Annotated in this window: 45 protein-coding genes and 1 CRISPR repeat array; of the genes, 31 read left to right on the top strand and 14 right to left on the bottom strand. The window is 46.2% G+C overall.

Annotation, left to right across the window (positions count from 1 at the left end; translation table 11 throughout):
• Window positions 1-23 precede the first annotated feature (23 nt).
• A CRISPR array of direct repeats spans window positions 24-1,591; the repeat unit is 32 nt; unit sequence GTCGCTCCCCATGCGGGAGCGTGTGTTGAAAC.
• A 246-nt stretch (window positions 1,592-1,837) separates the two neighbouring features.
• Window positions 1,838-2,983 carry a cupin domain-containing protein gene (locus tag Q0N89_RS06590; protein ID WP_294034635.1) on the bottom strand — a complete coding sequence of 382 codons (1,146 nt, stop codon included), beginning with the start codon at window positions 2,981-2,983 and terminating at the stop codon, window positions 1,838-1,840.
• A 265-nt stretch (window positions 2,984-3,248) separates the two neighbouring features.
• Between Q0N89_RS06590 and prmB the strand changes: the two genes are divergently transcribed.
• The 5 genes from prmB to Q0N89_RS06615 all read left to right on the top strand — a co-directional run bounded on the left by prmB (window position 3,249) and on the right by Q0N89_RS06615 (window position 7,327).
• Window positions 3,249-4,358, top strand: a complete 1,110-nt coding sequence (prmB, locus tag Q0N89_RS06595) for a 50S ribosomal protein L3 N(5)-glutamine methyltransferase (RefSeq protein ID WP_294034637.1) — start codon at window positions 3,249-3,251, stop codon at window positions 4,356-4,358.
• 2 nt (window positions 4,359-4,360) lie between these two features.
• Window positions 4,361-5,449: a chorismate synthase gene (gene aroC, locus Q0N89_RS06600; RefSeq protein WP_294034639.1), complete on the top strand. Its 1,089-nt coding sequence runs from the start codon at window positions 4,361-4,363 to the stop codon at window positions 5,447-5,449.
• Window positions 5,450-5,537: 88 nt separating this feature from the next.
• Window positions 5,538-6,002 carry a Cys-tRNA(Pro) deacylase gene (gene ybaK / locus Q0N89_RS06605; RefSeq protein WP_294034641.1) on the top strand — a complete coding sequence of 155 codons (465 nt, stop codon included), beginning with the start codon at window positions 5,538-5,540 and terminating at the stop codon, window positions 6,000-6,002.
• A 218-nt stretch (window positions 6,003-6,220) separates the two neighbouring features.
• Window positions 6,221-6,631, top strand: coding sequence for a hypothetical protein (locus Q0N89_RS06610; protein ID WP_294034643.1), 411 nt, complete (start codon window positions 6,221-6,223; stop codon window positions 6,629-6,631).
• A 294-nt stretch (window positions 6,632-6,925) separates the two neighbouring features.
• Window positions 6,926-7,327 carry a hypothetical protein gene (locus Q0N89_RS06615; protein ID WP_294034645.1) on the top strand — a complete coding sequence of 134 codons (402 nt, stop codon included), beginning with the start codon at window positions 6,926-6,928 and terminating at the stop codon, window positions 7,325-7,327.
• Window positions 7,328-7,403: 76 nt separating this feature from the next.
• On the opposite strand, the gene Q0N89_RS06620 is transcribed toward Q0N89_RS06615, so the two are convergent.
• Window positions 7,404-7,604, bottom strand: coding sequence for a hypothetical protein (locus Q0N89_RS06620; RefSeq protein WP_294034647.1), 201 nt, complete (start codon window positions 7,602-7,604; stop codon window positions 7,404-7,406).
• Between the two features lie 358 nt (window positions 7,605-7,962).
• Between Q0N89_RS06620 and Q0N89_RS06625 the strand changes: the two genes are divergently transcribed.
• The 17 genes from Q0N89_RS06625 (at window position 7,963) to lptB (ending at window position 23,154) form a co-directional block, all read left to right on the top strand.
• A complete protein-coding gene (locus Q0N89_RS06625) occupies window positions 7,963-9,279 on the top strand; it encodes a lytic murein transglycosylase (protein WP_294034649.1) in 1,317 nt (438 codons plus the stop codon).
• 132 nt (window positions 9,280-9,411) lie between these two features.
• Window positions 9,412-11,523: an excinuclease ABC subunit UvrB gene (uvrB, locus tag Q0N89_RS06630; protein ID WP_294034651.1), complete on the top strand. Its 2,112-nt coding sequence runs from the start codon at window positions 9,412-9,414 to the stop codon at window positions 11,521-11,523.
• Window positions 11,524-11,632: 109 nt separating this feature from the next.
• Complete coding sequence (locus Q0N89_RS06635) at window positions 11,633-11,908, top strand: hypothetical protein (protein ID WP_294034652.1); 276 nt, start codon at window positions 11,633-11,635, stop codon at window positions 11,906-11,908.
• Between the two features lie 6 nt (window positions 11,909-11,914).
• Window positions 11,915-12,334, top strand: coding sequence for a PIN domain-containing protein (locus Q0N89_RS06640; RefSeq protein WP_294034654.1), 420 nt, complete (start codon window positions 11,915-11,917; stop codon window positions 12,332-12,334).
• On the top strand, window positions 12,331-12,927 hold the full coding sequence (locus Q0N89_RS06645; RefSeq protein WP_294034656.1) for a uracil-DNA glycosylase family protein: 597 nt from the start codon (window positions 12,331-12,333) through the stop codon (window positions 12,925-12,927). The genes Q0N89_RS06640 and Q0N89_RS06645 overlap by 4 nt, the downstream gene beginning before the upstream one ends.
• A 115-nt stretch (window positions 12,928-13,042) precedes the next feature.
• A complete protein-coding gene (locus Q0N89_RS06650) occupies window positions 13,043-14,245 on the top strand; it encodes a carboxynorspermidine decarboxylase (RefSeq protein ID WP_294034658.1) in 1,203 nt (400 codons plus the stop codon).
• 95 nt (window positions 14,246-14,340) lie between these two features.
• Window positions 14,341-15,075 carry a hypothetical protein gene (locus Q0N89_RS06655; RefSeq protein WP_294034660.1) on the top strand — a complete coding sequence of 245 codons (735 nt, stop codon included), beginning with the start codon at window positions 14,341-14,343 and terminating at the stop codon, window positions 15,073-15,075.
• A gap of 234 nt (window positions 15,076-15,309) precedes the next feature.
• The gene (locus Q0N89_RS06660; protein WP_294034662.1) at window positions 15,310-16,560 is read left to right on the top strand and encodes a saccharopine dehydrogenase family protein; all 1,251 of its coding nucleotides are present in this window, start codon (window positions 15,310-15,312) and stop codon (window positions 16,558-16,560) included.
• Between the two features lie 131 nt (window positions 16,561-16,691).
• Entirely contained in the window at window positions 16,692-17,285 is a 594-nt protein-coding gene (locus Q0N89_RS06665; protein WP_294034664.1) for a 6-carboxytetrahydropterin synthase, read from the top strand.
• Between the two features lie 2 nt (window positions 17,286-17,287).
• Window positions 17,288-17,737, top strand: coding sequence for a tRNA (adenosine(37)-N6)-threonylcarbamoyltransferase complex ATPase subunit type 1 TsaE (tsaE, locus tag Q0N89_RS06670; RefSeq protein WP_294034667.1), 450 nt, complete (start codon window positions 17,288-17,290; stop codon window positions 17,735-17,737).
• A complete protein-coding gene (gene miaA, locus Q0N89_RS06675; RefSeq protein WP_294034669.1) occupies window positions 17,737-18,873 on the top strand; it encodes a tRNA (adenosine(37)-N6)-dimethylallyltransferase MiaA in 1,137 nt (378 codons plus the stop codon). Before tsaE ends, miaA begins: the two co-directional genes overlap by 1 nt.
• 45 nt (window positions 18,874-18,918) lie before the next feature.
• Window positions 18,919-19,551 (top strand): RNA chaperone Hfq, encoded by a 633-nt coding sequence (gene hfq / locus Q0N89_RS06680; RefSeq protein ID WP_294034671.1) that lies wholly within the window; start codon window positions 18,919-18,921, stop codon window positions 19,549-19,551.
• A 209-nt stretch (window positions 19,552-19,760) separates the two neighbouring features.
• Window positions 19,761-20,738, top strand: a complete 978-nt coding sequence (locus Q0N89_RS06685) for a KpsF/GutQ family sugar-phosphate isomerase (RefSeq protein ID WP_294034673.1) — start codon at window positions 19,761-19,763, stop codon at window positions 20,736-20,738.
• A complete protein-coding gene (locus Q0N89_RS06690) occupies window positions 20,739-21,272 on the top strand; it encodes an HAD family hydrolase (protein ID WP_294034675.1) in 534 nt (177 codons plus the stop codon).
• A 9-nt stretch (window positions 21,273-21,281) separates the two neighbouring features.
• A complete protein-coding gene (gene lptC, locus Q0N89_RS06695; protein WP_294034677.1) occupies window positions 21,282-21,860 on the top strand; it encodes an LPS export ABC transporter periplasmic protein LptC in 579 nt (192 codons plus the stop codon).
• A gap of 22 nt (window positions 21,861-21,882) precedes the next feature.
• On the top strand, window positions 21,883-22,410 hold the full coding sequence (gene lptA / locus Q0N89_RS06700; RefSeq protein WP_294034679.1) for a lipopolysaccharide transport periplasmic protein LptA: 528 nt from the start codon (window positions 21,883-21,885) through the stop codon (window positions 22,408-22,410).
• Between the two features lie 18 nt (window positions 22,411-22,428).
• Window positions 22,429-23,154 carry an LPS export ABC transporter ATP-binding protein gene (gene lptB / locus Q0N89_RS06705; protein WP_078253040.1) on the top strand — a complete coding sequence of 242 codons (726 nt, stop codon included), beginning with the start codon at window positions 22,429-22,431 and terminating at the stop codon, window positions 23,152-23,154.
• A gap of 110 nt (window positions 23,155-23,264) precedes the next feature.
• Here lptB and Q0N89_RS06710 read toward each other — a convergent pair whose 3' ends face one another.
• The 7 genes from Q0N89_RS06710 to dnaB all read right to left on the bottom strand — a co-directional run bounded on the left by Q0N89_RS06710 (window position 23,265) and on the right by dnaB (window position 35,139).
• The gene (locus Q0N89_RS06710; protein WP_294034682.1) at window positions 23,265-25,097 is read right to left on the bottom strand and encodes a phosphoenolpyruvate carboxykinase (GTP); all 1,833 of its coding nucleotides are present in this window, start codon (window positions 25,095-25,097) and stop codon (window positions 23,265-23,267) included.
• Window positions 25,098-25,421: 324 nt separating this feature from the next.
• Window positions 25,422-29,003, bottom strand: coding sequence for a bifunctional proline dehydrogenase/L-glutamate gamma-semialdehyde dehydrogenase PutA (gene putA / locus Q0N89_RS06715; protein ID WP_294034684.1), 3,582 nt, complete (start codon window positions 29,001-29,003; stop codon window positions 25,422-25,424).
• A gap of 493 nt (window positions 29,004-29,496) precedes the next feature.
• Window positions 29,497-30,558 carry a L,D-transpeptidase family protein gene (locus Q0N89_RS06720; protein ID WP_294034686.1) on the bottom strand — a complete coding sequence of 354 codons (1,062 nt, stop codon included), beginning with the start codon at window positions 30,556-30,558 and terminating at the stop codon, window positions 29,497-29,499.
• Between the two features lie 76 nt (window positions 30,559-30,634).
• Complete coding sequence (locus Q0N89_RS06725) at window positions 30,635-31,324, bottom strand: SIMPL domain-containing protein (RefSeq protein WP_294034688.1); 690 nt, start codon at window positions 31,322-31,324, stop codon at window positions 30,635-30,637.
• Between the two features lie 163 nt (window positions 31,325-31,487).
• Window positions 31,488-32,408 (bottom strand): ornithine carbamoyltransferase, encoded by a 921-nt coding sequence (argF, locus tag Q0N89_RS06730; RefSeq protein WP_294034690.1) that lies wholly within the window; start codon window positions 32,406-32,408, stop codon window positions 31,488-31,490.
• Between the two features lie 99 nt (window positions 32,409-32,507).
• Window positions 32,508-33,638, bottom strand: coding sequence for an alanine racemase (gene alr, locus Q0N89_RS06735; protein WP_294034692.1), 1,131 nt, complete (start codon window positions 33,636-33,638; stop codon window positions 32,508-32,510).
• Window positions 33,639-33,690: 52 nt separating this feature from the next.
• A complete protein-coding gene (dnaB, locus tag Q0N89_RS06740) occupies window positions 33,691-35,139 on the bottom strand; it encodes a replicative DNA helicase (protein WP_294034694.1) in 1,449 nt (482 codons plus the stop codon).
• A 168-nt stretch (window positions 35,140-35,307) separates the two neighbouring features.
• Here dnaB and pdxA point away from each other — a divergent pair, with 168 nt between their 5' ends.
• From pdxA to Q0N89_RS06755, 3 genes are all read left to right on the top strand, one after another.
• Complete coding sequence (pdxA, locus tag Q0N89_RS06745) at window positions 35,308-36,411, top strand: 4-hydroxythreonine-4-phosphate dehydrogenase PdxA (RefSeq protein ID WP_294034696.1); 1,104 nt, start codon at window positions 35,308-35,310, stop codon at window positions 36,409-36,411.
• 201 nt (window positions 36,412-36,612) lie between these two features.
• Window positions 36,613-37,464, top strand: coding sequence for a 16S rRNA (adenine(1518)-N(6)/adenine(1519)-N(6))-dimethyltransferase RsmA (gene rsmA / locus Q0N89_RS06750; protein ID WP_294034698.1), 852 nt, complete (start codon window positions 36,613-36,615; stop codon window positions 37,462-37,464).
• 55 nt (window positions 37,465-37,519) lie between these two features.
• The gene (locus Q0N89_RS06755; RefSeq protein WP_294034700.1) at window positions 37,520-38,371 is read left to right on the top strand and encodes a symmetrical bis(5'-nucleosyl)-tetraphosphatase; all 852 of its coding nucleotides are present in this window, start codon (window positions 37,520-37,522) and stop codon (window positions 38,369-38,371) included.
• A 127-nt stretch (window positions 38,372-38,498) separates the two neighbouring features.
• Here the strand turns inward: Q0N89_RS06755 and rpsT are convergent, their stop codons facing one another.
• Entirely contained in the window at window positions 38,499-38,765 is a 267-nt protein-coding gene (gene rpsT / locus Q0N89_RS06760; RefSeq protein ID WP_078253793.1) for a 30S ribosomal protein S20, read from the bottom strand.
• 332 nt (window positions 38,766-39,097) lie between these two features.
• Here rpsT and Q0N89_RS06765 point away from each other — a divergent pair, with 332 nt between their 5' ends.
• Window positions 39,098-39,826, top strand: coding sequence for an NAD-dependent epimerase/dehydratase family protein (locus Q0N89_RS06765; RefSeq protein WP_294034703.1), 729 nt, complete (start codon window positions 39,098-39,100; stop codon window positions 39,824-39,826).
• A 104-nt stretch (window positions 39,827-39,930) separates the two neighbouring features.
• Here Q0N89_RS06765 and Q0N89_RS06770 read toward each other — a convergent pair whose 3' ends face one another.
• The 4 genes from Q0N89_RS06770 to Q0N89_RS06785 all read right to left on the bottom strand — a co-directional run bounded on the left by Q0N89_RS06770 (window position 39,931) and on the right by Q0N89_RS06785 (window position 45,551).
• Complete coding sequence (locus Q0N89_RS06770; RefSeq protein WP_078253791.1) at window positions 39,931-41,124, bottom strand: ornithine--oxo-acid transaminase; 1,194 nt, start codon at window positions 41,122-41,124, stop codon at window positions 39,931-39,933.
• A gap of 232 nt (window positions 41,125-41,356) precedes the next feature.
• Window positions 41,357-42,613 carry a divalent metal cation transporter gene (locus Q0N89_RS06775; RefSeq protein WP_294034706.1) on the bottom strand — a complete coding sequence of 419 codons (1,257 nt, stop codon included), beginning with the start codon at window positions 42,611-42,613 and terminating at the stop codon, window positions 41,357-41,359.
• A 241-nt stretch (window positions 42,614-42,854) separates the two neighbouring features.
• Entirely contained in the window at window positions 42,855-44,267 is a 1,413-nt protein-coding gene (locus Q0N89_RS06780; RefSeq protein ID WP_294034708.1) for an L-serine ammonia-lyase, read from the bottom strand.
• 117 nt (window positions 44,268-44,384) lie between these two features.
• The gene (locus tag Q0N89_RS06785; RefSeq protein WP_294034710.1) at window positions 44,385-45,551 is read right to left on the bottom strand and encodes a WG repeat-containing protein; all 1,167 of its coding nucleotides are present in this window, start codon (window positions 45,549-45,551) and stop codon (window positions 44,385-44,387) included.
• A 372-nt stretch (window positions 45,552-45,923) separates the two neighbouring features.
• On the opposite strand from Q0N89_RS06785, the gene Q0N89_RS06790 reads away from it, so the two are divergent.
• From Q0N89_RS06790 to Q0N89_RS06810, 5 genes are all read left to right on the top strand, one after another.
• On the top strand, window positions 45,924-46,118 hold the full coding sequence (locus tag Q0N89_RS06790) for a (2Fe-2S)-binding protein (RefSeq protein ID WP_078253787.1): 195 nt from the start codon (window positions 45,924-45,926) through the stop codon (window positions 46,116-46,118).
• A 420-nt stretch (window positions 46,119-46,538) separates the two neighbouring features.
• Complete coding sequence (bfr, locus tag Q0N89_RS06795) at window positions 46,539-47,033, top strand: bacterioferritin (RefSeq protein ID WP_078253786.1); 495 nt, start codon at window positions 46,539-46,541, stop codon at window positions 47,031-47,033.
• Window positions 47,034-47,054: 21 nt separating this feature from the next.
• The gene (gene bfr / locus Q0N89_RS06800) at window positions 47,055-47,528 is read left to right on the top strand and encodes a bacterioferritin (RefSeq protein WP_294034716.1); all 474 of its coding nucleotides are present in this window, start codon (window positions 47,055-47,057) and stop codon (window positions 47,526-47,528) included.
• 449 nt (window positions 47,529-47,977) lie between these two features.
• Entirely contained in the window at window positions 47,978-50,719 is a 2,742-nt protein-coding gene (gene aceE / locus Q0N89_RS06805) for a pyruvate dehydrogenase (acetyl-transferring), homodimeric type (protein ID WP_294034718.1), read from the top strand.
• 24 nt (window positions 50,720-50,743) lie between these two features.
• Window positions 50,744-51,067, top strand: a 324-nt coding sequence (locus Q0N89_RS06810; protein WP_294034721.1) for a biotin/lipoyl-containing protein, incomplete at its 3' end; no start/stop codon positions are given.

Below are 51,067 nucleotides of genomic sequence, written 5' to 3' on the forward strand. Positions count from 1 at the left end.
TCACCGTTTTTGTCAGCTTTATCGTCGCTCCCCATGCGGGAGCGTGTGTTGAAACTCCAATTCTGCACGCAGGGCAAGCGCCAAGCCGTAGTCGCTCCCCATGCGGGAGCGTGTGTTGAAACAAACTCCACGCCGTAAAGTTTTTCAAGTAGTTCGTGTCGCTCCCCATGCGGGAGCGTGTGTTGAAACCTGGCGTATTTCACGCTACACCAACAAACCACGAACGTCGCTCCCCATGCGGGAGCGTGTGTTGAAACAAGGCTAACGATGTCATAAGGCGTTTAATCGTAAGTCGCTCCCCATGCGGGAGCGTGTGTTGAAACAAGATAGTTAATCTTGGTATCTTCTAGCAAGTCATGTCGCTCCCCATGCGGGAGCGTGTGTTGAAACAAAGACGGTACTATCCGAACGCAGTCACGCAACCGGTCGCTCCCCATGCGGGAGCGTGTGTTGAAACAAAAAATCGATAAAACCTATCTTTGCTACTACGGTCGCTCCCCATGCGGGAGCGTGTGTTGAAACATAATCACCTGTGATGCGGTAGTGGCGGTTTTTTGGTCGCTCCCCATGCGGGAGCGTGTGTTGAAACTCTAGCCTTGCCCGTACTACGATTGAACAAACAGGTCGCTCCCCATGCGGGAGCGTGTGTTGAAACAGCATATCAGCCAATTCTTTGACCATGACAGCGACAGTCGCTCCCCATGCGGGAGCGTGTGTTGAAACGCCTGCCGATAGCTTATTTGGCTTGATTTTTTGCAGTCGCTCCCCATGCGGGAGCGTGTGTTGAAACTTTTTGCTTGAGCTTGTCTTTTCTGCTCTTAGCCATGTCGCTCCCCATGCGGGAGCGTGTGTTGAAACAGTAACAATCAAAAAAGCCTTTAATTACAAGGGGTCGCTCCCCATGCGGGAGCGTGTGTTGAAACATGGATTATGCTATCGCCTACAACACAATCCAGTAGTCGCTCCCCATGCGGGAGCGTGTGTTGAAACTAAAATTTTGGGCATTGTAATAGTTAGTACGTATAGTCGCTCCCCATGCGGGAGCGTGTGTTGAAACTAATAAATGTATGTACTTTATGTATACATTATTGTAGTCGCTCCCCATGCGGGAGCGTGTGTTGAAACTGATGACGAGCTAGGCGAATACCAATCGGCAGTTAGTCGCTCCCCATGCGGGAGCGTGTGTTGAAACACCGTAAGGAGAATTGGAAAGGTTTTATCCAATGTCGCTCCCCATGCGGGAGCGTGTGTTGAAACAACGGTATCAGCTTTTTCGCCATGTAGAGTTTTCCGTCGCTCCCCATGCGGGAGCGTGTGTTGAAACACAATGGGTATCAGCCAAATACCTGTGTGATACTGGTCGCTCCCCATGCGGGAGCGTGTGTTGAAACACCACGATAACGCCCGCACACCGCCCAATGGCAAGTCGCTCCCCATGCGGGAGCGTGTGTTGAAACTTGCCTGTACATTCTTCTCCATTTTGTTATTTGACGTCACTCTCCGTGCGAGAGTGTGTGTTGAAACAACCAACAACTACAAGGACAGTTGGGTGAATTGGAGTCACCCTCCATGCGAGAGTATGTGTTGAAACCTTTTGTTGGCAAAGCTGACGACCCCCCCCCTTCGTCACCCTCCACGCGAGGGTGTACTTGTCATAAGCAAGCACCTCAGCGATGGTTTTGGGTTTGATTGCTTTAGGTTTGGTTAATTCCATAAACCGAGCAATATCATCCAAAATCATCCACAATAAGCATTTGTAAATCAAACAATACTTATTGTGGCAAGTCGTTGAAAGGCTAAGTGTGCTAATGCGCAATTATCCACACTTTTATAAATCTTACAACATAATCAACCAATTATCATTGAGCCACTGCGCAAGTGTCGCCAAATTATCCGCCTTGATATCATCGATAGAGAGTGCATCGCCTGCGACCATCGTTGCTAGTAGCTTGGTTTCGCTATTGCTTAGGCAGATGCATTCGCCATTGATATACCACTGATTTGCCACATGAACAAAGCGACACGCAGGGTTGAGCGCTAGGCACTCGCCATCGCTTAGGCGTGATTTTAGCTCAGTGGGGCTAAGTTCATCTTCAAAGGCAAGCAGTTCATATTGACGCTTGCTAACCAATTCGGCGATAGCATCACGCACGACTTCATCGCCAAGCGGTGAATTGATAAAATCAACCAGCGTCTGCTTCATCGCAGTAATGCTGTCATGGCTTAATTCAAACGCATCATCTTGCTTGGCTTGTGGCAGTGTCAGCACACGAAACAGCTTGCTGTGATTGGTGGCGACATCGGCGACTTCATCAATGATTTGCACTAGATTTGGACGGCGAAACCCAAATGAAAAAGTCAAGCAGTCATTTTGGGCGATACCATGATGGCTTAGCCCCGGCGGTACATACAGCACATCACCAGCTTCTAGCACTTCATCAAAAATAATCTCGCCCATATCATCGAGTAGGCGAATCGGCTGGTCGGGGACAAATGGCGTATTGGCATCGCACATTTTGCCAAGTAGCCAACGACGCTCGCCAAAGCCTTGAGCCAAAAACACATCATATTCATCATAATGTGCACCGACCGAGCCACCTTGTGGTGCGACCGAGACCATGATGTCATCTTGTTGCCATTTTGGGATAAAATCAAAATGCGACCACATCTCACCAAGCTCAGGCGACCATTGTTCCAAATTCTGTACCAAAATCGTCCACAGCGTCGGCGCTTGGTCAATGTCCTGCTCGCTAAGCGGTGATTGCTTGAGCGACCATTGGTCGGGATTGGTGTCATCTTGGCTAATCAAGCGTGCTGATACGCCATCTTCGAGCGCAAGCCCAAGTACATCTTCAGGCTCAAACATCCCTGCCAGTGCAGGCAAGCCTTGCTTAATTAGTAGCGGTTTTTTTTGCCAATATTCCGCCAAAAAAGTCTCGGCGCTCATGCCATCAGGCAAGCAATAATCAATCGTGTGTGTCATTGGATTTCCAAAAAAAGTTGTTCATCGTTTAACTGTGATGGGTTTAACCACGATAGTTTAACAACTTTTTATCCCAAAACCAATCATTAACCAATGATTGACGCCAATTAACCGCATTATCTTGCTTGCTGATTGGCGTGGGATTTTGGTAAATGTCAAAATTGGTAGATTGCCAAGATAATTTGGTGGTAAATTGGCAGGAATTTCTTTATAATAAAACAATTTTTTAACGAGATTTGTGCGATGGCACACGATAAGGGTTGTTATGTCTGATTTGAATGAATTTAGTGCAGATGAGCTGTCTGAGCATGAATTTGAATACACCATGAGCGAAAATGGCGAGCTGACACAGGCGGACATTGCGGCGTTGTACGCTGAGCTTAGTGAAGCAGAGCAGTCGCTGGTGACGATTCGTGATTTTATCCGTTTTGTGGTGACTAAGCTTCGCCAATATGATGTGGTGGTGGCGCAGGGTACGACGGATGAATTTGCTGAAGCGGCGGCGATTGTGCTACATTCATTGTCACTTGAGTGGTCGGCTGATGAGCAAATCTTGGACTGCAAGCTCACGCCAAGCGAAAAACAAGAAGTCCTAACGCTGCTATCTGAGCGTATCATTCAGCGTAAGCCACTCAGTTATTTGATTAATTTGGCATATTTCTGTGGTTTGCCGTTTTATGTCGATGAGCGTGTGCTGATTCCACGCTCGCCGATTGCTGAGCTGATTAATCAGCAGTTTTATCCGTATTTTGATGTCGATGATGCACGCAAGAATAAGTTTTTTGACCATGGTTTAGAAGAAAAACAGCTTGCTGCCCCTGAGCGTATTTTGGATTTGTGCACAGGTTCAGGCTGTATCGCCATTGCGCTTGCCAAGGCTTTCCCTGATGCCAATGTAGATGCGACTGATATTGATAAAGATGCCCTAGAAGTGGCATGGACGAATGTTGAGCACCATGAGCTTGAACATCAGGTGAATCTGCTTGAGTCGGATTTGTTCGCCAAAATCCCTGCTGAGAATCAATATGAGCTGATTGTCACCAACCCGCCTTATGTCGATGCAGCGGTGATGGCAGAGTTGCCACCTGAATTTTTGCACGAGCCTGAGCACGCGTTGGCAGCAGGTCAAGACGGCTTGGATTTGGTGCACCAAATCTTGCATGATGCGTCTGATTATCTGACTCGTGATGGCTTACTGGTTTGTGAAGTCGGCGACAGTGAATGGGCATTGCGTCAAGCTTATCCTGAGATTCAGTTTGAATGGCTAACCTTCGAAAAAGGTGGCAGTGGTGTATTTGCCATCAGCTGTGAAGAGCTGCTCGAATATCGTGAAGATTTTGCTCGTCAAGTTGAGCGTGTCAAAGGGCAGGGCTAATCATGGCAGGCAATAGTATCGGACAAGTATTCACCGTCACCACCTGTGGCGAGTCGCATGGTGTGGGCTTGATGGCAATCGTCGATGGTGTCCCACCGGGGCTGTCGCTGTCGGCAGAAGATTTGCAAATCGAGCTTGACCGCCGAAAGCCCGGCACATCCAAGTTCGCCACTCAGCGTAAAGAACCTGATGAAGTCGAAATCATCTCAGGGGTGTTTGAAGGTAAAACCACAGGTACGCCGATTGGACTGCTAATCCGCAATACCGACCAAAAATCCAAAGACTACGGCAATATCGCCAATACTTTTCGCCCCAATCATGCCGACTATGCCTATACGATGAAATATGGCTTTCGTGATTATCGTGGCGGCGGTCGCTCATCGGCTCGTGAGACGGCGATGCGTGTGGCGGCAGGGGCGATTGCCAAAAAATATTTGGCAGAAAAATTAGGCATCGTCATCCGTGGTCATGTCACCCAAATCGGCACCGAAAAGGCGAATAAGCTTGACTGGAGTGAAGTGCCAAATAACCCATTTTTTTGTGGCGATGTAGATGCTGTGCCACGCTTTGAAGCGCTAGTGACTTCATTGCGTGAACAAGGGACAAGCTGCGGTGCTCGTCTTGAGATTTTTGCCGAAAATGTCCCTGTAGGTCTTGGTGAGCCTGTCTTTGATCGACTAGATGCTGACATTGCCCATGCGATGATGAGTATCAATGCGGTCAAGGGGGTTGAGATTGGCGATGGCTTTGCCGTTGCTGAACAGTTTGGTCATGACAGCCGTGATGAGCTGACCCCTGATGGCTTTACCGCCAATCATGCAGGGGGTATTCTGGGCGGTATCTCAAGCGGTCAGACGATCAAAGTTGCCATTGCACTCAAGCCCACTGCTAGTATCACCACCGCAGGCAAGACCATCAACCTACAAGGCGAAGCGGTTGATGTCATCACCAAAGGTCGCCATGATCCTTGTGTGGGTGTGCGAGCAACACCGATTGCCGAAGCGATGCTAGCGATTGTGCTGATGGATCACTATCTACGCCATCGTGCCCAAAATGCCGATGTTGTGCCACCGCTTAAGCCGATTGCTTAACCTGATTAAACCACAAACAAAGCATCGTGTTTGTGGTTTTTTTGACTAGCTTGATAACTTTTTTGATAAGGATAACAAGGATAAAGCAATGACCCCTGCGATTAATTTATTAAAAAAACAAAAAATTCCACATAGTGTGCATGAGTACGAGCACGATAGTACACGCCAAGATTTTGGGCTTGAAGCCGCCGAAGCATTGGGCTTAAGCGTAGATGAAGTGTTCAAGACTTTGCTTGTGACTGATGGTGCGACCTATTTTGTGGCGATTTTGCCGGTTAATCATAAATTAAATCTCAAAAAAGTCGCAACTGCATTCAAGGTCAAAAAGCTACAAATGGCAGACCCAAAAGATGCCGAACGCATCACAGGCTATATCGTCGGTGGCATTAGCCCAATTGCGCAGAAAAAACGCCTAAAAACCATCATCCATATATCAGCCACCGCATTTGACAAAATCTACATCAGTGGCGGTCGTCGTGGCTGTGATATTGGCATTGCCCCCGATGATTTGGCAGGTGTGCTGTCGGCGACATTTTGTGATGTGATTGACTAATTATCCCATCGATGCTGATTGGCTTGTCAATTGTAAACGGATGTAAATTTTTGTGGCGATTGGTGGTTTTGCGTATCGTGTTCGTAGTGGACTATTGAGTTTTATCACCAATCTATTTAATATGGCAATCCTGCAAACTGTGCGGATGCGACAGCTTGTGCAGAAAAATTTGATACAGTTTTTGGCGGTTTGCCGTTATTTTTTTTTAGGATATAGTTATGAAAAAGATTTTTGGTGCAGCGATTTTGGCAGCGGTTGCGATGACAGGCTGTGCAACCAGCACAGGCACAACAGGTGCAACAACGACTGCAGGTGATGCAGCGGCAATCGGCGTAGGCACAGCGACCAATGTTGGCATGGCGATTTTTCAACAAGCGGTTGATGCCAAATGCCGTACCGAGCTAAACAACCAAACCATCTACAAGACAGCAACTTTGGTGCTAACCAGCGACCAAAAAACCGCACTAGAAAATAACATCTGTGGCTGTGTCAGCGAAAAAGCACCACAAAGCGTCACCATCACCGAAGTGGCTCAAGCGGCAGTTAGCCCTGCAGCTCGCACCCAAGTAGTCGCATCAGCGGTAGCCAAGACCATCAATGCGTGTGCAACCAGCTTTTTGGCTAAATAACTCATTGGGGCAAATTTAGCATCAGCCCCAATGGGCCAATCATCGATGAATGGGTGTGCATTGGGGCTTTTGTTTACTTTTGTAAGAACTGTGCTATAATTGTAAAACAGATTGGCAAAAAGCAGCTAAGCTTCTTTCGGCATGTCAGCAAACTAGGCAGGTTTGTTACTTGAATCACAATGGGAAATGGTTTTGCAAAATTTAAAGTACAACAGCCTGTATTTACGATACTACTTACGATACTTGGGAATGATGCTGACCATGACAGCGCTTGTTGCTTGTGATGGCCGGGTGATGACAGACCAATCAGTGCATCACGATGATGCTATCAATGCAAAAGTAGTAGCTGCACCAAGTGCTGATCGTAGTCTTGCGACGCGCAACTCTGTCGATGTCTGCCCAAGGCTGATCCAAAAGCGTGTTGATAGCACTCAGACTGTACGCCAAGAGAGCATCTCAGAGCGTTCGTGCGATTATTTTATTTATCCAAAAATTGGTGATTCGGTATCGGTGAGTGTCACCAATGATAGTATGAAGCCAAGCTTGATCATGCCAAGATATTTTGATTTTGCTAATGGTACTTATCGTGTGATTGATAGTGGGCGTCATGTGATTCGAGTTGAGTATGACGCCATCAGCACCAAGCCTGATGTGCTTGATTTTACCATCGAAGTGACCATTGTGCCTGCTTCATAGGTGATAGTTATTTAATCATAGCAATAAAAAATCCCTTAATCTAACTTTAAGGGATTTTTTATTGCTATGATTTGGTTTACTTTTGTTTTTGCACTTTTTTCATAGCTTGCTTTTGTGCAGGCTTAGTTGCTTTCTCTGGTAGCGCTTTTTTGGTCTGTTTTGTAGCTTGCTTATTCACTTGTTTTTTAGTTGTCGTTTTTTTGACTTGCTTTTTGGCGGTCTGTTCAGTTTTTGGCTTGACTGGTTGCTGTGTTTGCGGTGCTGCCATCGCAGTCATGGTAAATGCTGATAAAGTTGCTGCAAGAATGAGTTTTTTTACATGGAAAGTCTCCAAAAAAATTAAAATTAACAAAATCAAATAGATAGTATCAACTATTGATAAATCTTGTCTATTCTGTTGATGTGACTATTAAACCAAAAATGCGTTTTGCAATTATGTGAGTTTACGGTTGCTTTGGATGGGTTTGTGGTGTGTTTTGTAAATGATATTGCTTATTATTTATTTTTAGCAATACAAGGATGTATAGCGCCATGATGACAATTTTTCGCATCGATAACAAATCATAAAAATTTAATCATCGACTTTTTGCTTGTTTCTTGCTAAAGTGCAAAGGAAATTTTAACTGGTATTACTTATGACTTTTCAAACTTTTTATCGCAGTGCCTTGAGTGCAAGTGTAGTATTGATTTTGGCATCTTGTGCTTCGCAACCATCGACACAACGTACGCCAATCAAAGTCGTGCAAGCCGATACGCCAAAACCTGTCATTGTCCAAGAAACTCGTCAAGTTGTCGTACAACCTACTCAGCCGAGCACCCAAAAGCCAAGCCAAGCCTATTACGCTAGTTTTGATGAGTGGCGCAATGATTTTCTTAGCCGTGCATCCGCCAAAGGTGTAGGCTCGGCAACGCTCAATCGCATGATGGCAAATGCCAGTCTAAATCAACGAGTCATTGACCTTGACCGCAGCCAAGCGGAATTTACCAAAATGCCGTGGGAATATGTCGAGTCGGCAGCTTCATCAACTCGTATCAGTCAAGGTAAATCAAAGCTGAGTGAAAATTATAGTGTGCTTGCATCGGCAGAGAATATGTATGGTACATCAAAAGAAATCACGACCGCGATTTGGGGCATGGAGTCGTCATTTGGTGCGGCGACAGGTTCGATGGATTTGGTGAATGCGTTATCAAGCTTGGCTTATGATGGTCGTCGCCGTGAATTTGCCGAAAACCAGTTGCTTGCTATGGCGACTATGGCAGATCGTGGCGATGTATACCTATCTCAGCTAAAAGGCTCATGGGCAGGCGGTATGGGGCATACGCAGTTTATCCCAACGACATGGCTTAGCGAAGGTGTTGATGGTAATGGTGATGGGCACAAAGACCCTTGGAACTCTGCCGATGCACTAAGCTCAACAGCAAGCTATCTGGGCAATGCCGGCTGGGTGCGTGGTCTTGCGCCATTTTATGAAGTGCGACTACCGTCAGGCTTTGATTATACGCTACTCAATAGCGGTAAGCGTAGCCTAGATGCATGGAAAAGTGCAGGGCTAAGTGCCGTCGGTGGCGAAAGCTTTGGCGGTAATCATGAAGCTGAACTGTGGCTACCTGCAGGCAAAAATGGCCCAGCGCTGCTTTTAACCAAAAACTTTGATGTTATCAAGGTGTATAATAACTCATCAAGCTATGCACTTGGTGTAGCACTACTTGCCAAGCGTATGGCGGGCGGTAGCGGTATCGTGCAGTCATGGCCACGAAACGAACAGCCATTATCTCGCACGCAGGTACAAACTTTGCAGCGCAAACTGACCGAACTGGGCTATGACACAGGCGGTGTCGATGGCGTGGCAGGTGCTAATACTCGCAAGGCTTTTGCTCGTTGGCAGTCGGCAAACGGTCAAATCCCTGATGGCTTTATCAGCCAAAACACGGCAAGTAGCTTGATTTGGTAAGCTTGGCTTAAGACAAAAAGAGAATGCAGTGCGTTCTCTTTTTTTATGAGTTTTGTCATCTTTGGGGTTTTAAAATCCGCCTTTTATCCCCATAATTCACCATAATTCACTCATCTCATCAGAAAAAAAACCATGCGACAACCAACCACCCGAGCCGACATTCAGACCAATCAACTTGCCAAACAACTGCAAGATGAGGCCCAGCTAACAGGTGTCAATGCGTCAGGCACACAAATTAGTAGCCAAGCCTTTGATATGGTGACAGAATTTGAGCCATCAGGCGACCAGCCGACCGCCATTGCTAGCCTTGTCAAGGGCGTGGAGTCAGGCATGACAGGGCAACTACTGCTTGGCGTGACAGGCTCTGGCAAGACCTATACGATGGCAAAGGTCATCGCCGAGTGCGGACGACCTGCGATTATCATGGCGCATAATAAGACTTTGGCAGCACAGCTGTATGGCGAGTTTAAGGCGTTTTTTCCGCACAATGCCGTAGAGTATTTTGTCAGCTATTATGACTATTATCAGCCCGAAGCTTATGTGCCTGCGAGCGATACATTTATTGAAAAAGACAGTGCCATCAATGACCACATTGACCAGATGCGACTATCCGCCACGCGAGCACTGCTTGAGCGTCGTGATGCGATTATCATTGCATCGGTGTCTGCCATTTATGGCTTGGGCGACCCCGAAAGCTATCTAAAAATGCTGCTGCACATCGTGGTGGGTGATCGTGTGGATCGCAATGCCATCATCAAGCGACTGGTGGAACTACAATACGAGCGTAATGAGCTGGACTTTGGGCGAGGTACTTATCGCATTCGTGGTGAGACTTTGGATATTTATCCTGCTGAAAGTGAGTCGTTGGCGGTGCGTATTGCGATGTTTGACGATGAAGTGGAAAAAATTTCATGGTTTGACCCCTTGACAGGCAAGGCAATCAAGTCCGTGCCACGCATTACCATTTATCCAAAATCGCACTATGTCACGCCCAAAGACAAGCTCATGGAAGCATCCGAGACCATCAAAGCTGAGCTTGCCGAGCGGTTGGAATATTTTCGTGCCAATGATAAGCTGATAGAGGCACAGCGTATCAAAGAGCGGACGCAGTATGACCTTGAGATGATTCAGCAGCTTGGCTATTGTAATGGTATTGAGAACTATTCTCGTCATCTATCAGGCAGACCGGCTGGTGAAGCACCGCCGACTTTGTTTGACTATATCCCGCCTGACGCACTGCTATTTATTGACGAAAGTCATGTCACCGTACCGCAGATTGGGGCGATGTATAAGGGTGATAGAAGTCGCAAAGAGACGCTGGTGCAGTATGGTTTTCGCCTGCCTAGTGCGATGGACAACCGCCCGATGAAGTTTGAAGAATGGGAGCGTATTGCCCCATCGACCATCTATGTGTCCGCCACGCCTGCCCAGTACGAGCTTGAAAAATCCGAACAAATCGTCGAGCAAGTGGTGCGTCCCACAGGACTGGTTGACCCTGTGCTAGAAATACGCCCTGTACTGACACAAGTGGATGATGTGCTGGGTGAGATTAACCTGCGTAAGGCGGTGGATGAACGAGTGCTGATTACCGTACTGACCAAACGCATGGCGGAAGATTTGACCAGTTATCTTAAAGAATACGGCATTAAGGTCGCCTATCTACATTCGGATATTGATACCGTCGAGCGGATGAAAATCATCCACGAGCTGCGCACAGGTGTGCATGATGTACTGGTGGGGATTAACCTGCTGCGTGAGGGGCTGGATATGCCTGAAGTGAGCTTGGTGGCGATTTTTGATGCGGACAAAGAAGGCTTTTTGCGTTCGGAGCGTTCGCTCATTCAGACCATTGGGCGTGCCGCTCGCCATGTCAATGGCAAGGCAATCCTATATGCTGATAGCATCACGCCGAGTATGCAACGAGCGATGGAAGAAACCGAACGCCGCCGTGCTAAGCAAATCGCCTACAATACCGAGCATGGCATCATCCCAAAATCCGCCACTCGCCAAATCACTGATAAGATTGATACAGGTGATGATGAAAATACCGAAGTGGTGCGCATTGTGCTGTCTGAAGCACTGCAAGGTGTGGACGAAAGTATTTTGCATTCGCCCAAATTACTTGCCAAAGAAATCGCTCGCCTAGAAAAACAAATGCAAGCACTCTCCCGAGAGCTAAAATTTGAAGAAGCGATGAAAGTGCGTGATACGATGCTTGCGTTAAAAGAGTTGATGGTGAAGTAAAAATAATGGTAAATTAAAAGCTAAATAATGCTAATTTTACCCAAATTGAAACATCAATACGCCCTAATTGTGCTACAATAAAATCATAGGTGATAAAATGGAGATAGCTATGTTACAAGCTCATTGTATTACGCTTAATTTACCGATAGAACAGGGTGTTATTACTGTGCCACAATGGTGCTTGGATAAATATCATCTTGATGATGGCGTGCAAGTGCAGATTAAAATTGAATTACTTGGGCAATCTGAAATCACAAACAATATTAGCGATACGGTTGCTCGTGTTGGTGGGCTGTTAGCACCGCACATCAAAAAACCATTAACACTAGATGAAATGAATGCAGGTATTGCTCAGTATTTTTCGGCACAATCAAATGGAAATTAAAGTGCTATGATTTCATTAGATACCAATGTATTGGTGAGATTTTTGACCCAAGATGATATGTCCCAATATTTGACAGTGGCTCAATTATTAACCCATCTTGAAAAAGACAATCGGCAGGCTTTTGTGTCTTTATTGGTGGTTATAGAAATTAATTGGGTGTTGGGATTTAGCTATCGTTTGGAGCGTGTGCAGATTATTGAGGCATTACTTGCTTTGATGGAATTGCCCATGCTTAATTTTGAGCATTCACAAAAACTCAAAGCATGCCTACAAAACGCTCGGCAAAATACCTTTGATTTATCTGATTTACTCATTGCCTTAAAGTCATCAGAGCACGATGCTTTACCTGTCATGACTTTTGATAAAAAAGCCAGCAAAGCACAAGGATTTGTCTTGCTAACCCAAGCTTTTGACCAAGCGATATGACCATCGAAACCCACCCACTTGCCCCATTTACCCCACCTAATGCCAAAGTGCTGATTTTGGGCAGTTTCCCACCGCCACAGATGCGCTGGAAAATGCCATTTTATTATCCCAATTTTAATAATGATTTTTGGCGGATTATGGGCTTGGTATTTTTTGATAATAAAGATAAATTTATCAATACAACGGACAAAAGCTTTTATCAAGATAAAATTGAGCAGTTTCTTAACCGTACAGGCATCGCCATCAGCGATACCGCTTATCAAGTCAAACGCCTACAAAATAACGCATCGGATAAATTCTTAGAAGTCATCACACCGATGGATGTTGCGGGTATTTTGGATAAATTACCCAATTGCACAAGCATCATCACCACAGGCGAAAAAGCTACGCAAATTTTATGTGATCGTTATTTAAATCCCAATCAAGCATTACCAAAAGTCGGACAATCGGTGGATTTGATGATAAATGGTAAAGCCATCACCTTGTACCGCCTGCCGTCATCATCACGGGCATATCCGATGAGCCTTGAGAAAAAAGCAATGGCTTATCGGCAGGTACTTGGTCGGCTTGCGTTGGTTTCTGATTGTGTTTGATGGTGCATGAGCAAGTGGCAAAAGCGGTTTGTTCCCACCCAAAATTTTGCTAAAATAACCATCATTTATTCCCAAAATTTCTTAGTCAATTAAAAACATCAAACAGGATTTTGTTATGTCACAGTTTTTTGAGCGTCTGACAGCAGAGCAAAAACAAGCACTTGCCAAGATTCCCACACCATACTACCTACTCGATGAACGAGCGATTATTGACAATCTTATCATCACCGACAAGCTGTGCCAAGACAGCGGTGCGAAGGCATTGCTTGCACTCAAATGCTTTGCTACTTGGGGCGTGTTTGATGCGATGAAGCCCTATCTGCACGGCACGACATCGTCATCGCTCAAAGAAGTCCGTCTAGGTAAAGAATGCTTTGGCGGCGAAACGCACGCTTATAGTGTGGCGTATAGTGAGCATGAGATTGATGAAGTGCTCGAGTATGCCGATAAGATTATTTTTAATTCATTTAATCAATTGGTACGCTTTGGCAAAAAAGCTGCCGCCAAAAACATCCCTGTGGGTCTGCGTCTTAATCCACAAACGAGCAATTCATCATTCATCATCGCCGACCCTGCCAGACCCTTTAGCCGACTTGGTGAGCATGATGTCGATGCTATCATGGCGGTGGCGGATAGCATCAGCGGTGTGATGATTCATAATAACTGCGAAAATGCTGATTTTGAAGCATTTAGCCAAAGCCTTGCGGATATCGAAGGGCGATTTGACAAGCTGTTTCACCGTCTAGAGTGGATTAGCTTTGGTGGCGGTATTCACTTTATCGACCCTGATTATCCCTTAGAAAAATTTTGCAATCGTCTCAAAGAATTTAGCGATAAATACGGCGTGCAGATTTATCTAGAGCCGGGCGAAGCGTCAGTCCATCAAGGAGCAGTGCTGGTGACAAGCGTTCTTGATACACTGCACAATGGCAAGCCTTTGGCGGTGGTGGATGCATCGATTGAAGCACATATGTTAGATTTGCTCATCTATCGTCAGTCATCACCACTTGCCTATGTCAATGATACGGCGTATGACATCAAAGGTGGTGATTTTGATGGCGTGACAGCCGATGAGACGGCGGTGCGCATCTATGGCAAATCATGCCTAGCGGGGGATATTTTTGGGGATTATACGCTGAATAAACCCCTGCAAATCGGTGATAAAGTCGCCTTTGGCAATGCTGCTGCCTATACGATGGTTAAGAAAAACTGGTTTAATGGCGTGGATATGCCGTCGATTGTCATCATCCGTCAAAGCGGTGAAGTCGTCGTACAGCGACAGTTTGATTATGAGGATTATAAAAACAGCTTGTCATAAATGCAGAATAGCTTATGAATACACCAAAAGTTGAAATCTATCAGATTTTTTATAATGATGCGACCAAATAGTCGCTCGACCCTGATTTTATCCCATTGAATAATACGCACGGTCCAAAACAGTGGTATGAATTTTATCCGATTTTGCAGTTTTTGAACACGCATGACCTTGATGATGATACTTATTATGGCTTTTTGTCACCGAAGTTTTTTGAAAAAACAGGCGTGCTTGGCAAGGATTTGCATCAGTTGATTCAACACCATGCCATCGATGCAAATGGTAATAGTGTGGATGTGTTTTTGTCATCGGTAGGGCATGGTGCACTTGCCTACCATCAAAATTTATTTTATCAAGGCGATCAAGCACACTCTGGACTTTTGGCGTTATCACAGCAAGTTTTGGATCGATTGAATGTTAATATTAATTTAACAAATTTGGTAACAACCAATTACAGCTCTGCATTTTGCAATTATATTGTTGCCAAAAAATCCTATTGGCAGGCATGGCATCAGTTGGCGAATGGGTTTTATCGCTTAGTCGAAGAAGATGAAACTGAGTTTGGGCAGGCTTTGCGAGCCATGACAGACTATGATGGCAATCAAGCGGCGATGCGTACTTTTATCCAAGAACGCTTTGTTGAAGTGATTTTGGCGATGAGTCCGTTTCGGACGATGCCATTTGGTCGAGAATTAACATTATTTCAAGCTGAGTCTCGCTCAGTGCTGGCGCTTTGCCATTTATTTAAAGTCAAATACCAAAACTCAAGCGATCCAACTGATTTGATAGTTTATCAGCGGTTGCGTGAACTGGTTTCATTCACAGCATCGTGATTACACTGCCAAAAAACAGCTTGTCATAAAAATTATCCATATTTGGCATAAAATCATCATCAAACGGTTGAAAATTCGCCAAATACTCGTTATTATTTTATGCTTTGTCAAGCTTATGAGTTTGCATAGGTATTGATGGATTTTGGGTGCATGGATTTTCCTTGAAGTCTTCCTTTTTAATTCATGCATAATATTGATTTTGCTTATCTTTTTAGGCATAAAGGAGGATTTATCATGACTCAACCGAATGTTTTGATTATTGGTGCTGGCGGTGTGGCGCAGGTCGTGGCGCACAAATGTGCGATGGCAAATGATGTGTTTGGCGAAATTCATATCGCATCACGCACCAAAGAAAAATGCGATACCATTGCAACGAGCGTCGCCGAAAAGGGCAGTTTTAAGCGGGATGCGGTATTGCACACGCACGCACTGGATGCACTAGATAGCGATGCGGTGGCGCAGCTTATCCGTGATGCAGACATCCAAATCGTCATCAATGTCGGCTCACCATTTGTCAATATGAGCGTGATGGATGCGTGTATCCAGACGGGTACGCATTATCTGGATACGGCGATTTATGAAGATCCGACCAAGATTTGCGAAGCGCCACCGTGGTATGAGAACTACGAATGGAAAAAGCGTGATGCCTTTAAACAAGCAGGGGCGACAGCGATCTTAGGTGTGGGCTTTGACCCGGGTGTGGTGAATGCTTATGCTCGTTTGGGTGTTGAGTATTTTGATACAGATACTGTAACAGATATTGATATTATTGATATCAATGCAGGCAGTCATGGTAAGTATTTTGCCACCAATTTTGACCCTGAGATTAATTTTCGGGAATTTACCGGCGTCGTTTATTCTTGGCAAAATCGTGCTTGGCAGACCAATCAGATGTTTGAAGTCAAGCGTACCGATGACCTACCTGTAGTCGGCGTCCAAAACAGCTACCTATCAGGGCATGATGAGCTGCATTCATTGCACAAGAACCTAAATGTGCCAAATATCCGTTTTTGGATGGGCTTTGGCGAGCATTATATGAATGTCTTTGGCGTGCTAAAAAACTTAGGCCTATTATCAGAGCAACCTGTCAAAACCGCCGAAGGGCTTGAAGTTGTGCCATTAAAAGTGGTCAAAGCTGTACTGCCTGATCCATCGAGCCTTGCGCCAAATTATAAGGGCAAAACCTGTATCGGCAACAAGGTCAAAGGCAAAAAAGACGGCGTGGATGGCGAGATTTTTATTTATAACATCGCCGATCACGAAGAAGCGTATAGCGAAGTTGGTAGTCAGGGTATCTCTTATACCGCAGGCGTGCCACCGGTTGCAGCGGCGATTTTGATTGCCACTGGTGAGTGGAATGTCGGCACGATGGTCAATGTCGAAGAGCTTGACGCTCGCCCATTTATCAATCTACTAAACCAAATGGGCCTGCCAACTCGTATCATGGATAAAGATGGCGATCGCTTGCTAGAATTTGCCGTATAATCGGTGAAATCCTAGGATGAATCAAACACGCACTTGGGGCAACTTAAGTGCGTTTGTCATCTTTAACCCACTTTTTATGCTATAATAAAAATAATTCATCATACAAAATTCATCTAATAAAAAGGCACGCCATGCGTATTCGCAAACTGTTTAAATTCGAAAATGCTCACATCGTCCGTAACTGCTCATCGGATCGCTGCAAACGCTCCATTCATGGGCATAGCTATCAAGTCGAGCTGATTTTAGAAGCGCATCGATTGGATCATGGGCAGATGGTCTATGATTTTGGGTTATTAAAGGGTAATATCAAAGACATCATCGACAGCTTTGATCATGCCATCACTTTTTGGGATAAAGATGATCCAAGCTATATTGAGGCTTGCAAAGACTTTAGCGCACGCTGGGTGAGCCTACCTGTCTCGCCGTCGGCTGAGCAGTTTAGCCGTGTGATTTTCTTTTGGGTCAATGAAATTTTAAAACAAACCCAAATGCAAAATGGCGAAGCGGATGTTTCGGTGTATTCGGTCATCGTCCATGAGACGGCGACGGGCTATGCGCAGTGCTTTGCCGAAGATATCGTCAATGAACAAATGGGCAAGCTTGAGCTGGCTGACTTTGAATTTAGCGAGCAAGTGAGAGCCGAGTGGAGCGACCCGCAGATGTATGATAAGCTTGTGCGTGGCGAGAAGTTTTATAATCCACAAGTCAGCCTTCAGGTCAAATAACCATGCAGCGCATTTTAGCAAACGAAGCAGATACCCAAAAGCTTGCCGATGAGCTTGCGATGATGGACATCGCAGGCAGTGTGTGGCTGTCGGGGGATTTGGGCGCAGGCAAGACAACCTTGACACGCTATTGGCTACAGGCGCTAGGGCATACCGGTGCGGTCAAAAGCCCGACTTATACGCTCGTTGAGCCTTATCAACTCATGACCAAAGCAGGTGTCAAGCCTGTCTATCATGCGGATTTATACCGTCTTAATGACCCTGAAGAGCTTGATTTTATTGGGTTTTTTGAATATTTTGATGAGCCTAACAGCCTTGTCATCATCGAGTGGGCGAGCCGTGCAGATAGCATCTTGCCGCCGCCTGATGTCACCATCCATCTGACACGACTTGATGATGACACACGCCAAGTGACCATCACCGACCATCGCAATCAACACAAGGGCGCATGATGGTGCAGTCTGCTTTACCGCCTTATCAGATGCTAAGCCCTAATAGCGTCGTCTGTCTGATGTCGCCGACTGCCAGTGGTAAGACGGATTTGGCATTTGAACTATATCAGACAGGGCGATTTGAGCTGATATCGGTGGATAGTGCGCTGATTTATCAAGGTATGGACATCGGCACCGCCAAGCCGACCGCTGATGAGCTTGCCAAATTTCCCCATCATCTGGTGGATATCATCGCACCGACCGAGACTTATAGCGTGGCGAATTTTGTGGCGGATGTGGAGCGACTGATTGATGAGATTCATCAGCGTGGCAAGATTCCGCTACTGGTCGGTGGGACGATGATGTACTACATGGCACTGTTTGATGGCATTTCTAGCGTACCAGAAACCGACCAGTCGGTTCGTGAAAAGGTGAGTCAGTGGCTAAATGATGAAGGCATCGACGCGCTTTATGCTTATCTACAAACGCACGACCCCATCATCTGCCAAAAGCTAAAGCCATCTGACACCCAGCGCATCACCCGTGCGCTCGAAGTGCTACTACAAACCGGTAAGCCAATGAGCCATTGGCAAAATACCCCAAAAGTAGCTCTAAGCCACGACCCAAAATGGCACTGGCACGGCATCATCGTCACCCCTGATCGTGCATGGCTGCATGAGCGTATCGGTCGCAGACTGGATATCATGTGGGCGGATGGCTTTGTGGATGAAGTGATTGCGCTGATTAATAAGTATCCGACGCTGGATGCGGATATGCCATCGATGCGCTGTGTCGGTTATCGTCAGGTGTTTGAGCATCTGTGTCGTATTCGCCACGAGTGCGTGGTCAATCACCCGACGATACATCAGTATTATCAATCAAATTTTGCAAAATTGACAGATGAACAAATCATCGCTGAAATTTCAGCCAATTTTCCAAAAAAATCGACAAAAACCCCGATTAACTTATGGGATTTATCTTGTCAAGATATGAAAAATAAGGCATTATATGCAACAAGGCAATTAGCAAAACGCCAATACACTTGGCTAAAACAACTTGCCTTGATGGATAATCCAACTATAACCAATGTTACAATAGCTTCATTTGATAGCATAGAACAAGTACAAAAGCAATTCTTGCAATCGCACCAACTGTAGGCACAGCCTTTTGCATTGCATGAGCTATTTTATGTGGAGAGTCGTATGTCAAAAGGACAAACCTTGCAAGACCCATTTTTGAACGCTTTGCGTAAAGACCGTATTCCTGTTTCGATTTTTTTGGTCAATGGCATCAAGCTACAAGGTCAAATCGAATCATTTGACCAATATGTCGTATTGCTAAAAAATACCGTTAGCCAAATGGTGTATAAGCACGCCATTTCAACCGTCGTACCAACACGCAACCCACGCACCGAAGGGGGTTCTGCACCGGTATCGGGTGGTTATCAAGGGGGTAATATTGGTGTGATGACCAGCGGTACTTATCAAGGCGGCGGCTTTGAACGCCAAGGCTTTGAGCGTAGCGGTATGGGTTATCAAGGCGGTAGTCGTCCACAAGGTGGCTTTACTCGTACACCGCAGTCAGGCTTTGAACGCCAAGGCTTTGAGCGTAGCGGTATGGGTTATCAAGGCGGTATGGGTGGTATGCAATCAGGCTTTGAGCGTACACCATCAGCAGGCATGGGCTTTGAACGCCAAGGCTTTGACCGTCAAGGCTTTGAAGAGCGTGGCTTTGATGGTAAGTCATTTGAAAATAATGACACACGCAGTTTTAATCGTCAAGGCTTTGATGCCAAAGCGGACGCCAAATTTGACGATGAAGATTACGAAAGCTGATAAACGCTGACTTGTAATCGCTGACTTGATTGTCACACGGTTTTACATTAACTTGCAAATGGATTCAAAAATCTGTTTGCAAGTTTTTTTTTGATTTTTGAGCAAATGTAAAATTTGGTTATCAGGACGAAAATTTGCCAAAATAGCCATCAATCTACACGCAAAATATGCTATCATACAGTTTTTAATTGAATGAATATCAAGCAATTATGACAGATACAGCCCCTGTGATGACGGATTTTATCCAAGATGGTATCAATGCCATTCGCACCGAACAAAAAGCCCTAGATTTATTGATTGGCGAGCTGGATGAGCGATTTACCCAAGCTTGCCAAGTGATTTTGGCGTGCTCAGGTCGTGTGGTGGTGACAGGTATGGGTAAGTCAGGCCATATCGGGCGTAAGATTGCGGCGACTTTTGCATCCACGGGGACGCCGGCGTTTTTTATGCATCCGGGGGAAGCGGGGCATGGTGATTTGGGGATGCTTGTTAAGGGGGATGTGCTGATTGCCATCTCAAACTCGGGCGAGTCTGACGAAATCCGTATGCTACTGCCTGTCGTCAAACAGCTTGGCATTCCGCTCATCAGCATCAGCCGTGATAAGCGGGGCGTATTGCCAAAGTCGGCGGATATTGCTTTGACGCTGGGTCGTTCTGAAGAAGCCTGTCCGCTTGGACTTGCGCCGACATCAAGTACAACGGCGACTTTGGCGCTCGGCGATGCGCTTGCGGTGGCACTGCTGCACGCGCGCGGCTTTACCAGTAATGATTTTGCCTTGTCGCATCCTGCTGGCGCTTTAGGTCGCAAATTATTGACTCGTGTCCAAGATGTGATGCATACAGAAAATCTGCCTATTATCAAAGATACAGCGAGTCTCAATGATACCTTGCTAGTGATGACAGGTGGTCGCCTAGGTCTTGCGGTCGTTGTCGATGACGCGGATAAAGTGGTGGGGATTTTTACCGATGGCGATTTACGCCGTAAGCTTGCGCAAAATACCGATTTGTCCGCACAAATTGGACAGCTGATGACTAAGTCACCAAAAAGCACCACGAGCCAAATGCGTGCATCTGATGCGCTGACTGTGATGAACGAAAATGCCATCAGCCAACTGCTCGTGCTAGATAATGAACGACTGATTGGCGTGATTAGTATTCATGATTTGCTAAAAGCAGGGGTAAGCTAAATGATGCAATTAACCGATTCTATCAAACAAAAAGCCGAAAAGATTAAGCTGTTTGCCATGGATGTCGATGGTATTTTATCCGATGGCAAGATTATTTATAATTCGTATGATGTTGAAACCAAAGCATTTTTTGTGCAAGATGGTGTCGGCATCAAGGCGCTACAATCTTTTGGCATTGAGATTGCTATCATCACAGGTCGCACATCGCCGATGGTTGAGCGTCGTGCTCGTGAGCTTGGTATCACACACCTAATTCAAGGGCGTGATGATAAATTTACCGCACTGCAAGCTTTGGCGGATACGCTGGGGTTGTCGCTAGAAGAATGTGCTTATATGGGTGATGATCTGCCTGATTTGAAGGCAGTGCATGAAGCAGGGCTTGGTATCAGCGTGCCAAATGGCTGCCGCGAGACGCAAGCGGTGGCTGATATTGTCACTGACAGGGCTGGCGGTAATGGGGCGGTGCGTGAAGTGTGTGACTTGATTTTGCACGCACAAGGTCATTACGATGCCTTTATTGCGCAATTCAAATAGGTAGTTGTCATGAATTTCCGTATATTGGCAGTGCTTGGCGTTGTGGCGATCGCCGTTGCCACTTGGTTTTATTACAAAGCTGAATCCGAGATCAAGCCTGCCATTCCTGATGCGCCAACCGCCACAAGCTATGAAGTAAGCAAGATCGAAGCGGTGCAAACCAATCCTGAGACAGGCGAAACTGAATACACAGTCGTGGCAGACTCGCTGGTACAAAATGCCAATGGTGAAGATGAATTGGTCAAGGCGACCATCAACTGGCAACCGCCACAAGGTGAAAAATACACACTGACCGCAGAGCGTGCCACCCTTGACCAAAATAGCGGTGAGCTCAATCTCAAGCAGGGCTTTCGCATGGCACGTGCTGCGACAACAGATAAGGCCGAAATGGTGATTGTGGGTAATTCACTGACGGGCAATACCAAATCACGAGTGCTACAAAGTGCTGAGCCATTGACCGTCACGCAAGGTACTGATAGCTTTAAGGCGCAAGGGTTTCAGGCTAATCTCGACACAGGTGAGTACGAATTTCATAAGATTGAAGTGCAATTTAATGCACCAAAACGCCAAGATAAACCATTATTCTAATTATTGATTTCAAAGGTTAATTATGCTTAACAAATTGAATTTTGCCAAATCTGCATTTTTGGCGTGTTTGGTCGCAGCGCCGATGATTGCATCAGCATTGCCATCGGATGCCAATCAGCCGATTCGTCTGCTTGCTGACCGTGCTACCTATAGCGAGCGTACGGGCGTGACGACTTATTCGGGCAGTGTGACGATTGAGCAGGGTACGCTAAAAATTGCGGCGGATAATTTGACAGTTAATCTGAACACCAACAACCGCAGTATCAATTCGGCAGTAGCGACAGGTCGTCCTGCAACGATGCAACAAATCATTACCCAAGAAAAAGGCTTGGCAAAAGGTCAGGCGAATCGCATTGATTATGATGCGGTATCGGGCATTGTGACTTTGACGGGTAATGCTAAGCTTACGCAAGCTGGTTCGAGCTTTTCGGGCAATGTCATCCGCTATAGCCTAAAAGATGGTGATGTCGAAGCGAACGGCGGTGGCGGTAAGCGTGTTGAACTGATTTTCCCACCAAATACCGACACTAATCAACGTGGCCTGCGTTAATCGGCAAGAGAGATAGGCATGACGACATTAAGTATGCGCCATCTGGGTAAACGCTATGGACAGCGCTGGGTGGTCAAAGATGTGTCTTTTGAGATTGAGCAAGGGCAGGTTGTTGGGATTTTGGGTCCGAATGGTGCAGGCAAGACCACAAGTTTCTACATGGTCATCGGGCTTGTACCGATGGACAAAGGGCAGGTGATGCTTGGTAGCAAAGACATCTCAAAAAAAGCCATGCATGAGCGAGCGGCACAGGGTATCGGCTATCTACCCCAAGAAGCGTCGATTTTTCGTAAATTGACTATCGAACAAAATATCATGGCGATTTTGCAAACTCGCAAGGATTTGTCAAAGTCGCAACAAACCGCCGAGCTTGAGAAATTGATGGGTGAGTTTCATCTTGAGCATGTGCGTCATTCACTTGGTATGAGTGTGTCAGGCGGTGAGCGCCGTCGCTGTGAGATTGCACGATGCCTAGCATCTAATCCGAAGTTTATCTTGTTGGATGAGCCATTTGCTGGCGTTGATCCGATTTCGGTGGGTGACATCATGGAAGTGATTACTGCGCTTAAGCAGCGTGGCATTGGCGTACTGATTACCGATCATAATGTGCGTGAAACGCTATCCATTTGCCAAAAGGCGTATATCGTCTCTGAAGGCACAATCATCGCCGAAGGCGATCGAGATGCAATCTTAAGCAATGAATTGGTGCGTCAGGTGTATCTGGGTAAGGATTTTGTGGTGTGAGATGATTTGATATCAATTAAAGCAGAGAGTAGTCTCTGCTTTTTTATGGAATTTCAAAAAAATCCCCAAGAAATCTCTTGGGGACTGCTTAATAAAAGCCTTAGGCTAAATTATGATGCTTTGACATCAGCCATGAGCTTGGCGTTGTGTGCTTTTAGTGCTTCAGGCATACGCTCGCCAAGTTTGTCAAATAGCTCAGCGTGGCTTTCAAGCTCCTTGATCCATAGATCTTTGTCTTGACTAGTCACAAGCTCAAACTGCGCTTTGCTAAAGTCAGACTGATCCCAGTTGATGTCATCATAGGTTGGTACTAGACCAATCGGTGTCTGAACTGCATTGGCAGTGCCTTCACAGCGTTCGATAATCCACTGCAATACACGCATATTTTGACCAAAGCCCGGCCATACAAAGTCGCCATTTTCATCACGACGGAACCAGTTTACTTTGAACATTTTTGGTAGGCTGTTGCCAGCAGCGGCAGCTTTTGCACCGATGCTTTCGCCCATTTCTAGCCAGTGGCTGAAGTAGTCTGCCATGTTGTAGCCTGCAAATGGTAGCATGGCAAATGGGTCACGACGGACAACGCCTTGTGCGCCAGTTGCAGCAGCAGTAGTTTCAGAGCCCATTGTTGCTGCCTTGTACACGCCATCCACCCAGTCAAAGGCTTCAGACACCAGTGGCACGGTGTCTGCACGACGACCGCCAAAGATAAAGGCAGAGATAGGCACGCCTTCAGGATTTTCCCATTGTGGGTCGATTGATGGGCATTGCGCTGCTGATACAGTAAAGCGAGCATTGGCGTGTGCTGCACGCTCCTCGCCTGTGTGTGGCTCACGCTTCCAGTTAGTTAGGTTGGCAGGGGTTTCTTTGGTTTTGCCTTCCCACCATACTTCACCATCTTCGGTCACAGCGACATTGGTATAGATAACATCAGACACTAGGGTGCTCATACAGTTTGAGTTGGTCTTGGTGTTCGTACCAGGAGCGACGCCAAAGAAACCTGCTTCAGGGTTGATGGCGTATAGTTTGCCGTCTGCTGATGGCTTGATCCAAGCGATGTCATCACCGACAGTTTCCACTTTCCAGCCTTCGTAGCCCGCAGGCGGGATAAGCATTGCAAAGTTGGTCTTACCACACGCTGATGGGAATGCAGCGGCGATGTAGTGTTTTTTACCTTCTGGGCTAGTTACGCCTAGGATTAGCATATGTTCAGCTAGCCAACCTTGTTCACGACCCATTGCTGATGCGATGCGTAGCGCTAGGCATTTTTTGCCAAGTAGGGCGTTGCCACCATAACCTGAGCCATATGACCAGATTTCACGAGTCTCTGGATAGTGGACGATGTATTTGTCATCATTGCATGGCCAAGCGACATCTTGTTCGCCTGCTGCTAGTGGCTTGCCTACCGAGTGTACACAAGGAACAAATTCACCATCAGTGCCTAGCACATCATAAACAGCCTTGCCCATGCGAGCCATCTTACGCATACTAACAACCACATAAGGCGAGTCAGTAATCTCGATACCGATATGAGCGATGTGACTACCTAGTGGACCCATGCTAAATGGCACGACATACATCGTGCGACCTGCCATACAGCCATCAAATAGCTTGTTTAGCTTGGCACGCATGGCTGCTGGCTCTTCCCAGTTGTTGGTTGCACCAGCGTCAATTTCTTTTTCAGAACAGATAAAGGTGCGATCTTCGACACGAGCAACATCTGATGGATCAGAGAATGCTAGGTATGAATTTGGGTGTTTTTCGTCGTTGAGCTTAACCATAGTGCCATTGGCGATCATCAGGTCAAGTAGGCGCTGATTTTCTTCATCCGAGCCATCGCACCATTCGATGTTGGCAGGCTTGGTTAGTGCAGCGATTTGGGCAACCCAGTCAATTAGGGCTTGGTGACGGACAAATTCTGGAGCAGTAATTGTTGCAGTCATGTTGAATCTCATTTTAGAAATTAAACGCACAATGACAAGCTTGGCTCATCATCGGCAAATCTTGACAAGCCTGCTAAAGTGTAACAAAACAATGCAGACCTGCGACAAAGCGATATTAAAGCACAAATTGCCAAAAATAGTAAGTATTATTGTATAAAAAAATGGTAGTATTTTGTAAACATATAAGCCTAGCACGCCTTTTAGATCAAGGCTTTACAGGTTTTGTTTGGCTTTGATGGGATTGTGATTAATTTTATGAATGACAGTATTTAAAAAATAAAAAACTGCACCCAAGCGGATGCAGTTTTGATGGTAGATGGCAAATTATGCAGATGCCATCAAGCTTGCGTTACCACCAGCAGCAGTGGTGTTGTAGCTTTGGCTGACTTCGTGATATAGACGAGTGAAGTCAAGACCGTTTGTGGCATCAATCACACGGCGGATGCTACCATCTAGACCTGCTAGGCGAACTTGTTCGTCGCTTGGCATGGCTGATAGAGCGACCACGATGTCGTTGTTGTCAGCGATTGGCTGTTCGACGACTTCTAGGATACCCTTGAGCTCGCTGGCTGATGCTGCTAGCTCATGCGATGGACAAACTTGTGCACGAGTACCGTTCGCTGCCAACACTGCCAATGCTGCCAAAGTTTGAGCCTTGTTGCCACCGTAGATGCTGACAACTTTTGGTGCGTGCCATGATAGGGTGTTGGTTTCACCAGTTGGGCCTGCCAGTACGCTGTTAGCATGGTGTAGCGAAGTTTGGCGAGCTAGGTCAGCTTGGGCTTTGACCACAGCTTGTTCTTCAGCAGATAGCTGTTTTGCAGCTACGGCAAGCACGGTATTGATGGCTTGTTCATTCACGCTAGCAGCTTTGTCTAGTGCTGGAGTGTCCCAACGCTCAAGCTTGCTTAGGCGTTGTAGGTAGAATGGGCCACCTGCTTTTGGACCTGTACCACTCATTGCATGACCGCCGAATGGCTGTACGCCAACGACCGCACCGACGATGTTACGGTTGATGTAGACATTACCTGCTTCGATGCGATCAGTGATGTGCTCGATGGTGCTGTCGATACGGCTGTGGATACCGTGTGTCAGTGCATAGCCTTTTTTGTTGATATTATCAATCAAATCATCCAATTCATGCGCTGCAAAGCGAACAACGTGTAGCACTGGACCGAACACTTCTTTTTTGAGTTGTGATAGGTCTTTTAGCTCAAACATGATTGGTGCAACAAAGGTAGAATTTGGTGCATCTGACTTGATTGCTACTTCATGATATGGGGCGATTTGTTTTAGGTTGTTGATGTGGTTCAACAGATTTTCTTGTGCTTCAGCATCAATCACAGGGCCGACATCGGTCGCAAGTGCTGATGGGTTATTGACCACAAGCTCATCCATTGCGCCTTTGATCATCTCGACCATATGATCGGCGATGTCTTCTTGGACACATAGGATGCGTAGTGCTGAACAGCGCTGACCTGCTGAGTCAAAGGCAGATGCAAGCACATCTAGGCACACTTGCTCAGGTAGTGCAGTACTATCAACAATCATGGCGTTCATACCGCCAGTTTCGGCGATCAGTACTGGATTGTCAGTGCGTGCTGCTAGTAGCTTGTTGATACGCTTAGCAACATCAGTTGAACCTGTGAAAATCACGCCATCAATGCGGTTATCCGAAGTCAATGCTGCACCAACATCGCCTGCACCAAGTACTAGCTGTAGTACATTAGTAGGGACGCCCGCTTCATGTAGCCATGAGACAGCAAGGTGTGCGATTAGGCTGGTTTGTTCAGCAGGTTTGGCAACAACAGTATTGCCCGCTGCCAAAGCTGAAACCACTTCACCGACAAAGATTGCCAATGGGAAGTTCCAAGGGCTAATCGCAACCACAGTACCCACTGGGCTAGATAGGTTTAGACGCTCGGTTTCATCGGCATAATAACGGCAGAAGTCGATGGCTTCACGCACTTCGGCGATTGAGTTAAGCAAAGTCTTACCTGCTTCACGCACAGCGATCATCATCAGTAGTGCCATGCGTGATGGCTCTTCCATCATGTCAGCAAAACGGCGTAGCATCGCAGCACGCTCAGCCGCTGATACGGCTTGCCATGCGCTTTGGGCGTTGATTGATGCGGTAATGACATCAGCGACGCTATCGGCTTTGACAAATGACACTTGACCAACCATATCACGATGGTCAGCAGGGTTTAGCACAGCGTGTGGTGCTTGATGGCTGACAGCGACACTGGTCAATGAAGCCACATCAAATTCAATCTGTGATGCTGCTTGCATATTGGCTTGTAGCGTTGCAAGTACGTGCTCGTTTGATAGGTCAAGACCAAATGAGTTGTTACGCTCACCATAGATATGGCGTGGTGGCGGAGTCAGTGGGTTTGGCGTGATGCCAGTGGCATTGACCACATCCACTGGTGATTCGATAAGTTCATCGATGCTGACATCTTCGTCCACGATACGGTTCACAAATGATGAGTTTGCACCGTTTTCAAGTAGGCGACGAACCAAATAAGCAAGCAAAGTCTTATGTGTGCCTACTGGGGCATAGATACGCACACGACGACCTAGATTCTTTTCACCAACAACTTGGTCGTATAGGGTTTCGCCCATACCGTGTAGGCACTGGAATTCAAAGTCTTTATCTTTACCCATTTCATAGATGGTCGATAGGCTTTGGGCGTTGTGCGTGGCAAATTGTGGGAAAATCGCATCTTGGGCGGCCAATAGTTTTTTGGCACACGCGAGATATGACACATCGGTATGTACTTTGCGGGTATAAACAGGGTAGCCGTCTAGACCATCGACTTGTGCCCATTTGATTTCGCTGTCCCAATATGCACCTTTGACCAGACGAATCATCAGTTTTTGGTTATTGCGACGAGCTAGGTCGATTAGAAAATCAATCACATAAGGGCAGCGTTTTTGGTAAGCTTGTACCACAAAGCCGATACCGTTAAAGCCTGCCAAATCAGGGTCAGAAACTAGTTGTTCCATCAAATCAAGCGACAGCTCTAGGCGGTTGGCTTCTTCGGCGTCGATATTTAGGCCGATATTGTATTCTTTGGCAAGCATATAAAGTGCTTTTAGGCGTGGTAGTAGCTCGGTCATTACACGCTCATGCTGCGCACGGAAATAGCGTGGGTGAATCGCTGATAGCTTGACTGAAATACCGTTGCCATCATACACGCCACGACCATTGGCATCTTTACCGATGGCATGGATAGCGGTCACATAGTCTTGATAGTAGCGGTCAGCATCTTCTTGGGTCATGGCTGCTTCGCCCAGCATATCAAAGCTGAAACGATAGCCAAGCTTTTCACGCTCTTTACCATTGGCAAGCGCTTCTTCGATGGTTTGACCAGTAACGAACTGCTTGCCAAGAATTTTCATCGCATGATTGACGCCGGCACGGATAAATGGCGCACCACCTTTTTGTAGTACACGAGTCAGCGCTGAGCCTAGACCACCTGAAGTTGGCTGAGTCAGTTTACCGGTTAGTACCAAGCCCCAAGCAGCGGCATTAACGAACATCGATGGGCTGTTACCCACATGGCTCTTCCAGTCGCCATCAGCCAGCTTGTCTTGGATTAGGCGGTCACGAGTCGCAGTATCAGGAATACGCAGTAGCGACTCTGCCAAGCACATCAACGCCACACCTTCTTCACTAGATAGTGAAAATTCTTGCATCAAAGCATCCACGCCTGATGACTTACTGCGGTCAGCACGCACCTGTGAAATCAGACGGCGAGCCAGTGTTTGAATTTGGTTTTTTTCTTCCGCATTGAAATTCAGTGTTGAAATCAAATTCTGAACAGCTTGAACTTCATCAAGGCGATAGGCGCTGGTGATGGCATCGCGAAGGGCGGTTTGGGGCTGAGTGAACTGAAACATGGTGTATCCTTAAAATAACACGAGATAGGTTGCATGAATGATACAAATGCAACAAAAATAAAACAACCCATTATATCACTGAAATGAACAATAATCCAAGAAAATTGCTATGAAGTAGCATAATATTTCTTTGTTTGATAAAAAATAATGGTTATAAATGACTTTTGGCGACAAAAGCACATAATTTCAGTAGCAAAACCAATAATATCATGAATTTGGTAAATATATTTTTGGGGTATTCATGGCAGAAATTCATCGAATTTTTCTGATATTATCATGATATTTTGTGATAAATTCGTTTAATTGATGGTGATTATTATGGTTTGGTGCATGGTCAGCTTTTTATGACTTTTGTTTAGATATATTTAATAAATAGATAATTATGATATTCACTATTTTTTAAATAAATAATAGTTGCACTTTATTTCTTTTGGAAATGACAAAAAACGCCCACCGAATGATGAGCGTTTTGGTTGATTTTCAATACATAAACTTAGCGGATTTCGACCGTTGCACCTGTATTGATGGCGGTAGATAGCTCCATCGCATCCCAGTTGGTCAGGCGGATACAGCCAAGTGTTGATGGGCGATTGACCACTTCAGGGATGGCAGTACCGTGGATACCGCAGTTGGCTTTATCCAATCCCATCCATAGCACACCCACAGGGCTATTTGGGCCTGACGGCAGGATGTAGCTTTTGCTTTCGCCTTTGTCATTTTTGACGGTGGCTTTGTAGGTTGGCATCTCAATCTTATTGGCGATTTTGAATTTACCGGTCGGGGCTGCACTCTGCGTGTTGCCAATGGTGCTTGGGTAAGCTGCGACAAGCATATCATCACTATAAGCATACACGGTGCTTTGCTGTTTGTCAGCAACCACACGAGTGACTTTGGCATCGAGTGGCTGACCGGTGTTAATTACGGTGATGGTCTCGCCTGCGACAAATTTTTTGTTCGGATTGATTTTTTTAACATAGGCGACATCCATATGAAAACGCTCGCCAAGCATTTCGGCGATATTTTCATAATATAGACCTTTCAGCTTTGAGCGAGATTCGGCATCGGCAGGCAAGGTAGCATATGGGCCTTTGACATCAGCATCGGTCAGGGTGTAGGACACCAGCACAGGCTGGTCGCTAGGAATGTCAGCAGTCAGTGCGTCCCAAGTTTCTTGGTTCATTTTGCCGGTGACTTCTAGTCCTTTGAGCTTTTGGAAATTCATCAAGGCTTGCTTGCTATTGACACCCCAGCCGCCATCGATTGAGCCCGGTGAGACATGATTCCAGTCAAGCAAAGTCTGCAATTTGACCGTCATTGCTGTATTGACATTCATATTTGGCGACCATTCGGCTTCATTGACCTGCTGAGCGTAGTCTGTCAGCTTGTAGGCTGAGACACGCTTGCCATCTTTGGTGGTGATGGCATTGGCAATGGTAGATGTCGGCAAAATGACTTCACCTGAGACGATGTCGCCATCGATTGAGCTATTGGCAAGAACGGTGTGGCTTAGCAAGATGCCTGACATTGCTAATGCAAAAGAACTCAGTTTTTTCATCGTGTTTCTCAAATTTATTCAAAAATATTGGCGATATGATGGCGTATTATAACATCATCATATCCTGACAACAGATTTATTTTACCAATTCAATAGTGCCATTGGCGGTATAAGTCAAGGTGGTGTTGCCTGCTTCAAAGTTTTGGGCTTCGATACCTGCGGCGGCATCCATCGCTTTCATGCTTGCCATCATTGGGCGGGCATAATAGTTGTTGCTACCACCAAGATTGACATTGACAATCTTATAACTGCTTGCGCCAAAGGCTTGGCTGATGCTGGTCGCTTCATCGCCAAATCGCTTGATAGCTTCTAGCTGTAGGCGTTTTTCTTCACTATCACGCAGTTTTTCTGATATGCCAAAGCTGATGTTTTCCATCACCATTGTGGATTGCAAATCTGCAATCAGCTGACTGGCTTTTTCAAAATCTTGACTCTTGATATCAAGAGACACCGAGCCTGTAAAGCCAATGATTTTGCTTTTATTATCATAGCGTGGATAGGTGTTTTGGCGACCTGTGGTAACCGTCACTTCAGGGTAGCGTTTGGCGATTTGTAGGGCTGAATTGATGGTGCTGTTCAGCTCTTTGGCGATGGCAGCAGCAGTGCTTGCTTGAGTGGTTTTGCTAAGACTTGCACGAATCTCATCATTGGCGATTTCGCTTTTGACTTCGCTATTAAAGCTGATGCGGTTATAATCTTCGGCAAGTGCCGTGCTACTGACGGCTAGTAGGGTGCTCATCAATAGGGTTTTGCTAAGTGTTTTCATGGTGTTCTCCTGTTTTTGGGTGATGATACCATTATAAAGGGAAATCACTCAGCAAATGTAACAGAATATGTCAATAAATGTATCGTAATGGTTGGTAATTGTGACAATAAAAAAAGGGCGTGCAATACGCCCTTGAGATAGACTTATCAATGCTTATGTTTGCTTAGTCCAGCTTGATTTTGTCTTTTAATAAAAATTCCATCAAAGCTTTTTGGGCGTGCAAGCGATTTTCGGCTTCATCCCACACCACAGAACGGGGGTCGTTCAACAAATCAAAGCTAATCTCTTCGCCACGATGTGCAGGCAGGCAGTGCATAAATAGCACATCAGGGTCGGCTTTGTCGAGCATCGCAGGACTGACTTGATACGGGGCGAAACGGCGTGCACGAGTCATCTGCTCAGATTCTTGACCCATACTTGCCCAGACATCGGTGGCAATCAGATGTGCGCCTTTGGCGGCTTCTTGGGGGTCTTCGACATAGGTGACGCAGTGGCTGTATTCTTCAATCAGCTCAGGATTTGGCTCAAAGCCATAAGGCGCAGTCACTCGCAGCTGAAAGCCAAACTGATGTGCCGCTAGGATATAAGATGCGCACATATTATTGCCATCACCGACCCAAGTCACAGTCTTGCCTTTGATACTGCCACGATGCTCATGAAAGGTCTGCATATCCGCCAGTAGCTGACAAGGATGAAAATCATCGGTCAAGGCATTAATCACCGGCACCGATGAATGCTGACAAAACAGCTCAAGCTTGGCGTGCTCAAAGGTGCGAATCATGATGATATCGACCATGCTTGAGATAACTTTGGCAGAGTCTTCGATTGGCTCGCCACGACCTAGCTGTGTGTCTTTTGGCGATAAAAAAATCGCATGACCGCCAAACTGCCCCATACCTGCTTCAAATGAAATACGAGTACGAGTCGATGACTTCTCAAAAATCATGCCAAGTGTGCGACCGACAAATGGACGGTAAATCTCGCCACGATGTTGCATTTGGCGAAGTTCACTGGCACGACTGATGATGGTTTCAAGTTCGGTAGGGCTTAAATCCAAAAGATTTCGAAAATGGCGTACGCTCATGTTGGCAAAATTCCGTCCAAGATTAAAATTCTAAGTATAGCATTGGCATGGGTGATTGACTAGCTTTTTTCGCTGATTTATCAGTTAAGTGTTGTTGCACTAAGCATTGCTTGACAACATCTCAATATGTCGATTGGGTCGCTGGGTCAATCGGCACATCAACTCATAGCCAATCGTCCCTGCGCAGCTTGCAATCTCATCAATGTGCGGTGCATCACCCCAAAGCACCACAGGCGCACCGACTTCAATGGCAAGTCCATCAATATCCACCATAAACATATCCATCGCCACACGCCCAAGAATAGCACATAAATGTACCATGCCGTCAGTGTCGGTGATGGCAACAGCCGCACCTGTCACCACTCTAGGATAGCCATCGCCATAGCCGATACTGACCACGCCGATTTGATGCGGTTTGTCGGCTTGCCATAGTGCGCCATAGCCGACACTATCGCCTGCGTGTAGCTGATGGATTGCCATGATTTTGGCGGATAAGGTCATGGCAGGCAGTAGTCCTAAGGCGGTGGCACTGTGCTGTGCGATAGGCTTTGAGCCATATAGAGCAATGCCTGCACGCACCCAATGATGGTGATGTGCTGTAAAATTAAAAATCCCCGCCGAGTTGCACAGTGAGCCTTGAGTATCAGGGGCGAATGTTTGGATGGCTTGTAATGCGTGATTAAATCGCTCAATCTGCACTTGGTTGAGCGGATGCTTAGCATCATCAGCGCAAGCAAAGTGCGTGGTCAAAATCACACGATAGCCTGCTTGGATAAGCTGCTTAGCTTTTTGGATGATGTTATCAGTATCAAAACCTAGTCGGCACATACCTGTGTTGTATTTTAGCCAAATAGTGCGACAAAAACTATCGGCATTTGGCAGGCTTTGTAATGCCCACTCAAGCTGATTATCCTGATGAATCACACAGCCAAAATCTTGCTCAATAGCCGCCAGCCATTCATCATAACTAAATACACCTTCAATCAATACCACAGGCTTAGTATGCTTAAGCTGTATCAGCACATCCTGCACCGCCAATGCTTCACTCATACAAGCCACACCAAAACCATCAGCATCCATCAGTGCAGGCACAGCAGCAGCTACCCCATGTCCATAGGCGTCTGCTTTGACCATAGCGAGTACTTTGGTAGTGGGCTGTGTTTGGTCTTTGATGACTTGTAGATTATGTGCCAAAGCATCTTGGTGGATGGTGATGGTTACACTGCGCATAGTTTTCTCAATTTATAAATACAACAAAAAATCAATGATAAAATAGCGATGATCATTCATCAGAATCATAAGCATATTCAGGGATGGACTCACCCATCCGACTCTCAAATTTGGCATATTGTCCATAAAAGTTCAGATACACCGTGCCTGTTGCACCACGGCGGTTTTTGCCAATGATGAGTTCGGCTTCGATGTCTTTGGCAGGATCGTGAGCGACTTGGTTATTATTTTTGTTTGGATCTTCTTGGTCGGTTTTCATCTTATAATAAGCACCACGATACACAAACAAAATCAAGTCCGCATCCTGCTCAATCTGCCCTGATTCACGCAAATCAGACAGCAGGGGGCGTTTGTTTGGGCGTGATTCTAAGCTACGGTTGAGCTGTGCTAGCGCGATAACAGGGCAATTTAGCTCACGAGCTAGAGCTTTTAGACTTCGAGAGATCTCACCGATCTCATTGACACGGCTTTCTGCGCCATGTACACGCATCAACTGCAAATAGTCAATAATAACAAGTCCTAACCCTTCAGGGTGATTCTTGGCTAGGCGACGACAGGTGGCTCGTACTTCAGTGGGGGTCAGCTCAGAGCGTGCATCAACATACAGATGTGTCTCTTGAAGTAGGGACATGGCGTTCATCACTGATGCCCAGTCTTGCGCTTTCATGTCAGCTGTCATCAAAAGGCGCTGTTCGATATTACCCCAAGCTGAGATCATGCGTCGCCCAATATCTTCAGCGGACATTTCCATCGAAAAGACGGCTACCGCCTTATTTTGCATAAGTGCAGCTTGGGCAAAGTTCAGCGCAAGTGCGGTTTTACCCATCGCAGGACGAGCCGCTAGGATGATTAAGTTGCCATCTTGAAAGCCTTGGGTTTTATTGTCCAAATCCTCAAAGCCTGAGCTAATCCCTGCCAAGCCACCATCTCGTAGGCGGATTTCATTAAGCTCATGCGTGATGCTTTCCAAGATGTCATCAATGCGCCTTGGACCTTCTTTATTGGTGCCATTGGCAAAGCTTTCACCGATACGAAAAATATCCGCTTCCACTTGGTCAAGAATCTCAGTCACGCTCTGCTTTTTTGGATGATATGCCAAATTAAGCATAGTATTAGCAGATTTAATCAGCTGTCGATAGACGGATAGTTCTCGTACACGCTGCGCATAGGTGACAAGATTGAAAAAATTGGCAGGGCTTTGGTTGATTTGCAATAAATATTCTTCGCCGCCAACTTGAGCAAGTTGATTGACTCGTGATAAATAATCATGCACCATCAAGCTGTCATAGGGCTCATTGATGCGTGCTAGGTGTGCGATGGCATCAAAGATTTGTCCATGTCGAGCACCATAAAAATCATCCGCCGTCACCATCGTATCAATGCTATCAAACGAGTTTTCGATACTCATCAGCGATGAGAGTAGCGCACGCTCCATCTCAATGTTGTGCGGTGGCTGTAGGGTGAGTAAGCTGTCTCTGGTGTCGGTTTTTTTGTCCGTCATGAGTGTCAATGCCTGCTAATAAGTCTTGGTGCTATCACCAAAATAATGCTAAAATTCTCTGTGTTTCGGACGCTGATTTTAGCACAAAATCAGCGACAATCCTACAAATTCACTTTGGGAAATTCACCAATGCAAGCTAAGTCTTTGATAGCACAAGCCAATCAGCAAATGCCAAACCATACAAGCGATAATGATTCTACAGACGCTTATTCATCTGCCAAACCGCTACTAATCACTACAGGTGAGCCTGCTGGCATCGGTATGGATATCGTCATTGATGTTTTGTGCCATCATGGTGATGCGCTTGGCGGCTCGGTGCTGATTTTGGCGGATAAAGTGGCGTTTTTTGAGCGGGCGGCACAGCTTGGCATGGATAAGCACACGGCATTGACATCGATGGTGGTGATTGATGATGTACAAACCGACCAGTTGGATGGTGATAACTTAAGCTATTATCTCAAAGCTCATTTTGATAATCATCCTAAGCCGACTGTCTATCTGATGCACATACCTTGTACTGATACAGTCATCGCATCACAGCTCAACCCAAACAATGCCAAGATGGTTGAGCGACAATTATCAGTTGCCCACAGGCTAGCAAGCGATGGCGTGGTGCGAGCCATCATCACCGCACCACTCCAAAAATCCGTGATGATTGATGGCGGTGTACAGCTGGATAATGGCGATTTGTTCAGCGGTCATACCGAGTATTTTATGCATAAGGCAGGCTGTGATAAGGTGGTGATGATGCTTGCCAATCAGGCGATGAAAGTGGCACTGGTGACGACACATCTACCACTACGAGCTGTGGCGGATGCTATTACCACCGATGAAGTGGCAAGTACGGTCGCCATCACCCATCACGCACTAAAGGCACAGTTTGGTATCCCAAATCCAACCATCCTAGTCTGCGGACTCAATCCGCACGCAGGCGAGAGTGGTCATCTGGGCGATGAAGAGATGCGTATCATCAATCCAGTACTACAACAATTCCGTGATGATGGCATGGATATCTCGCTTGCCATGCCTGCCGATACGCTATTTACCCGTCATCATCTATCACGCTGTGATGCGGTGATTGCTATGTATCACGATCAGGGGCTATCCCCGCTCAAATCGCATGGCTTTGGTGATGCGGTGAATATTACACTCGGGCTACCCTATGTGCGTACATCGGTGGATCATGGCACGGCACTTGATTTGGCGGGGACGGGGCAGGCGAGTAGCTCAAGCCTATTACAGGCGATTCATTATGCGTTGATGATGAGTTGATGTCAAAAAGTGGTGTAATATGGTCAATTTGCACCCTAGCTGAATACAAATTCACAAACCGTTTTAAAGCATCAGCTTAACAAAGCATGGAGCGTATAGCATACAAATGACCAACATATTCACCCACCAAAAAATCCCCAAAAACCCAACAAATCATGGTATGATAAACGGTTAATTTTTAGATTAGTTAAGTTAGAATTTATGCATATTATTCCAAAATCTCCACAACAAGCCAATCACGCGCCCCGTAAGCGTTTTGGGCAAAATTTCTTGCACGACACCAATGTCATCGCCCAAATCGTCACATCGATTCGCCTTGATAAATCGGACAATCTGCTTGAGATTGGGCCGGGGCTAGGTGCATTGACCGAGCCGCTACTTGCCGAAGTTGATGGCATGACCGTGATTGAGCTTGACCGTGATTTGGCGTCCCAGCTTAAGATTAATATTGGTGCAAATAGCCATCCTGATTTTACCATCATCAATGACAATGCCATGCACATCGACTATCGCAGTTTGGCGGATAAAGTGGGCAAGGGTGCGTTTCGTGTGGTAGGGAATTTGCCTTATAATATCTCGACGCCGATTTTGTTTCGCTTACTTGAATTTAGCGATGTCATCAAAGATATGCACTTTATGCTCCAAAAAGAAGTGGTCGATCGCATCACGGCAGAGCCTGCCACCAAAGAATACGGCAGATTGTCGGTGATTATGCAGTATTATTGCCAATCAGAATATCTATTGACCGTACCAAAAGGGGCGTTCAACCCACCGCCAAAGGTCACGAGTGCCGTGTTTCGCCTGATTCCGTATGCCGTTAAGCCAATCACTGCTATTGATGAGCCGACCTTTGAGATGGTGGTGCGTGAAGTGTTCAATCATCGCCGCAAGACCTTGCGAGCGATTTTTAAGGCAAATGCATTGCTGCCGACTTTGGATGAAGTGGATTTTGAAGCCGTTGGTATCAATCCGCAAGCACGCCCAGAGACCTTGAGCGTGGCAGAATTTGTTGCGTTGGCGGATTTGGTTGTTGCCAAAAACAAGCTTGATTAACATCATTGCTTAAGCTGTGTTTGATTTGAATAACTGGTTATCATTATTTAGCTGTATGAAAAAATATAAAACCAAAAATTATCGTCATGAATATGTCATTGGTGATTTGCAAGGCTGTTTTGGGGCGTTCAACCAACTACTAGAAGTGCTGGATTTTGATGAGACCCAAGACAAGATTTGGCTGGCTGGTGACATCGTGGCACGGGGTGAAGATTCGCTTTCTACCTTGCGTGAAGTCAAGCGATTATCCGATATTGGTGCGTTGACCACCGTACTTGGCAATCATGATATTACGCTGATTGCCACTTGGCGGGGGGTGATGAATCCCAAGCCAAAGGATAAGACGGCGGCGATTTTTGATGCGCCTGATTGTGATGAATTGCTTAACTGGCTACGCAAACAACCGCTATTGGTGTATCCTGATGACAGAACGGTGCTTACCCATGCCGGCATTCCGCCCAATTGGAGCATCAAAGAAGCCAAAGGCTATGCCAAAGAGCTTGAAAAACAGCTTGGCGGCAGCCTAAAACAGCTTGACCGCCTACTGCCCAATCTATATAGCAAAAAATCGGATGAATGGTCTGATAAGCTAAACGGCTATAAGCGAATGCGTGCCATCGCCAACTATTTTACACGGATGCGCCTGTGCACTGCGTCAGGTTTACTTGAGTTTTCGTTCAAAGAAACGCTCGATGATGTGATGCCAAGTGATTTTCGTCCATGGTTTGAGTGGGATGTGGTGCGTGAGCGTCGCATTCTATTTGGTCACTGGGCGGCGCTCAAGGCACAAGTCGCCACCAAAAATGTCCGTGCGCTCGATGGCGGCTGCGTGTGGGGTGGTAAGCTTGTGGCGTATCGACTGGCAGATGGGGCGGTGATTGAGATGAATGCAGAGCCAACCGTTTGATTTGATGATTTAACAACAATCGGCAGTTATCTGCTGATTGCGCCAAGACATACAAAAAACTAGGCAGTTTACCCCATAAAAAAAGACCCAATCAAGGGTCTTTTTTTTGCCACAAGGCGTGCAGTGATTAGCCTTTTAGTGCTTTTACAGCTGCGTTTAGGCGGCTCTTATGACGAGCTGCTTTGTTCTTGTGGATGATGCCTTTGTCCGCCATACGGTCAATTACTGGCACAGCTTTGTTATAAGCTTCAGTCGCTAGCTCGTATGATTTAGCTTCGATTGCAGCATTCACACGCTTGATGAAGGTGCGAACCATAGAACGCTGAGAAGCGTTGTGTTGGCGACGCTTGGTATTTTGACGAGCGCGTTTGCGAGCTTGTGCAGAGTTTGCCATTGTGTTTATCCTTATAGATAAAATAAAAAGTTAAAAGTTTAAGAATAAAGTGGGTGCGATCAAATGTGAGGAGGTTTAATCGCTTGGACAATATAAACGCCTATATTACCAAATTATTGACTTACTCACAATAATAAAATGAAAAATTTTGTTCATTTATTGAGTGATCGGCGGTGTTGAATGATGAATATGAGGGATTGGACAATAAAAATCCATTGCTTAAGTTATATTTTGTAGCAATTTGATGGCTTGAATGCACGGGTTTTTGGCATCAGATATGACAAATTATGCTAAAATAGCGAGTCGTTATTTTTATGGCAGGTTCATAGTAGATGAAAACAAAAGCGATCATCATTGGTGGGTCGGGGCGTGTCGGTCAGGCACTGGCTCGTGAACTTGCGACCATGTATGAGACGGTGATTTTGATCACACGCACACAGCCGAAGGTGATGAGTGAAAATATGCATGTCTATCATGTGCCTGATTTTCAGTCATTGACCACGACGGTTGAGTCCATCTCGATTGGTGATGATACCGATGCGTTCAGCTGTCTTGGCGTATCAAAAGAACAAACTGCCAGCCGTGATGAATTTTATCAGGTCAATGTGCTATACAATATGGAATTTGCTCGAGTTTGCCATAGTAAGGGCGTAGGTCGTTTTTTCTTTTTGTCGATGACTGGTGCTGAGAATCCACAGCACAATGATGAGCTCATGGCAAAGGCAGATGTTGAATATTATCTAAAGACGCTCAATTTTCAAGAATTGCTGATTTTTCGCTTATCAAAACTGACGCCCGTCAATCCGACATTGAGCGTTACAGGTGTCAGACAGCTACTTAACCGCACCAAAGATACGCTCATCTCTGCCATCGGCTTTAATAAGGCTGAGCCTTTAAGCCCAAGCCGTGCGGCGGCTAGTATAGCGATTGTGGCATTTCGTTTGCACGCACGAGCCAGCCAAAAATCATCCAAACAAGTGCAAATCATCAGCCATGAGCAAATGTGTCAATTGACCGAACCAAAAAAATCCAAGCGAAAATTTGCCGTTGTCAATACTTAGTGAATTGTCATTGACTTGATTGAGTTTATAAATAATTTGTCAAGAAAAAATAAAAGTCGCACAACACGGTGCGACTTTTTGTTTGCTAATGCCATCATTAAGCATTAAGCAGATAGCACTTGACGAATCTTGACCAGAGCTTGATCTAGCTCATCTTTGGTGATGATGAGCGGTGGCGCAAAGCGAATCACAGTGTCGTGCGTCTCTTTGCACAACAAGCCAAGCTCTTTGAGTGCTTCACAGTATGGGCGAGCTGCTTCGGTCAGCTCAACGCCGATAAATAGCCCACGACCACGCACTTCTTTGATTTTTGGGTTTTGGATTTTTTGTAGTTCTGCTAGGAAGTATGCACCCAATTCGGCAGAGTTTTCGGACAATTTTTCATCCACAAGTACATCAAGCGCAGCGATAGAGACAGCGCAAGCTAGTGGGTTGCCACCAAAGGTTGAGCCGTGTGAACCAGGGTTGAATACGCCTAGAATGTCATCATCAGCGACCACGCACGAGATTGGGAATACGCCACCGCCCAAAGCCTTGCCTAGGATGTACATATCAGGGACAAAGCCTTCGTGCTCACAGGCGAACAGCTTGCCCGTGCGTCCAAGACCTGCTTGGATTTCGTCAGCGATAAACAGCACATTATTGGCACGGCAGACATCATAGGCGGCTTTCATATAGCCTTGTGGTGGGATGTTGATACCTGCTTCGCCTTGGATAGGCTCAATCAAAAACGCCACAGTATTTGGTGTGATGGCAGCTTGTAGTGCGTCCAAATCGCCATAAGGCACAAGCTTGATACCGCCAAGCATCGGGCCAAAGCCACGCTTGTAGTCATCATCGCTCGATAGCGACACCGCACCCATCGTGCGACCGTGGAAGTTGCCAACGCAGGCAATGATTTCGGCTTGATTATCCGCCACGCCTTTGACATCGTAGCCCCATCGCCTTGCGGTCTTGATGGCAGTTTCGACGGCTTCAGCGCCAGTGTTCATTGGTAGCACACGAGATTTGCCGGTGAGTTTGCTGACTTTTTCGTACCATGGGCCAAGCTGGTCATTATGAAACGCACGGCTGGTCAGCGTCGCACGGTCGGCTTGGTCTTTGAGTGCTTGGATGATTTTTGGGTGGCAATGACCTTGGTTCACCGCTGAATAGGCGCTTAGCATATCCATGTAGCGATTGCCTTCAGGGTCTTCAACCCAGATGCCTTGAGCCTTTGAGATGACGATCGGTAGGGGTAGGTAGTTGTTCGCCCCGTAGGTTTCGGTTTGTTTGATTAAGTCTTGAGAAATTGTCATGATTGATTATCCTTACAATTTGGTACAACAATAGTAAGCCAAGTAAGACTTGGTCAATGCGCCAACAGTTGGCAAAAATCCTTTTTTTTTGTTGGATGGTCAATCATACCGACGACCAAAAATGACAACAAAAAGCCATTTTATCACCTTAACTGAACTTTGCAAGTAAAATTGGTGAAAAAAACAAGGCTCTATTCGATGATAGAGCCTTGATGTGGTATAGGTGTGATAATCAGCCAATAATACCGCTAAACTGTAGCAAGAATAAAACAGTAAAGCCTGACAAGAACACGATGCCTGCTAGGGCAAATAGCGTCATGCCTGCGCTGATGTTGCCTTCTTTTTTGATGAGCTTATAGTTCAGATAACCAAAAATCGGTGCAGTGACGAAAGCGGTGATCATCGCAAATTTCAGCATCGCTGCCATCTGACCCATAAAGAATGCGATCAAACCATAGCCTGCGATGATAAAAAATGCTGTCCATTTGGCGACGAATTTTTCGGTCTCTTCGGTGGTGTCAGTTTTGATCAGTGACAAGCATTCGGCGGTGGTACGGCCATAGCCATCGGCACAGGTGATGACCGTGCCATACATGCACAAAAATGCAATAAAGGCGACCAATAGGCGTGACCATTCACCGATGGTTTCGGTGTACATCTGAATCAGCTGACCGACATAAGCACCACCTTGCATGGCAATCTCTTGACCTGTGCCATATTGGACGAATACACCCAACGCCAAGAAAAACAGTGCCAAAATCGCTGAAGTCAGATAGCCGACATTAAAGTCAATCATGCCTTGATAGCGACTGGTGTGGTCAGTGCGAATTTTTTTGGCAGTCCAAACCGAAGTAATCGCCGAGAACTCAAGCGGTGCAGGCATCCAGCCCATCAAGGCAATGATAAAGCCAAGCGCTGCCAAGTTCCAAGGTGATGCAGGGACAAAGTCAGGTGCCATCACTGCAGGCTTGCCTGCCGCCACGAATACTGCTGCGATTGTCGCCACTGTCAATGCGACGATGATCCATTTGGTCACGCCATCAAGCAGCTTATAGTGGCCAGCGAACAGTAGTAACCATGATGAGAACATCACGATGGCAGCCAGTGCCAGAGTATTTAGCTCAAATGGCAGCATGTAGCCTAAGATTACCGATGCCAAGACTGCGACAGCACCCGTGCTGATGATGCCTGATAGGATACATAGGATAAAAAACGCCCAAATATAAAAACGAGACAGCTTGGCATAGCCTGCCACTAAGCTATTGCCTGTAGAATAGGCGTACTCGGTGCCGAAGCGGTAAAATGGGTATTTAAATAAGTTGGCAAGGATAATCATAATCGCCAGCTGCCAGCCGTATAGTGCGCCAGCTTGGGTCGATGCTACCAGATGCGAACCGCCGATGGCTGCCGATGCCATCAAAATCCCTGGGCCAAAGGCCTTCCAATTAAGTTTGTGGCTACTGCCAATTTGTTCTGTATGCTGTGTCATAATATCTCTTGCCAATGGCTCTCCAAAATAAAAGTCGTCCGACCGACATGGTCCATCAGATCATTAAATAAAATTAGGTAAGATACGATAACACAAATTCAACAAATGGCAAATTAAATTTCGGAATGTTGGTTATAACCTATGCAGGATTTTTTTGGTATTTCAAAAAAGCTTAATAAAAGCATAAAAAAGCGGCCATCATCTGATTGACCGCTTCGGTATGATAGGATGAGTCCACCCATTAGCACTGACTAAAGCCACTACCGACGTTCACCACATCAATGCGGTTCATGGCATCGGTGGCATGGATGGCAAGTCCGCCTTTGGCAGTTTCTTTGTATTTATCCATCATATCCATGCCCGTGGCTTTCATGGTGGCGATGGCTTTGTCTAGCGAAACATGATGGCTGCCATCACCACGCAGGGCTAGGCGGGCTGCGTTGATGGCTTTGACAGATGCCATCGCATTACGTTCGATACAAGGGACTTGTACAAGCCCTGCAATCGGGTCGCAGGTGAGACCCAGATTATGCTCAAGCCCGATTTCGGCAGCGTTTAGGCACTGAGCGACACTCCCGCCAAGCACATGAGCAAGACCTGCCGCTGCCATCGCACAGGCTGAGCCAACTTCCCCTTGACAGCCAACTTCAGCACCTGAGATGGACGCATTTTTCTTAATCAGCGCACCAACAGCACCAGCAACGAGTAGAAAATCACGCACCCCTTGATAATCAAACGACGGGATAAAGCCACGATAATAGTGTAATACCGCAGGAATGATACCGGCTGCGCCATTGGTCGGTGCGGTAACGACTTTACCGCCAGCGGCGTTTTCTTCATTGACCGCTAGGGCGTATAGGTTCACCCAATCCATCGCAAGCAGTCCGCCATTGCCTGAGTAGCCGTATTCTTTGGACAGCTGTTCATACAGGGCTTTGGCACGGCGTTTGACATTCAGACTACCGGGCAAGATGCCATCAACTTTACAGCCTTGGGTGACACAGCCTTGCATCACCATCCAGACTTCGTTGAGATAGTCTTTGAGTTCATCTTCAGTGCGGATGGCGGTTTCGTTGGCAAGCATAATATCGCTGATGCGCATATCGTGCTTTTGGCAGAGATTGGCAAGCTCTTCTGCACTATTAAAATCATAAGGATAAGGTGATACCGCTGACTCATCAGGCAGTTCGTGAATTTCAAATTCATCTTTGATAAAGCCGCCACCGATAGAATAAAAGGTACGAGCAAAGGGCTTGCCATCACCAAAATGCGCCACCAGTCGCATACCATTGGGATGTGCAGGCAGGGCGTTATCATCCCACAGTAGATGCTTATCGGCGTCAAATTTCACCGTGTGCACACCGTTTAGGTTAAGTGTATTTTCTTGATAAATGGGTGCAAGATACTTATCGGTCTTGGTAGTGTCAATGGTGCGTGGCTCATGACCAAGCAGTCCAAGCAAAATCGCCGTATCGGTGGCATGACCTTTACCTGTTGATGATAATGAGCCGTACAGTTCGATGTAGATTTCTTGGACGCTGTGGATTTTATCGCCGAGTTCATTCACAAAGCGATTGGCAGCGACCATCGGGCCGACGGTGTGCGAGCTGGATGGGCCGATGCCGATTTTAAAGAGTTCAAAGACGCTAATCATTGTTATACATTCCTTTTTATGTTCATTGTGTCCATGCCATTATATGACAAATTTTATCATAAGCATAGCGCACGATTGCTAACTATGGTGGTTGTTTTGTTGCCTAGTTGTGCTGAGCTAGTCTTGACAAGCAGCTGGATTGCCTTGACGGTCGATACACATCTTTGTGCCATTGGCAAGATTGCCAATCCATGCTCGACCATTTTCAAATTTAAAAGGCGTACTTGGCAGGGCGGGCGTATGACTGCTTGGCACGACGCCATTTTGCTCAAAACGAAAATCAATCACCAAATCACCCCGACCGTCGATATACCCCCAACGGCTACCCATGCGTACCGCCGCCAAGCCTTCGCTATAGCTTTGCACTTCATCAAAGACATATTGAATCATCGCCACGCCATTGGCATCAATAAAGCCCCATTTGCCGTTTTGCTGGGCGGGGAAAAATGGTGGTGATGTGGTGGATGAACGCATTGGCACGGCTGAGACGGCCGCGCTTTGATTGACCGGCGTGCTGACAACCGATGAGCTGACAAAGGCTTGTGATACGGTGGGCGTTGTGCTTGTAGTCTGTGCCACGATATGCGTGCTAGATGCACCAAGCACATTACTACTGATCTGTGAGATGGTGACCGATGCAGGCGGTGGTTTGGTCTGCGTATAGCTTGGTGGCGGTGGCGGACTGCTTGGCTCGGTAGCAACTTGCGGTGCAGGTGTTGGCGTCGCTGGTGTACTTGCAATACGCTTACCGCTACTATCGATTTGATAGCGTTGATTGCCTTTGGTGACGGTCGCCACGCCATTTTGAAAATCAGTGATATTGCTGATGCTGCGGTCAAAGCCGACCACCGTTTTGCCCCGTGTGTCAATCACCCCAAAAGCGCCATTTTTATAGACGACGATACGCCCATCAGAGACGCCACGAGCCCATGCGCCTGTTGGCATACGGTCGTATTGGGCACTGATGGCAGTTTTGCCATTTTTATTGATATAGCCAACCTTACCGCCTAATTGAACAGGCATCAAGCCATCGCCAAACTGATGTGCTAGCACCGCATGATAAGTGAACAAATCGGCGGTCTTTTTGCCTTTGTTGTCAAGCAGTGCCACAGGCGAGCCATCATCTTTGGTCGCAAGATAAACACCGCTTTGGGCGGTACAGCTGACATTTTTATAGTCGCTTTTTGGTGGCTTACAGGCGGCAAAAGCTGTGCCGATACTAGCATAGCTTAGTACTGCCACCAGTCCGAGCTTTGATAAGTGTGTCAAATAAGTGGGTGTCATTATCATCATAAGGCTTAAAACGATAAGCACATTTTACTGCCAAAACCGCACATTGTATAGCCAAAATATGAGGTGAAATTGTATCTATGGCAGAATCATTGCAACGCTGATTTTGCTATCACCGACCGATAAATCAGTGAAAATTTGTATAATAATTATCCAAAATCCGAGTAAATTAGTCAAGTTAATTAAAATGCCTTTGATGATTAAAAATTTGTATCAAAAACTTTAAATAAATCAATCAAAATAGTTGCAAATGGGAACGGTTATTGTTATTATAACCGCATAAACAAGAATCACTCGCTTTTGAGAGTGAAATGTATTCAACTTCAACATGCAAGCAACCGTCTTGCAGATACAAGGATTTGAGCGATGTATGTTTGTATTTGTCATGATGTCAAAGACACCCAAATCAAGACCGCACTCGCATCTGGCGTGGACGGCATGAATGGACTGCAAGAGACTTTGTCAGTCGGTACTTGCTGTGGTTGCTGTATCCCGATGGTGCAGGATTTGGTGGATGAGCACCAAGCAAACTTTGTAGCGATTGATGTGATGGCGGGCTAGACCGCTAGCATCAGGGAATGATGCCGATTAAAGTGTATAAACTTTGTAATTATATTGCTAGATTATTGCTAAGATGTGATAATCATTCTTAAAAATAGCCAAGTGTCAAGTTTGTAAATTTTATCAATCGATAATCATTTTCAAATTTAAAAAACTAAATGATAGTGATTTTTGATTAACTTTTGTGCAAACTTTTAGATAATTATAATCAAATCAAAGACTTATCATATTTTACATATTATCATTCAGATGCGACAGTGTCTGGATGATTTTTTATGTCATTTGCAAGTTATTATCAGAGTGCTAAGCGTTCGCAGTTCTGTAGTATTACAAAGTCATGCTAGATTTTTATCAAGTCTGTGTTAAGATAGCATCATAGCAAATTGGCAAGTTGCCCCTGTGTTTATTCGGAGTACGACTATGAAATCATCACAAAAAGTTATCGATTATCTAAATTTCCTATTGGCAGGCGAGCTTGGTGCTCGTGACCAATATTTTATCCATTCGCAAATGTATGCTGAATGGCATCTTGGCAAGTTGTATGACCGTATCCATCATGAGATGGAAGATGAGACCTTGCATGCACAGCTGCTGATTACTCGTATTTTGATGCTTGGTGGCACGCCAAATATGCAAGTGGGCGCACTGAATATCGGCACTGATGTACCAAGTATGCTAAAAAGCGACCTTGAGCTAGAATACAGCGTCCAAGAGCACCTAAAAGAAGGCATTGCCCTATGCGAAGCTGAGCGTGATTATGTCACTCGCGATATGCTGGTGCGTCAGCTAGAAGATACCGAGCAAGACCATGCGCATTGGCTAGAACAACAACTTCGCCTAATTGAGTTGATGGGTCTGCAAAATTACCTACAAAGCGTGGCAGGCGAAGCGGTACAAGCGACCGCAGCGCACTAATTATAGGATAAGGGAGCATTTATGAAAGGCAATAAAGAAGTTATCCGTGCGTTGAACGCCGTGCTTGGTCAGTCATTGATTGCGATTAACCAGTATTTTTTGCACGCACGCATCGTCAAAAACTGGGGCATCGGCGAGCTTAATGAAGCGTTTTATAAGCAGTCAATCCAAGAAATGAAATGGTCTGATGAGCTGATTGAGCGTGTGCTATTGCTTGAAGGCTTGCCAAATCTACAAGAATACGGCAAGCTGATGATTGGCGAAACTGTCGAAGAAATCTTAGCTTGCGACCTAAAGCTAGAACAGCGTAAGCATGATATTCTGGTCGATGCCATCGGTGTTTGTGAAGCTAATCGTGACTATGTCTCTCGTGAACTTCTCGTTAAGCTCAAAGACGGTAACGAAGAGTATGAAGATTGGCTAACAACACAACAAGAAATGATTGAAGATATGGGTATCCAAAACTTCATTCAGCTAAAAGCAAGCGACGACTAATCGACCGCTTTACCCGTTTGCCATTGGCAAAGGTGAGTCAAAAAAGCCCGAATACCGCTTGGTATTTGGGCTTTTTGCTGTGTTGGTACTGCACCGCTCAACTTTGAGTGTACAGTAGTAAATTTTTTTAATGGCAATCATTGACAAAATTGATACAAAATCAGTAGCATATGCAGGGATTTTGACCGAAAATGCCGTGATTTGGCGGGTGTTTTGTGGTATTATTCACCAAATAAATGAAAGCTATATAAGTATTTATTTTTGGGAATAAACTTTTTTTACCAATACTCTTATAATAGCAATACGAAAAAGTTTTGATTTGCTGTTGATACTTTGTATCATAAGTAATTAAATGTGGTGCGTGTCAAGATTGTCTATCAGTCTTGGCATGTGTGTTTTGTAATCGCTGAGCGTTTTGGCGATTGCTTGGTTAACGCAGGATAAATGTGATGACTTATTATAACGATACCGATCACATCGAAACCCAAGAGTGGTTAGATGCTTTTGAATCGGTTATTAAAAATGCCGACAAAGATCGTGCACAATTTCTACTAAAAGCACTATACAACATGGCAGTTCAAGAAGGCTTGCCATTCAACCGACTAGATACCGCTTATATCAACACCATTCCTGCTGAAGATGAGCCAAATTATCCTGGTGATCTGCACATGGAGCGCAAACTGCGTGCCTTGATTCGCTACAATGCGCTAGCGATGGTTATGCGTGCCAACCAAAATGATGACGAGCTGGGTGGTCACTTGGCGACTTTTGCGTCATCAGCGACTTTGTACGAAACAGGTTTTAACCATTTTTGGCGTGCACCAAGCGAAGCGCATGGCGGTGACATGATTTATTATCAAGGTCATGGTGCACCGGGTATGTACGCTCGTTCATTCCTTGAAGGTCGCCTAAGCGAAGAGCAGCTTGAGAATTTCCGCCGTGAAGTCGATGGCAAAGGTCTATCAAGCTATCCGCACCCATATTTGATGCCTGATTATTGGCAGTTCCCAACCGTATCGATGGGTCTAGGCCCCTTGATGTCGATTTATCAAGCTCGTAACCAAAAATACCTAACCAACCGTGGTCTGATCAAAGACGAAGATCGTAAAGTATGGGCATTCTTGGGCGATGGTGAGACGGACGAGCCAGAAAGCTTGGGTGCGATCTCAATGGCAGGCCGTGAAAAGCTTGACAACCTAATCTGGGTCATCAACTGTAACCTACAGCGTCTAGACGGCCCTGTGCGTGGTAACGGCAAAATCATCCAAGAGCTTGAGTCGGTATTCCGTGGCGCAGGCTGGAAAGTGATTAAAGTCATTTGGGGTGATCATTGGGATCCGCTACTGGCCAAAGATGAATCTGGCGCTCTGAAAAAACGCATGGAAGAAGTCGTCGATGGCGAATATCAGCTGTACACCGCTCGTGATGGTGCTTTTGTCCGCAAAGAGTTCTTTGGCAAGTATCCAGAGCTTGCAGAGATGGTCAAAGACTGGACGGATGAAGAGCTGATGCACCTAAACCGTGGCGGCCATGATCCGAAGAAAGTTTATGCAGCGTATGCTGAAGCAATGAAAGCCAAAGGTCAGCCGACAGTTATTTTGGTCAAAACTGTTAAAGGCTATGGTCTATCAAGCCAAATCCAAGCGGTGAACAAAGCGCACCAATTGAAGAAATTGGACGAAAGCGGTCTGAAATATTTCCGTGACCGTTTTGACTTGCCATTTACCGATGAGCAGCTTAAAGAATTACCATTCTACCGCCCAAGCCCTGATAGTGCTGAATACAAATATTTGATGGGTCGCCGCGAATCATTGGGCGGTCATTTGCCATCTCGTCGTAGTGGTCATATTCCACTACAGATTCCTGAGCTATCAATCTTTGACCAAGTGCTACAAGGCTCAAAAGGCAAAGAGCAATCTACGACGATGGTCTATGTGCGTTTGCTATCAGCACTACTAAAAGACAAAGGCCTAAACAAACACGTCGTGCCAATCGTACCGGATGAAGCGCGTACCTTTGGTCTAGAGGGTATGTTCCGTCAGTTGGGCATTTATTCATCAGTCGGTCAAAATTATGTTGCCGAAGATGCCGAAGCCTTGATGGGCTATCGTGAAGCCAAAGACGGCCATATGCTCGAAGAAGGCATCAACGAAGCAGGTGCGATGAGTGCGTGGATTGCTTTGGCGACCAGCTACTCGGTGAACGCATTGCCGATGATTCCGATGTACATCTACTACTCAATGTTCGGTTTCCAGCGTATCGGTGACTTGGCATGGGCAGCAGGTGACTGCCAAGCGCAAGGCTTCCTATTTGGTGCAACCGCAGGTCGTACCACGCTAAACGGTGAAGGTCTGCAACACCAAGACGGTCATAGCCATATCCTATTTGGTACAATTCCAAACTGTGTGACTTATGACCCATGCTATGGCTATGAGCTGGCTGTTGTGATGCATGACGGTCTGCGCCGTATGTATGGCGAAGGCGAGCGTGTGTACTACTACATCACCTTGATGAACGAAAACTACGAACAACCTGCAATGCCTGCAGGTGTCGAAGAAGGCATCAAGCGTGGTATGTATCTGCTTGAAGACAATGGCTCAACACAAGTTCAGCTACTTGGCTCAGGTGTGATTTTGCGTGAAGTTCAAAAAGCCGCTCGCATCCTAAAAGATGAATTTGGCATCACCGCCAACGTATGGAGCGTGACCAGTTTCAATGAGCTGACCCGTGACGGCATGGCGTGCGATGACTACAACCGCCTACACCCAACTGCTGAACAAAAAACTCCTTGGGTGACTCAGCAAATGGCACCACACAAAGGTATTGTTGTTGCAGCGACTGACTATATGCGCAACTACTCAGAGCAAATCCGTGGCTGGCTACCTGACAGCCGCCCATATGTGACGCTGGGTACTGATGGCTTTGGTCGCTCAGACAGCCGTGCCAAACTGCGTAGCTTCTTTAATGTCAATGCTGAACACATCGTTGTTGCGACTTTGAAGAAATTGGCAGACGAAGGTGAAATCGATGTACGCCTAGTACAAGATGCTATCAATAGCTTTGAGATTGATGCTGACCAAGCACCTGCATGGCAGCCACAACCACAGTACGATTTCTTCCCTGATGCGCCAGCACCGAAGACAACTCGTGAGCCAAACCCAGTGCCAGAACTGGTTGACGACAATCACTAATCACCCGAACTATAGGAGAATATGATGGAAATCAAAGCCCCCGATTTGGGTGTAGAAAGCGCCGAAGTTGCCGAAGTGATGGTAAAAGTCGGTGATGTTATTAGCGAAAATGACAACCTAGTCTTGGTTGAGTCAGACAAAGCATCTGTTGAAGTACCTGCACCTGTTGCAGGTACTATCACCGCTGTTCATGTCAATGTCGGCGATAGTATCAGTGAAGGCTCGGTACTATTCACTGTTGAAACTGGTGCAGCTGCACCAGCGCCACAAGAAAAACCTGCCGAATCAGCACTAGCTGAACAGCCTGCACAAGCAGCTGCACCAGTTGCATCAGCACCAGCATCAAGC

Source organism: uncultured Moraxella sp., assembly GCF_945873075.1.
In the GTDB taxonomy this organism is placed as follows: Bacteria; Pseudomonadota; Gammaproteobacteria; order Pseudomonadales; family Moraxellaceae; genus Moraxella.

Excerpts from the sequence above, each read along its gene's own strand:
- putA (WP_294034684.1), bottom strand. The coding sequence starts at position 29,003 with ATGTTTCAGTTCACTCAGCCCCAAACCGCCCTTCGCGATGCCATCACC.
- Q0N89_RS06650 (WP_294034658.1), top strand. The coding sequence starts at position 13,043 with ATGTCACAGTTTTTTGAGCGTCTGACAGCAGAGCAAAAACAAGCACTT.
- aceE (WP_294034718.1), top strand. The coding sequence starts at position 47,978 with ATGACTTATTATAACGATACCGATCACATCGAAACCCAAGAGTGGTTA.
- Q0N89_RS06725 (WP_294034688.1), bottom strand. The coding sequence starts at position 31,324 with ATGAAAACACTTAGCAAAACCCTATTGATGAGCACCCTACTAGCCGTC.
- Q0N89_RS06710 (WP_294034682.1), bottom strand. The coding sequence starts at position 25,097 with ATGACTGCAACAATTACTGCTCCAGAATTTGTCCGTCACCAAGCCCTA.
- lptB (WP_078253040.1), top strand. The coding sequence starts at position 22,429 with ATGACGACATTAAGTATGCGCCATCTGGGTAAACGCTATGGACAGCGC.
- rpsT (WP_078253793.1), bottom strand. The coding sequence starts at position 38,765 with ATGGCAAACTCTGCACAAGCTCGCAAACGCGCTCGTCAAAATACCAAG.
- Q0N89_RS06755 (WP_294034700.1), top strand. The coding sequence starts at position 37,520 with ATGAAAAAATATAAAACCAAAAATTATCGTCATGAATATGTCATTGGT.
- Q0N89_RS06620 (WP_294034647.1), bottom strand. The coding sequence starts at position 7,604 with ATGACTGCGATGGCAGCACCGCAAACACAGCAACCAGTCAAGCCAAAA.
- aroC (WP_294034639.1), top strand. The coding sequence starts at position 4,361 with ATGGCAGGCAATAGTATCGGACAAGTATTCACCGTCACCACCTGTGGC.
- Q0N89_RS06590 (WP_294034635.1), bottom strand. The coding sequence starts at position 2,983 with ATGACACACACGATTGATTATTGCTTGCCTGATGGCATGAGCGCCGAG.
- Q0N89_RS06660 (WP_294034662.1), top strand. The coding sequence starts at position 15,310 with ATGACTCAACCGAATGTTTTGATTATTGGTGCTGGCGGTGTGGCGCAG.
- Q0N89_RS06645 (WP_294034656.1), top strand. The coding sequence starts at position 12,331 with ATGACCATCGAAACCCACCCACTTGCCCCATTTACCCCACCTAATGCC.
- rsmA (WP_294034698.1), top strand. The coding sequence starts at position 36,613 with ATGCATATTATTCCAAAATCTCCACAACAAGCCAATCACGCGCCCCGT.
- alr (WP_294034692.1), bottom strand. The coding sequence starts at position 33,638 with ATGCGCAGTGTAACCATCACCATCCACCAAGATGCTTTGGCACATAAT.
- Q0N89_RS06770 (WP_078253791.1), bottom strand. The coding sequence starts at position 41,124 with ATGACAATTTCTCAAGACTTAATCAAACAAACCGAAACCTACGGGGCG.
- uvrB (WP_294034651.1), top strand. The coding sequence starts at position 9,412 with ATGCGACAACCAACCACCCGAGCCGACATTCAGACCAATCAACTTGCC.
- Q0N89_RS06685 (WP_294034673.1), top strand. The coding sequence starts at position 19,761 with ATGACAGATACAGCCCCTGTGATGACGGATTTTATCCAAGATGGTATC.
- bfr (WP_294034716.1), top strand. The coding sequence starts at position 47,055 with ATGAAAGGCAATAAAGAAGTTATCCGTGCGTTGAACGCCGTGCTTGGT.
- tsaE (WP_294034667.1), top strand. The coding sequence starts at position 17,288 with ATGCAGCGCATTTTAGCAAACGAAGCAGATACCCAAAAGCTTGCCGAT.
- ybaK (WP_294034641.1), top strand. The coding sequence starts at position 5,538 with ATGACCCCTGCGATTAATTTATTAAAAAAACAAAAAATTCCACATAGT.
- Q0N89_RS06720 (WP_294034686.1), bottom strand. The coding sequence starts at position 30,558 with ATGAAAAAACTGAGTTCTTTTGCATTAGCAATGTCAGGCATCTTGCTA.
- miaA (WP_294034669.1), top strand. The coding sequence starts at position 17,737 with ATGGTGCAGTCTGCTTTACCGCCTTATCAGATGCTAAGCCCTAATAGC.
- Q0N89_RS06790 (WP_078253787.1), top strand. The coding sequence starts at position 45,924 with ATGTATGTTTGTATTTGTCATGATGTCAAAGACACCCAAATCAAGACC.
- bfr (WP_078253786.1), top strand. The coding sequence starts at position 46,539 with ATGAAATCATCACAAAAAGTTATCGATTATCTAAATTTCCTATTGGCA.
- argF (WP_294034690.1), bottom strand. The coding sequence starts at position 32,408 with ATGAGCGTACGCCATTTTCGAAATCTTTTGGATTTAAGCCCTACCGAA.
- Q0N89_RS06625 (WP_294034649.1), top strand. The coding sequence starts at position 7,963 with ATGACTTTTCAAACTTTTTATCGCAGTGCCTTGAGTGCAAGTGTAGTA.
- Q0N89_RS06690 (WP_294034675.1), top strand. The coding sequence starts at position 20,739 with ATGATGCAATTAACCGATTCTATCAAACAAAAAGCCGAAAAGATTAAG.
- pdxA (WP_294034696.1), top strand. The coding sequence starts at position 35,308 with ATGCCAAACCATACAAGCGATAATGATTCTACAGACGCTTATTCATCT.
- Q0N89_RS06765 (WP_294034703.1), top strand. The coding sequence starts at position 39,098 with ATGAAAACAAAAGCGATCATCATTGGTGGGTCGGGGCGTGTCGGTCAG.
- lptA (WP_294034679.1), top strand. The coding sequence starts at position 21,883 with ATGCTTAACAAATTGAATTTTGCCAAATCTGCATTTTTGGCGTGTTTG.
- prmB (WP_294034637.1), top strand. The coding sequence starts at position 3,249 with ATGTCTGATTTGAATGAATTTAGTGCAGATGAGCTGTCTGAGCATGAA.
- dnaB (WP_294034694.1), bottom strand. The coding sequence starts at position 35,139 with ATGACGGACAAAAAAACCGACACCAGAGACAGCTTACTCACCCTACAG.
- Q0N89_RS06780 (WP_294034708.1), bottom strand. The coding sequence starts at position 44,267 with ATGATTAGCGTCTTTGAACTCTTTAAAATCGGCATCGGCCCATCCAGC.
- lptC (WP_294034677.1), top strand. The coding sequence starts at position 21,282 with ATGAATTTCCGTATATTGGCAGTGCTTGGCGTTGTGGCGATCGCCGTT.
- Q0N89_RS06775 (WP_294034706.1), bottom strand. The coding sequence starts at position 42,613 with ATGACACAGCATACAGAACAAATTGGCAGTAGCCACAAACTTAATTGG.
- Q0N89_RS06640 (WP_294034654.1), top strand. The coding sequence starts at position 11,915 with ATGATTTCATTAGATACCAATGTATTGGTGAGATTTTTGACCCAAGAT.
- Q0N89_RS06610 (WP_294034643.1), top strand. The coding sequence starts at position 6,221 with ATGAAAAAGATTTTTGGTGCAGCGATTTTGGCAGCGGTTGCGATGACA.
- Q0N89_RS06635 (WP_294034652.1), top strand. The coding sequence starts at position 11,633 with ATGTTACAAGCTCATTGTATTACGCTTAATTTACCGATAGAACAGGGT.
- Q0N89_RS06785 (WP_294034710.1), bottom strand. The coding sequence starts at position 45,551 with ATGACACCCACTTATTTGACACACTTATCAAAGCTCGGACTGGTGGCA.
- Q0N89_RS06665 (WP_294034664.1), top strand. The coding sequence starts at position 16,692 with ATGCGTATTCGCAAACTGTTTAAATTCGAAAATGCTCACATCGTCCGT.
- hfq (WP_294034671.1), top strand. The coding sequence starts at position 18,919 with ATGTCAAAAGGACAAACCTTGCAAGACCCATTTTTGAACGCTTTGCGT.
- Q0N89_RS06615 (WP_294034645.1), top strand. The coding sequence starts at position 6,926 with ATGACAGACCAATCAGTGCATCACGATGATGCTATCAATGCAAAAGTA.